The 57671-nt window shown below is 72.1% G+C and carries 48 protein-coding genes, 1 tRNA gene and 2 pseudogenes (2 of these 51 cut by a window edge); 28 read left to right on the top strand and 23 right to left on the bottom strand.

Going from position 1 to position 57671, the window contains the following annotated elements; genetic code table 11:
• Positions 1-4181 carry the 3' portion of a hybrid sensor histidine kinase/response regulator gene (locus IE260_RS07255; protein WP_189869638.1) on the top strand. It extends 136 nt beyond the left edge of the window, so 4181 of the gene's 4317 nt are visible here — the last part of the coding sequence; the start codon falls outside the window, past its left edge; its stop codon occupies positions 4179-4181.
• Positions 4182-4205: 24 nt separating this feature from the next.
• On the opposite strand, the gene IE260_RS07250 is transcribed toward IE260_RS07255, so the two are convergent.
• On the bottom strand, positions 4206-4787 hold the full coding sequence (locus IE260_RS07250; protein WP_189869637.1) for a TetR/AcrR family transcriptional regulator: 582 nt from the start codon (positions 4785-4787) through the stop codon (positions 4206-4208).
• A 130-nt stretch (positions 4788-4917) separates the two neighbouring features.
• Between IE260_RS07250 and IE260_RS07245 the strand changes: the two genes are divergently transcribed.
• Positions 4918-6141 carry an MFS transporter gene (locus tag IE260_RS07245; RefSeq protein WP_189869636.1) on the top strand — a complete coding sequence of 408 codons (1224 nt, stop codon included), beginning with the start codon at positions 4918-4920 and terminating at the stop codon, positions 6139-6141.
• A gap of 51 nt (positions 6142-6192) precedes the next feature.
• Here the strand turns inward: IE260_RS07245 and IE260_RS07240 are convergent, their stop codons facing one another.
• The 3 genes from IE260_RS07240 to IE260_RS07230 all read right to left on the bottom strand — a co-directional run bounded on the left by IE260_RS07240 (position 6193) and on the right by IE260_RS07230 (position 9205).
• Positions 6193-7869 (bottom strand): long-chain fatty acid--CoA ligase, encoded by a 1677-nt coding sequence (locus tag IE260_RS07240; protein ID WP_189869635.1) that lies wholly within the window; start codon positions 7867-7869, stop codon positions 6193-6195.
• A 128-nt stretch (positions 7870-7997) separates the two neighbouring features.
• Positions 7998-8555 carry a SigE family RNA polymerase sigma factor gene (locus IE260_RS07235; RefSeq protein ID WP_189869634.1) on the bottom strand — a complete coding sequence of 186 codons (558 nt, stop codon included), beginning with the start codon at positions 8553-8555 and terminating at the stop codon, positions 7998-8000.
• A 323-nt stretch (positions 8556-8878) separates the two neighbouring features.
• On the bottom strand, positions 8879-9205 hold the full coding sequence (locus IE260_RS07230) for a hypothetical protein (RefSeq protein WP_189869633.1): 327 nt from the start codon (positions 9203-9205) through the stop codon (positions 8879-8881).
• Positions 9206-9569: 364 nt separating this feature from the next.
• Here IE260_RS07230 and IE260_RS07225 point away from each other — a divergent pair, with 364 nt between their 5' ends.
• Positions 9570-10436 carry a bifunctional DNA primase/polymerase gene (locus IE260_RS07225; protein ID WP_189869632.1) on the top strand — a complete coding sequence of 289 codons (867 nt, stop codon included), beginning with the start codon at positions 9570-9572 and terminating at the stop codon, positions 10434-10436.
• Between the two features lie 155 nt (positions 10437-10591).
• Here IE260_RS07225 and IE260_RS07220 read toward each other — a convergent pair whose 3' ends face one another.
• Both IE260_RS07220 and IE260_RS43420 read right to left on the bottom strand, forming a co-directional pair.
• Positions 10592-11515 (bottom strand): DUF4232 domain-containing protein, encoded by a 924-nt coding sequence (locus IE260_RS07220; protein ID WP_189869631.1) that lies wholly within the window; start codon positions 11513-11515, stop codon positions 10592-10594.
• Between the two features lie 154 nt (positions 11516-11669).
• Positions 11670-11783: pseudogene (locus tag IE260_RS43420) on the bottom strand (tyrosine-type recombinase/integrase); the annotation flags it as partial.
• Positions 11784-11888: 105 nt separating this feature from the next.
• On the opposite strand from IE260_RS43420, the gene lepB reads away from it, so the two are divergent.
• Positions 11889-12485 (top strand): signal peptidase I, encoded by a 597-nt coding sequence (gene lepB / locus IE260_RS07215; RefSeq protein WP_229880484.1) that lies wholly within the window; start codon positions 11889-11891, stop codon positions 12483-12485.
• A 154-nt stretch (positions 12486-12639) separates the two neighbouring features.
• On the opposite strand, the gene IE260_RS07210 is transcribed toward lepB, so the two are convergent.
• Positions 12640-12726, bottom strand: a tRNA-Ser gene (locus IE260_RS07210).
• 62 nt (positions 12727-12788) lie between these two features.
• The gene (locus IE260_RS07205) at positions 12789-14276 is read right to left on the bottom strand and encodes a S1C family serine protease (protein ID WP_189869629.1); all 1488 of its coding nucleotides are present in this window, start codon (positions 14274-14276) and stop codon (positions 12789-12791) included.
• Positions 14277-14478: 202 nt separating this feature from the next.
• On the opposite strand from IE260_RS07205, the gene IE260_RS07200 reads away from it, so the two are divergent.
• Both IE260_RS07200 and IE260_RS07195 read left to right on the top strand, forming a co-directional pair.
• Complete coding sequence (locus tag IE260_RS07200; protein ID WP_189869628.1) at positions 14479-15306, top strand: glycerophosphodiester phosphodiesterase; 828 nt, start codon at positions 14479-14481, stop codon at positions 15304-15306.
• 126 nt (positions 15307-15432) lie between these two features.
• A complete protein-coding gene (locus IE260_RS07195; protein ID WP_189869627.1) occupies positions 15433-16071 on the top strand; it encodes an ATP-binding protein in 639 nt (212 codons plus the stop codon).
• A gap of 23 nt (positions 16072-16094) precedes the next feature.
• On the opposite strand, the pseudogene IE260_RS41520 reads toward IE260_RS07195, so the two are convergent.
• Positions 16095-16316: pseudogene (locus IE260_RS41520) on the bottom strand (phosphotransferase); the annotation flags it as partial.
• Positions 16317-16425: 109 nt separating this feature from the next.
• Between IE260_RS41520 and IE260_RS07190 the strand changes: the two are divergent.
• On the top strand, positions 16426-17388 hold the full coding sequence (locus IE260_RS07190) for a DUF5926 family protein (protein WP_189869626.1): 963 nt from the start codon (positions 16426-16428) through the stop codon (positions 17386-17388).
• Positions 17389-17641: 253 nt separating this feature from the next.
• Here the strand turns inward: IE260_RS07190 and IE260_RS07185 are convergent, their stop codons facing one another.
• Positions 17642-18322, bottom strand: coding sequence for a hypothetical protein (locus IE260_RS07185; protein WP_229880480.1), 681 nt, complete (start codon positions 18320-18322; stop codon positions 17642-17644).
• 56 nt (positions 18323-18378) lie between these two features.
• A complete protein-coding gene (locus IE260_RS07180; RefSeq protein ID WP_189869625.1) occupies positions 18379-19044 on the bottom strand; it encodes a bifunctional DNA primase/polymerase in 666 nt (221 codons plus the stop codon).
• 620 nt (positions 19045-19664) lie between these two features.
• On the opposite strand from IE260_RS07180, the gene IE260_RS07175 reads away from it, so the two are divergent.
• On the top strand, positions 19665-21062 hold the full coding sequence (locus IE260_RS07175; protein WP_229880479.1) for a PP2C family protein-serine/threonine phosphatase: 1398 nt from the start codon (positions 19665-19667) through the stop codon (positions 21060-21062).
• A 162-nt stretch (positions 21063-21224) separates the two neighbouring features.
• Positions 21225-22685, top strand: a complete 1461-nt coding sequence (locus IE260_RS07170) for an aminopeptidase P family protein (protein WP_189869623.1) — start codon at positions 21225-21227, stop codon at positions 22683-22685.
• A gap of 75 nt (positions 22686-22760) precedes the next feature.
• Here the strand turns inward: IE260_RS07170 and IE260_RS07165 are convergent, their stop codons facing one another.
• Positions 22761-23225, bottom strand: a complete 465-nt coding sequence (locus tag IE260_RS07165) for an ATP-binding protein (RefSeq protein ID WP_189869622.1) — start codon at positions 23223-23225, stop codon at positions 22761-22763.
• Positions 23226-23446: 221 nt separating this feature from the next.
• Between IE260_RS07165 and IE260_RS07160 the strand changes: the two genes are divergently transcribed.
• The 9 genes from IE260_RS07160 to IE260_RS07120 all read left to right on the top strand — a co-directional run bounded on the left by IE260_RS07160 (position 23447) and on the right by IE260_RS07120 (position 33270).
• Positions 23447-24298: a hypothetical protein gene (locus tag IE260_RS07160; protein WP_189869621.1), complete on the top strand. Its 852-nt coding sequence runs from the start codon at positions 23447-23449 to the stop codon at positions 24296-24298.
• Between the two features lie 128 nt (positions 24299-24426).
• Complete coding sequence (locus IE260_RS07155) at positions 24427-25173, top strand: YcnI family copper-binding membrane protein (RefSeq protein WP_189869620.1); 747 nt, start codon at positions 24427-24429, stop codon at positions 25171-25173.
• A gap of 101 nt (positions 25174-25274) precedes the next feature.
• Complete coding sequence (locus IE260_RS07150; RefSeq protein ID WP_189869619.1) at positions 25275-25931, top strand: SCO family protein; 657 nt, start codon at positions 25275-25277, stop codon at positions 25929-25931.
• Entirely contained in the window at positions 25928-26395 is a 468-nt protein-coding gene (locus IE260_RS07145) for a copper chaperone PCu(A)C (RefSeq protein WP_189869618.1), read from the top strand. Before IE260_RS07150 ends, IE260_RS07145 begins: the two co-directional genes overlap by 4 nt.
• A 14-nt stretch (positions 26396-26409) precedes the next feature.
• Complete coding sequence (locus tag IE260_RS07140; RefSeq protein ID WP_189869617.1) at positions 26410-28299, top strand: copper resistance CopC/CopD family protein; 1890 nt, start codon at positions 26410-26412, stop codon at positions 28297-28299.
• Positions 28300-28307: 8 nt separating this feature from the next.
• Positions 28308-29606 (top strand): iron uptake transporter deferrochelatase/peroxidase subunit, encoded by a 1299-nt coding sequence (gene efeB / locus IE260_RS07135; protein ID WP_189869616.1) that lies wholly within the window; start codon positions 28308-28310, stop codon positions 29604-29606.
• 81 nt (positions 29607-29687) lie between these two features.
• Positions 29688-30620: a prephenate dehydratase gene (pheA, locus tag IE260_RS07130; RefSeq protein ID WP_189869615.1), complete on the top strand. Its 933-nt coding sequence runs from the start codon at positions 29688-29690 to the stop codon at positions 30618-30620.
• Positions 30621-31168: 548 nt separating this feature from the next.
• Positions 31169-32446: a serine--tRNA ligase gene (gene serS / locus IE260_RS07125; RefSeq protein ID WP_189869614.1), complete on the top strand. Its 1278-nt coding sequence runs from the start codon at positions 31169-31171 to the stop codon at positions 32444-32446.
• A complete protein-coding gene (locus IE260_RS07120) occupies positions 32443-33270 on the top strand; it encodes an HAD family hydrolase (protein WP_189869613.1) in 828 nt (275 codons plus the stop codon). Before serS ends, IE260_RS07120 begins: the two co-directional genes overlap by 4 nt.
• A 170-nt stretch (positions 33271-33440) precedes the next feature.
• On the opposite strand, the gene IE260_RS07115 is transcribed toward IE260_RS07120, so the two are convergent.
• The 5 genes from IE260_RS07115 to IE260_RS07095 form a co-directional block, all read right to left on the bottom strand.
• Positions 33441-33683 carry an SGM_3592 family protein gene (locus IE260_RS07115; RefSeq protein WP_189869612.1) on the bottom strand — a complete coding sequence of 81 codons (243 nt, stop codon included), beginning with the start codon at positions 33681-33683 and terminating at the stop codon, positions 33441-33443.
• A gap of 82 nt (positions 33684-33765) precedes the next feature.
• Positions 33766-34485: an ABC transporter permease subunit gene (locus IE260_RS07110; RefSeq protein WP_189869611.1), complete on the bottom strand. Its 720-nt coding sequence runs from the start codon at positions 34483-34485 to the stop codon at positions 33766-33768.
• A gap of 11 nt (positions 34486-34496) precedes the next feature.
• Positions 34497-35408 (bottom strand): ABC transporter ATP-binding protein, encoded by a 912-nt coding sequence (locus IE260_RS07105; RefSeq protein WP_189869610.1) that lies wholly within the window; start codon positions 35406-35408, stop codon positions 34497-34499.
• Positions 35405-36313 carry an ABC transporter permease gene (locus tag IE260_RS07100; protein WP_189869609.1) on the bottom strand — a complete coding sequence of 303 codons (909 nt, stop codon included), beginning with the start codon at positions 36311-36313 and terminating at the stop codon, positions 35405-35407. Before IE260_RS07100 ends, IE260_RS07105 begins: the two co-directional genes overlap by 4 nt.
• Positions 36303-37277 (bottom strand): ABC transporter ATP-binding protein, encoded by a 975-nt coding sequence (locus tag IE260_RS07095; protein WP_189869608.1) that lies wholly within the window; start codon positions 37275-37277, stop codon positions 36303-36305. Before IE260_RS07095 ends, IE260_RS07100 begins: the two co-directional genes overlap by 11 nt.
• Before the next feature lie 246 nt (positions 37278-37523).
• On the opposite strand from IE260_RS07095, the gene IE260_RS07090 reads away from it, so the two are divergent.
• From IE260_RS07090 to IE260_RS07065, 6 genes are all read left to right on the top strand, one after another.
• The gene (locus IE260_RS07090) at positions 37524-38366 is read left to right on the top strand and encodes a M24 family metallopeptidase (RefSeq protein WP_189869607.1); all 843 of its coding nucleotides are present in this window, start codon (positions 37524-37526) and stop codon (positions 38364-38366) included.
• A complete protein-coding gene (locus tag IE260_RS07085; protein WP_189869606.1) occupies positions 38363-40120 on the top strand; it encodes an SDR family oxidoreductase in 1758 nt (585 codons plus the stop codon). The genes IE260_RS07090 and IE260_RS07085 overlap by 4 nt, the downstream gene beginning before the upstream one ends.
• Positions 40121-40230: 110 nt before the next feature.
• The gene (locus IE260_RS07080; protein ID WP_229880476.1) at positions 40231-40848 is read left to right on the top strand and encodes an RNA 2'-phosphotransferase; all 618 of its coding nucleotides are present in this window, start codon (positions 40231-40233) and stop codon (positions 40846-40848) included.
• Positions 40845-41303, top strand: coding sequence for a hypothetical protein (locus IE260_RS07075; protein WP_189869605.1), 459 nt, complete (start codon positions 40845-40847; stop codon positions 41301-41303). Before IE260_RS07080 ends, IE260_RS07075 begins: the two co-directional genes overlap by 4 nt.
• Positions 41304-41390: 87 nt before the next feature.
• A complete protein-coding gene (locus tag IE260_RS07070; RefSeq protein ID WP_189869604.1) occupies positions 41391-42293 on the top strand; it encodes an LLM class flavin-dependent oxidoreductase in 903 nt (300 codons plus the stop codon).
• 96 nt (positions 42294-42389) lie between these two features.
• A complete protein-coding gene (locus IE260_RS07065; protein WP_189869603.1) occupies positions 42390-43277 on the top strand; it encodes a Cof-type HAD-IIB family hydrolase in 888 nt (295 codons plus the stop codon).
• A gap of 24 nt (positions 43278-43301) precedes the next feature.
• On the opposite strand, the gene IE260_RS07060 is transcribed toward IE260_RS07065, so the two are convergent.
• The 5 genes from IE260_RS07060 to IE260_RS07040 all read right to left on the bottom strand — a co-directional run bounded on the left by IE260_RS07060 (position 43302) and on the right by IE260_RS07040 (position 52670).
• Entirely contained in the window at positions 43302-44348 is a 1047-nt protein-coding gene (locus IE260_RS07060) for a M23 family metallopeptidase (protein ID WP_189869602.1), read from the bottom strand.
• A gap of 118 nt (positions 44349-44466) precedes the next feature.
• Complete coding sequence (locus tag IE260_RS07055; RefSeq protein ID WP_189869601.1) at positions 44467-46170, bottom strand: GAF domain-containing sensor histidine kinase; 1704 nt, start codon at positions 46168-46170, stop codon at positions 44467-44469.
• Between the two features lie 384 nt (positions 46171-46554).
• Positions 46555-50064 carry a thiol reductant ABC exporter subunit CydD gene (cydD, locus tag IE260_RS07050; RefSeq protein ID WP_189869600.1) on the bottom strand — a complete coding sequence of 1170 codons (3510 nt, stop codon included), beginning with the start codon at positions 50062-50064 and terminating at the stop codon, positions 46555-46557.
• Between the two features lie 75 nt (positions 50065-50139).
• Positions 50140-51144: a cytochrome d ubiquinol oxidase subunit II gene (gene cydB, locus IE260_RS07045; protein ID WP_189869599.1), complete on the bottom strand. Its 1005-nt coding sequence runs from the start codon at positions 51142-51144 to the stop codon at positions 50140-50142.
• Between the two features lie 20 nt (positions 51145-51164).
• Positions 51165-52670 (bottom strand): cytochrome ubiquinol oxidase subunit I, encoded by a 1506-nt coding sequence (locus IE260_RS07040; RefSeq protein WP_189869598.1) that lies wholly within the window; start codon positions 52668-52670, stop codon positions 51165-51167.
• A 201-nt stretch (positions 52671-52871) separates the two neighbouring features.
• Between IE260_RS07040 and IE260_RS07035 the strand changes: the two genes are divergently transcribed.
• On the top strand, positions 52872-53276 hold the full coding sequence (locus IE260_RS07035; protein ID WP_189869597.1) for a cyclophilin-like fold protein: 405 nt from the start codon (positions 52872-52874) through the stop codon (positions 53274-53276).
• Positions 53277-53307: 31 nt separating this feature from the next.
• Here the strand turns inward: IE260_RS07035 and hisC are convergent, their stop codons facing one another.
• Entirely contained in the window at positions 53308-54387 is a 1080-nt protein-coding gene (hisC, locus tag IE260_RS07030) for a histidinol-phosphate transaminase (RefSeq protein ID WP_189869596.1), read from the bottom strand.
• Between the two features lie 400 nt (positions 54388-54787).
• Between hisC and IE260_RS07025 the strand changes: the two genes are divergently transcribed.
• The 3 genes from IE260_RS07025 to IE260_RS07015 all read left to right on the top strand — a co-directional run.
• Positions 54788-55900 carry a LacI family DNA-binding transcriptional regulator gene (locus tag IE260_RS07025; RefSeq protein WP_189869595.1) on the top strand — a complete coding sequence of 371 codons (1113 nt, stop codon included), beginning with the start codon at positions 54788-54790 and terminating at the stop codon, positions 55898-55900.
• A gap of 314 nt (positions 55901-56214) precedes the next feature.
• Positions 56215-57324 (top strand): metallophosphoesterase, encoded by a 1110-nt coding sequence (locus IE260_RS07020; RefSeq protein ID WP_268254918.1) that lies wholly within the window; start codon positions 56215-56217, stop codon positions 57322-57324.
• Between the two features lie 182 nt (positions 57325-57506).
• On the top strand, positions 57507-57671 hold the 5' end (the start) of the coding sequence (locus IE260_RS07015; protein WP_189869593.1) for a hypothetical protein. 708 nt of this gene lie beyond the right edge of the window; only the first 165 of its 873 coding nucleotides appear in the window; its start codon is at positions 57507-57509; its stop codon lies beyond the right edge, outside the window.

Raw genomic sequence — 57671 nt, 5'->3', positions numbered from 1 at the left:
CGGGCACGGCGCTGGTCGGGCGAGGGCTGCTGGACCTGCTGCCGCAGTTCGACTCGCGGCTCATCCCCGGGTCCATGCGCCGGCCGGACCACATCGACCCGCGGGCGCGCACCAAGCCGACGCGGATGGTCGCCCGGCGCACGGACGGCACCGAGTTCCCCGTCGAGGTCACCAGCGCCAACCTGGAGAACGGGCAGCAGGCCTACGACAGTTACGGCTACACCGGCGACGAGCTGCTGATGCTCGTCGTCCGCGATCTGTCCGGCACCGTCGACACCGAGGCCGAGCTCGCGCGTTCGCAGCGGCAGACCGAGATGATCCTGCGGGCCGCCTCCGAGGGCGTCGTGGGCACCGACACCGACGGGCGGATCGTCCTCGTCAACCCGGCCGCCGCCCAGATACTGGGCTACCGCGCCAGCGACCTCGGCGGCCGTGAGCTGCACACCCTCGTCCTGCACTCGCGCGCCGACGGCTCGCCCTTCCCGTACGACGAGTCCCCGCTCGCCGACACGCTCCGCTCCGGGCGCAAGCACCGGGTGCGCGGGCAGGTGCTGTTCTCCAAGAGCGGCGACAAGGTGCCGGTCGATCTGACGACCGCGCCCGTGCGCGACGGCGACCAGCTCGTCGGCGCCGTGATGACCTTCACCGACCGGCGGCCGTACGACGCGCTCGTCAAGGAGCAGGAGGAGGCGGAGAAGCGGCACGCCGAGGAGGTCGAGCGGCTCGCCGAGGAGCACGCCTCCGAGCTCACCGCGCTGCGCCAGCAGCACGTGACCGACCTGGAGGAGCTGAGCGAGAAGCACGCCGAGGAACTCGCCGCCCACGAGGACCGCTACGCCGCGCTCGGCGAGCGGGAGAAGGACCGGTACGAGGCGCTCGCCGCCCGGCACGAGCAGCTGCTCACGCTGCTCGAGACCTCGCTGCGCGGGCCGCTGGAGGAGCTGCGGCGCGAGCTGTCCGCGCTGGCCGCGGACGACGCCGGGCAGCTGTGGCCCGAGGCCAATCAGGTGCTGCACCATCTGTCGGCCGGTTACTCGCGCATCACCACCCTCATCGACAACGTCCTCGGCTACCAGCGCCTCGACGTCGGTACCGAGGCCGTCTCCCGTACGAAGGTGATGCTCGACGCCGTCGTCGCCTCCGGAGTCGACGGGGCCGTCGAGCTGGTCGGGCCGGGGCGGGTGCAGTTCGCCGTGCACGCGCCGCCCATCGAGGCCGAGGTCGACCCCCGGCTGCTCGCGACCGCGCTCGCGCATCTCGTCGCGGACGTGGCCGGCGTCGACGCCACCGGCAACACGCCCCTGTCGGCGGGCGGTTACCTGGACAACACCGTCGTGGTGGCGGCCGCGCAGCGCGGCGAGGTCGTGCGGATCGAGGTGCGCGGGCCCTACGCCGGGGGCGACCCGGTGCACGAGCCGATCGTGCGCGGGATCGTGCGGGCGCACGGCGGTGTGCTGCAGACGCACGAGGTGCCGGGCATGAGCGGCAGCGCGTACGTCCTGGAGGTGCCGATCGGCGGCGGGGCGGGGACCGTCGCCGCCGAGGTCCAGGCCGTCGATGCCGAGGAGACCGCACCGCCGGCCGCCCCGGATCCCGCGGCCGGCGGTGCGGTGGCCATCGAGCCGGCGCCGGGCGGCGGCCGGCGCCGGGCCCGGCGGGGCTCCACCGACGCCTTCCTGGAGAGCGAGGTCGCGGGCGCGGCCGGGGCGGCGGACGACGGGGCCGACGCGTCCGAGGGCGCCGTCCCGACCGGGCGGCGCAGGCGGCGTGCGGCGCAGGAGCCGGCACCGGTTCCGGCACAGGCGCCGGCCGAGGCGTCCGGCGGCACCGGGCGCCGGCGCGGGCGGCCCGCGGAGGCCGCGGGCGCCGACGCGGCCGGGGGCGCGGTCGAGGACGCTTCCGCGGCCGTGGCCGAGGGCGCCGTCGTCACGGCCGCCGAGCACGCCGCGGGTGCCGCGGCCTCCAACACCGCTCTGGGCGGGACCGTGCCTCCGCAGGGCGTGCCGACGCCCACCGGACGGCGTGCCCGGCGGGCCGTGGGGGAACAGCACGCGCTGCCCCCGGCGCTGCCCGCGCAGTCCACCGAGGCGGACCCGGCGGAGGGCTCACAGCCGACCGGACGCCGGCGGCGTGCCCTGGCCTCCGCGAACGAGCGTGCCGCCGCGCAGGAGGCGGCGCCGCGTCAGGTGTTCGCCCTGCCGCCCGCCGACGCGGACCGGCCCTCCGCCGACGCCGGGCGAGCGGCCGGCGACGCGGACGGGACGCTGCCCGGCCCCGAGGGTCCCGTGGTGCAGGAAGCGCCCGCGGGGCAGCTCCAGGTTCCCGGCCCCGCCGCTTCGGGCGACGGGCTGGTCGACGAGGGCCGGCACGACGCCGTGCCGCACGACCAGTCCGACGACCACACTCCGCCGCAGCCGCACCCCGCGAGCGCGCCGACGGGGCGCCGTCGCCGGGCCGTCGCCCAGCCGGCTCCCGCGGAGACGGCCCCGGTGCCCGGCCCGCAGATCCCCGCCCAGGCCGGTCCGCTGCCGGCAACCGCGGTGCCCGCGCAGACCGCCGCCGTGCCGCCGCAGGGCACCGGGGCTCAGCCGGTCGCCGCCGGGCAGCCGGTCCAGGCCGGCCCGGCTCGGCCTCCGGCGTCGCCCCTGCCCCAGCCGGCGCAGCAGATGCAGGCGCCCCATCCCGCCCCCGCCGGCCGGCCCCTGCCGCAGCAGGGCGCTCCGGTGCCGCAGCCGTGGCCCGCCGCCGGTGCGGCCGGAAACACGCCGGGAGCAGGCACCCCCGTACCGCCGGACGGCGCCGCGAGCGCCGAGCCCGCGCACGGCACCCCGGCCCCCGCTGCGACGCCCGGCCCCGACGCCCCGGCCGCACCGGCCCCGATGCCCCCGCAGGCCGTTCCGGCGGCAGCCGACGCCTCCACCCCGGGGCGGGGCACCCCGCTGCCGCCGGAGAACGCTCCGCGGGCCGCGCAGCCCCTGCCCGCCGAGGCCGGGGCCCCGGTGGACCCGAACTCGACCCAGGGCCGGGCGATCAGCGTGCGGACGCTGGGCCAGGGCGTGCCGTTCAACCGGCAGGCGGTCCAGGTGCAGCAGCCGTCGGCCACGCCCGCGCCGCACCAGCCGGGCGGCTCCGGACGGCGCCGCAAGCTGGGTACGCCGCCCGACCCGGCGGGCGCCCGCCCGGAACAGGGGGCCCGTCCGCATCCGCCGGCCGAGCAGCCGCCCGTGCCCAAGCAGCCTCCGGGGCCGGGGCAGGCCCAGGCACAGCCGCAACCTCAGCCCCAGCAGTCCCTGGCCGGCGGCCAGCCCCGGCGCGTACCGGCGACCGAGGGCGCCGGCCGGTCGTACGCCATAGGCGCGCCGGACGAGAACGCCGCCGAGGGGCCCGAGCCGCTGGACGGTCCGGGCGGGGCCGTGGAGGTGGCGGATCCGCCGCGTCCGCAGCCGATGGACGACGAGCTGCCGCCGGAGCCGCTGGACAACCCGCGCCGGCTGCTGGTGTGGCCCGCGCCGGACGTCTCCACCCAGCAGGCGCTCAGCGACCGCGGCTACCGGCCGGTGATCGTGCACTCGCGCGAGGAGGTCGACGCGCAGATCGCGGCGTTCCCCGCCGCCCTGTTCGTGGACCCGCTGACCGGGCCGATCACCCGTACGGCGCTGCAGTCGCTGCGGCAGGCGGCGGTCGCGGCCGAGGTGCCGGTCCTCGTCACGGCCGGGCTCGGGCAGGCCTCGTGCGACGCCGCGTACGGCGCCGATCCCGCCGTCCTGCTGAAGGCGCTCGCGCCGCGTGACAGCGAGCAGCATCCGCCGCGGGTGCTGCTGATCGAGGAGCACGCGGAAATCGCGCTGGCGCTGACCGCGACGCTGGAGCGGCGCGGTATGCAGGTGGCGCGGGCCGCGAGCGACACGGACGCGGTGGCGCTGGCGGGGCAGTTCCGCCCGAACCTGGTCGTGATGGACCTGCTGCAGGTGCACCGGCACCAGGCGGGGATCGTGGACTGGCTGCGCGCGAACGGGCAGCTCAACCGCACCCCGCTGGTCGTCTACACCGCCGCCGTCGACCAGGCGGACCTGCCGCGGCTGGCCTCCGGCGAGACCGTGCTGTTCCTGGCGGAGCGGTCCACCAGTGGCGAGGTGCAGTCCCGGATCGTGGAGCTGCTGGCCCGGATCGGGACCAACTGACGCCCGCTCCTCGAAGGCCCGGCCTCAGGGCCGGGCGACGACCCTGCGTGCCGCCGCCTTGATCGACGCGCGCAGGCGGTCGGCGTCCGGCTCGTCGCCGCCGACGAGTATGCGCTTCATCTGGGGGACGACCGTCGCCCAGTTGGTCATCGCGACCAGCAGGAAGAGCAGGTCGGGCGCCGGGATGGCATCGGTGATCACGCCGCGTGCCTGCCCGTCCCGCACGGCGGCGACCTTGCGGGCGTAGTGCTCCTGTCGTTCGGTCTCGTGGGGCAGCTCCGCGCTGCCGTACTCCAGGCCCTCCCAGAAGAGCAGGCGCAGCAGTTCGGGGTGGGCGGCGTGATAGTCCATCAGCCGGTCGATCCAGCCCTCGATGTCGTCCGGGTCGACGGGCACGGAGATCGCGAGGTCGAGCATCTTCTTCTCGAGGACGGACGCGAACAGCTCGCCCTTGTTGCCGTAGTAGGCGTAGATCAGCTGCTTGTTGGCCTTCGCCTCGGCCGCGATGCGGTCGATGCGGGCACCCGCGATGCCGTGCGCGGCGAACTCGGCGACCGCCGCCTCGAAGATCCGGGCCTTGGTGGCCTCGGGGTCCCTGGCTGCCATGGGGACAGGGTAGCCGTACGGAGCAACCAACTGTTTGGTTGACAGTGCGGGGAATGCCGAGCCGACTCCCGGGGTTGGTCCCAACCAACCAGTTAGTTGCTAGTGCGCGCTCGAAGGAGTCGCCCCGCCCATGTCGTCACCGTCAGCAGCCACTCGGACCACGCCCGGCGCTCACGACGCCCCCGGCCGGGAGAAGCCGTCCGCCCGTTCCCGCCTCTTCCTCCCCCTGATCGCGGTCTGCACCGCCGTGACGGCCGCCAACATCTACCTCGCGGCCCCGCTGCTCCCCCTCATCGCCCACGACTTCGGCTCCGCGCCGTCGGCCGTCGCCTGGCTCGCCTCGGTCGCCCAGTTCGGTTACGCGGCCGGCCTGCTCTTCTTCGCCCCGCTCGGCGACAGCGTGAACCGGCGGCGCCTGGTCGCCGTCCTCTCCCTGATCGCCGCCGCGGCCCTGGTCGTCGGCGCGGCGGCCGCCGGGACCGGTGCGCTCGCCGGCGCCGTGCTGATCGCCTCGGCCGCGACCGTCGTCCCGCAGGTGCTCGTCCCGCTGGTCGCCGCGCGCGCCCCCGCCGACCGCCGCGCCCGTCACGTCGCCGGCGTCATCGCCGGCCTGTTCACCGGCGTCGTCGCGGCCCGGGTGCTCGGCGGGCTGATCGGCCAGGCCTTCGGCTGGCGCGTGGTGTTCGTCGGCGCGGCCGTACTGACCGCCGTCCTGGGCCTGGCGACCGCGTCCGTGCTCCCCGTCGAGCGGCCGCGGCGCACCGGGCCGCTCCTCTCGGGCCTCGCCGCGCTGCCGTCCGTCGTGCGGCGCTCGCCCGATCTGTGGCGCGCGTGCGTGCGCCAGGCGGGCATGTACGGCGCCTGGAGCGCCCTGTGGACCTCGCTCGCGCTGCTGCTGACCGAGGGCGGTGACGGTTACGGCATGTCCACCGCCGCGGCAGGGCTGTTCGGCCTGTTCGGGCTCGCGGCGAGTGTCGTCGCGCCGCTCGCCGGCGGACTGGTCGACCGGTTCGGCGCCGCCAAGGTCGTGCGCTCCGCCTATCTGCTCGCCGCCGTGTCGGTGCCGCTGTTCTGGCTGGGCGGGCAGGTGATGGCGGCCCTGTGCGCGGCGGCCGTCCTGGTGCACGCGGCTCTGGTCGCCTCCCACGTCGCCAACCAGACCCTCGCGCTGACCACCACCTCCGCTCCCGCCACCGCCAACACGGCCTACGTCGTGGCCGGCTTCGCGGGCGGCGCCCTGGCCTCGGCGCTGGCCGGACCCGCCTTCAGCCACTGGGGCTGGGCGGGCGTGTGCGCGGTGGCGGGGGCGTGGCTGCTGCTGGGGTGGGCCACGACGGCCGTGCGGAAGCGGTGAACGGGCACGTGCGCCGGGCCGAGGCGCCCGGCCGGCGCACGTCCGCGGGGGTCAGAGCCGGGTGACGTCCAGCTCGCCGTCGGCGTACTGCCTGCGCAGCACCTTCTTGTCGAACTTGCCGACGCTCGTCTTCGGCACCGTCTCGACGATCGTCCAGCGCTCCGGGAGCTGCCACTTCGCGATCCCGCCCTCCTCCGCGAGGAAGGTGCGCAGCGAGGTGAAGTCGGCGGAGGCGCCTTCACGCAGGACGACCGTGGCCAGGGGCCGCTCGCCCCACTTGTCGTCGGGGACGGCGACGACGGCGGCCTCGGCGACGTCCGGGTGGGACATCAGCGCGTTCTCCAGCTCGACCGAGGAGATCCACTCGCCGCCGGACTTGATGACGTCCTTGGCGCGGTCGGTGAGGGTGAGGAAGCCGTCGGGGGAGATGGTCCCGACGTCTCCGGTCTTCAGCCAGCCGTCCTCGCTGAACTTGTCGGCGGGGCGCAGCGGCTCGGCGTCGGGACCGTTGTAGTAGGCGCCGGCGATCCACGCGCCGCGCACCTCCAGCTCGCCCGCCGACTCGCCGTCCCACGGGAGGCGTTCGCCGCCGGGGCCGGTGAGGCGGGCCTCGACGCCGGCCGGGAAGCGGCCCTGGGTGAGGCGGTAGGCGAACTCCTCGTCCGTGCCGACCGCGTGGGCCGGCGGCCGGGCGACCGTGCCGAGCGGGGACGTCTCGGTCATGCCCCAGGCGTGGCAGACCCGCATGCCCAGCTTGTCGAACGCCTCCATCAGGGAGCGCGGACAGGCGGAGCCGCCGATGGTGACCTGGGTGAGGGACGTGACGTCCCGGGGCCGGGCGGTCAGCTCGGCGAGCAGTCCCTGCCAGATGGTGGGCACGGCGGCGGCGTGGGTCGGCTTCTCGCCCTCGATCATCTCGGCGAGGGGGGCCGGCTGGAGGAAGCGGTCCGGCATCAGCATGTTCACGCCGGTCATGAAGGTGGCGTGGGGCAGGCCCCAGGCGTTGACGTGGAACTGGGGGACGACGACGAGCGAGGTGTCCTCGTCGGTCAGACCCATCGACTGGGTCATGTTGACCTGCATGGAGTGCAGGTAGACGGAGCGGTGGCTGTAGACCACGCCCTTGGGGTCGCCGGTGGTGCCGGAGGTGTAGCACATGGCGGCGGCCGACCGCTCGTCCAGCTCGGGCCAGTCGTACGAGACCGGCTTCCCGGCGATCAGCTCCTCGTACTCGTGCACCTGGGCGGTGGCTCCGTCCAGCAGGGAGCGGTCGCCCGGGCCCGAGACGACGACGTGCTCGACCGTCTTCAGGTGCGGCAGCAGCGGGGCGAGCAGGGGGAGCAGTGAACCGTTGGCGATCACGACCCGGTCGGCCGCGTGGTTCACGATCCAGACGAGCTGCTCGGGCGGAAGGCGGAGATTGAGGGTGTGGAGGATCGAACCCATGGCGGGGATCGCGAAGTACGCCTCGACGTGCTCGGCGTTGTTCCACATGAGGGTCGCGACGCGCTCGTCGTCGCCGACGCCCAGGTCTTCGCGCAGGGCGTGCGCCAGCTGTGCGGCGCGGGCGCCGATCTCGGCGAAGGTACGGCGGTGCGGCTCGCCGTCACCGGTCCAGGTGGTCACCTGGGAGGTGCCGTGGATCGTCGACCCGTGGGTCAGGATCCTCGAGATCAGCAGCGGTACGTCCTGCATCGTGCTCAGCACGGTGTCCTCCCGGGGCGACATTGCCTACGCGGCGGTAAGGGTTGCGCTGATTCTGCGCACATACCGCGCGGTATGTCACTACTCCCGGGTGATCGATCAGCGCACGGTGCCCGACAGTGCCCCCCGCCGGACGCCCACAAAGGGCCCCATTACCGAACAAGCACCAGCTCAGGGTCTTCGCGGAGCTTGCCCAGCGCCCGGGACACCGCGGACTTGACCGTGCCCACGGACACTCCGAGCACTTCGGCCGTCTGGGCCTCGCTGAGGTCCTCGTAGTACCTCAGGACCACCATCGCCCGCTGCCGGGCCGGCAGCTTGGTGATTGCCCGCCACATCGCGTCGTGCAGCGCCTGACGCTCCGCCGGATCGTCCCCGCCGGGCACGGGCTCCGGCTCGGGCAGCTCGTCGCACGCGAACTCGTCGACCTTGCGCTTGCGCCACTGCGACGTCCGGGTGTTCAGCAGCGCCCGGCGCACATAGCCGTCGAGCGCGCGATGGTCCTCTATGCGCTCCCAGGCGACGTACGTCTTGGTGAGCGCGGTCTGCAGGAGGTCCTCCGCGTCGCTCGGGTTCGCGGTCAGCGACCGGGCGGTACGCAGCAGCACCGGCTGGCGGGCCTTCACGTACGACGAGAACGACGCGTACGGGAAGGTCTGCGTCACTGCTGTAGCGGCGTTCGAAGCGCTGGTGCAGACGGGTGTGGTCATGGCTCAACGCTATGAGCGCAGGGCCCGCCCGCGGATCGGCCGCAGGTCCCGAAGCGGAGTCCCCCTCAGGTTGTAGGGGTGGGGCCTGCTGCACCTCCTGTAGGTGGACGAGCGGAGGAGGTGGAGTGCGGGTTCACCCCTGGGGGCCGCGGGTCTTCACCGCCGGGGCCGGTGGGCCGGCCGGCCGCCGGGTGGACCCGGACGCCCACGAACGCCTGGGCGGCGGTGCAGAAGCACCGCCGCCCAGGCGTCGTACGACCCCATGAAGCACACCCGCGCAGAAGGTGAGGACCGGTGCCGGAGCACCCGCACCGGTCCTCAGCTCACCACCACAGCGGCGAGAAGGTGACGGCCGTGTTGTCGTTGCCCTGGTTGATGGCCGTGAACGCCGAACCGTCGACCTGCGCGGTGTTGCTCTGGTTCGACGCGCCCGAGCCGACCGCCTGCTGCTGCGTGGTGGACGAGTTGCCGTTGTTGTCGTCGCCTACGCCGCTGCCGATGATGCCCGCGGAGGCCTCGGCAGCGGTCGCGTTCGATCCGTCGTCCGCGAAGGCGCCGTTGTCCGCCGTCGCGACGCCGCTGAAGAGCGCGGCGGCGAGCGGGAGGGCGGCGACGGCGGCGATGACGCGGGCGGTACGGATGCTTGCCATGTTGTTCCTCCAGAACAAGTGCGCACCGGCTTGCGGCCGACAACGCGTGAAGTACGTGAACTAGGGCTCATGCCAAGGCAGTTGGCCGACCGCCTCGACGCTGTGCACGACGTCGCGTGATCAGAGTTGCCCACCGGATCCCCGGCGAACCACCCCGGAAGCCCTGATTCGCCCTCAAGCGTGAGGACAAGTCGATAAACCCCTTTGCTTCCCTTGCGCCCCAGCTCAGGACAGTACGGACAGCTCCTCACCAAGTGCCGCAAGGGGTGAAGCGTTCCGGCACACGTGCCGCCCGTACGCCCGCCCTCGGCGCGTCGCGCGAGACCCCCTTCCCTTTCTCGAACATACGTACGAAAATGGGAGCATGGCCACCACAGACCGGCAGGCCACGACGCTGGCCCTCGCGCACGCCCTGTCAGCCGCCGAACGCGGGCTGGCCGTCATCCCCCTGTCCCGGACGAAGCTCCCGGCCCTGCGCTCCCCCCACCGCGACGATCCCGACGCCGCCCCCTGCCACGGCGAGTGCGGCCGCTTCGGCCACGGTGTCTACGACGCCTCCACCGACCCGGCGCGCATCCGCGCGCTGTTCGCCGCGGCGCCCTGGGCGACCGGCTACGGCATCGCCTGCGGACTGCCCCCGCACCACCTGATCGGCGTCGACCTGGACACGAAGTCGAGCACCGACTCCTCGGCCGCCCTGCGCGAACTGGCCCTGCGGCACCTGTTCACGATCCCGCCCACGGTGGTCGTCCTCACCCCCAGCGGCGGCCGCCACCTGTGGCTGAGCGGCCCGCCCGACGTCGTCGTCCCCAACTCGGCCGGCCGTCTCGCCCCCGGCATCGACATCCGGGGCGCCGGCGGCTACCTCGTCGGCCCCGGCTCACGCACCGGGCACGGCGCGTACGCCACCGCCCCGGGCACGGCGCACCTCGGCCCGGCGCCCTGCCCGCCCGCCCTGCTCCGGCTCCTCCTCCCGCCGCCCCGCCCGCACCGGCCGGCCCCGCCGGTGACCGGAGGACACGGCCAGGGCCTCGTGCAGTTCGTCCTGGCCGCCCACGAGGGCCAGCGCAACACCCGCCTGTTCTGGGCGGCCTGCCGCGCCTACGAGGACGGCATCGGTCCGGCGCTCGTGGACCCGCTGGTCGACGCGGCGCGGGGCACCGGCCTGTCCGAACGCGAGGCCCGCGCGACGATCGCCTCGGCGGCCCGGATGACGGGCCACCGCCCCTGAGCCCACGGCACACGCACGAGCGGCCCGGAGCGCCGGCCGCGCCGCTGCCCCGGGCCGTCACCGGGCGCCGCGTCGGCCCACCCGTGCGGATCGGTCGACGCCGTGCGCATCGGGACCCGAGAGACCGCGCGGGACGTGGAGCCGTGCAGGGCGCCTCAGGGCCGGGGCCGGGCGGGCGGGCTGCTCGCCGCGTCCTTCCGCCACGCGCTGACGCCGAGCTTCCCCGTGGTGCCGAGGTCGAGGTCCGGCGCGACCATCACCGGGTCGGCGCCGGGCCGGGCCCCGACCCTGACGTACGGCACGTTCACCGCCTCGCCGGAACCGGTGGTGTTGCGCCACATCAGACCCGACGAGGCGGCCTCGCCCGGGCGCAGCGTCACCGGCCGGGGCGGGTCGTCGAACCCGTCCACCAGGGCGACGCCCTCACCGCCGCGCACGATCCCGATCCCGTCCACCGGCTCGTGGTCCTCGTCGAGCAGCCCGAGCACCGGGTAGCCGTCGAGGGAGTACGGACGGGTGCCGCAGTTCTCCAGTCGCAGTCCCACGACCCGCAGCCCCATGGCCGCGTCCCCGTCGTCGGCGGTCAGGCGCACCCCGGACGGCGGGCAGGTACCCGCGGGCGCCGGCGCCTCGTCCGAGGGCACCCGCTTCACGTCCGTGATCCGCACCTGCCCGGCCTCGACACGGCCGGACACCGGCTCCAGGGTGCGCCCCACCGTCCGGCCCGCACCCACGGCGGCCACCGTCTCCTCGGTGTTCGACATCGCCCCGCCCTGCGCGTCGGTCAGGGTGAAGGTGATGGTGTACGTGAAGGGCTCGGCCTCCCGATTGGTCACCGAGTACGCCACGACACACGACGAGGCGCCGTCACGGGCCTGCTCGACCGTCCCGACGACCCGCACTCCGTCCTGCGCCGGCCCCCCGGCGCCCGCAGCGGGACCCGGCACACCGGAAGCAGTCTCCGCTCCGCACGGTCCCGCCCCCTTGGCTCCCGGCGCGGCGGTCGGCGTGCCGCAGCCACCGAGCAGGACGGCGAGGGCCAGCGCCCCAAGGGCCGCGCGGGGCAGGGAGGTTCTCATCACCCCACCCCACCAGGACGGACACCCCACGACCGTGGCGGAAGCCACACCTCCGGTCACATCCCTGTCACAGCCCCGGACATGCCGAAAGGGTGCCCCGGCGGGACACCCCCTTCTCTCACTGCGGCGGCGATGGGATTCGAACCCACGGTGACATCGCTGCCACCCGCTCAGCGACCGTGATCGGCCGCCGGCTCGACAACTCGCGGTCGCCGAGCGCCGGATCGATCCGCGAGTTGGTCAGCGACCGGTACGACGCTTGCGGCTTGTCCCGCATAGCCTCTGCTGGCCCGCACAGCCGTCGGGCGGTTCACGAAGAGGGAAGATCATGCGGCAGCGAAGAGCAGTCGGCAGGTGGAGAGATGCGGCCTGGATGTTGGCACCACTCGGGTTGACCCTCCTGGTGGGGACCATCGCGTACACGCTCGCGAACTACAGGATGGCCACGGTCATGGGTGACTCGATGACACCCACGTACCGCCAGGGCGATCGACTGTTCCTGGAGCGGATCGACGCGAGCGAAATACACCGGGGCGATGTCCTGCTCATCGAGGCACCCGAGCACACTCCGCTCGGACCGCTGCTGCGGCGGGTCATCGGGATGGGTGGCGATCACGTGGCGGGTGAGGGGAACCGGGTCTCGGTGAACGGAAAGCCGGTCGACGAGCCGTACGCGACGGACAACGAAGACAACCCGACGGTCAAGCCGTACGACGTGACGGTGCCGGACGGACGTTTGTTCTTGCTGGGCGACCACCGGGACAACTCCAACGACTCGCGCTTCCACCTCGGCGAGCGGTCAGGCAGTGTCGCGGCCTCTGGAGTGCAGGGACGGGTGCTGGAGGACTCCACCGTGCCGACGGTGTTGGCGACGCTCGGGAGCCTCGGGATCGTGCTGACCCTGGTCGGCATCGGAGGCTACGCAGTCCGACGACGTACGCGGAGGTCGATCCCGTCTACGGGGGCCTGAGCCGAAACCTCGGGCCCGCAGGACGTCGTCGTGCCCCAGCCGTGCCCGATCGAACGGGAGACCACGGGGGACACAGGGCAGTCACAGGGTCCACGCATGCGAAAGGCCCCCGACCAACTACCCAGGTCAGGGACCATTCTCTCGGCTCAACAAGCGGAGGCGGTGGGATTTGAACCCACGGTGACATCGCTGCCACGACGGTTTTCAAGACCGTTCCCTTAGGCCGCTCGGGCACACCTCCCCGCGCCGCCCGTGATCGGCGGCGCGGGACCAGGGTAGCGGGTCGGTGCGCCCGCGGGTGGGTCAGCTGTCGCCGACCCGGGAGCCCAGGGTGAGTTCGACCGTGCGCTCCTTGCCGTCGCGTTCGTAGGTGACCGTGACCTTGTCGCCCGGCTTGTGGGTCCAGATCTCACCGATCAGGGTCGGGCCGCTGTCGATCACCCGGTCGTCGAGCTTGGTGATGACGTCGCCGGGCTTGAGGCCCGCGTCGGCGGCGGGACCGCCGGCCTCGACGGCCTCGGAGCCGCCTGCGCCCTGGTCGGTGATCTGGGCGCCGTTCGTCGTCTCCTCCAGGGAGACGGAGGCGCCGATCTTGGCGTACACCGGCTTGCCCGTCTTGATGAGCTGCTGGGCGACGTACTTGGCCTGGTTGATCGGGATGGCGAAGCCCAGGCCGATCGAGCCGGCCTGGCCGGTGCCGCCCAAGCCGCCGTTGCTCGTGGACTGGATCGCGGAGTTGATGCCGATCACGTTGCCCTGCGCGTCCAGCAGCGGGCCACCGGAGTTGCCCGGGTTGATCGAGGCGTCGGTCTGCAGGGCGCTCATGTAGGACGCCTTGCTGCTGGCGCTGCCGTCGCTGGAGGCCACGGGACGGTTCTTGGCGCTGATGATGCCCGTGGTCACCGTGTTGGACAGGCCGAAGGGAGCGCCGATCGCGATGGTGCTGTCGCCGATCGCGACCTTGTCGGAGTTGCCGAGGGTGAGCGGCTGCACGTTCGACGGGGTGTCCTCGAGCTTGATGACCGCCACGTCGTAGCCCTGGGCGTTGCCGACCACTTCGGCGTCGTACTTCCTGCCGTCGGGGAAGGTCGCGCTCAGCTTCCCGCCGTCGACGGCCTCCGCCACCACGTGGTTGTTGGTGACGATGTGGCCCTGCTTGTCGAAGACGAAGCCGGTGCCGGTGCCGCCCTCGCCGTTGCTGCCCTCGGCCTCGATGGTGACCGTGCTGGGCAGCGCCTTGGCGGCCACACCCGCGATCGTGCCCGCATCCCGCTTGAAGGAGCCGCCGGAGTCGGGGGCGGAGACCGTCGTGGAACCGGTCTCGTCGTTGTTCCTCGCGAGGGTGTAGCCGAGTCCGCCGCCGACTCCCCCCGCGACCAGCGCGGCGACCAGGATCGCCGCGATGCCCCCGCGGCCGCGGCCGGACTTCGGGGCGGGCGGCTGGTACGAGGCTCCCCATCCGCCGCTGGAGCCGTCGCCACCGCCGCCGTAGGACGGGCCGGCCGGCGGCGGGGGCGGTGGCCAGGAGGCGTCGGGCGCCGAGCCCTGGGCGGCGGGTCCGTGGGGCGTGTGTCCCGGGTGCCCGTGGGAGGCGTGTGCCTGGGGCGCACCGCTCGGCGGCCCGGCGGCAGGCGCCGGCGGCCGGTCCGCCGTTCCGGGGGCGTGCGCCGGTGTCGTCGCCGCGCCGGTGGCCGGTGCCGGCGGCTCGGGGGAGGCTGTGGGAGATTCCACCGGCACGGGGGGTGCAGACGGGGCCGGGGGTACCGCGGTGCCCTCGTTCTCGGTGTTCACGGCTTCTCTCCTCGATCCACGGCTGTCGGGCTGTGCATGCCTTTTTGTATGCCGCCAGCTTTTCCCACGGGCCGTCAGAGCACCATAAGCGGTCCCTGTGGACCCGCGGCGGTTCCTTATACCGGCCATCCAAGACTAAACGGGCGGGCTTCGGACGCCTCCCGAGCGGACGTATGCCCCCGCGCGGTGGCACCATGACGCGGTGACCCACGCACGACAGCACCGGATCCAGGTCGTCGCCCACCGAGGGGCCTCGGAAGAGGCTCCCGAGCACACTCTGGCCGCGTACAAGAAGGCGATCGAGGAGGGTGCGGACGCCCTCGAGTGCGACGTGCGGCTGACCGCCGACGGGCATCTCGTCTGCGTCCACGACCGCCGGGTGAACCGCACGTCCAACGGCCGCGGCGCGGTTTCGGCGCTGGAGCTCGCCGAGCTGGCCGCCCTGGACTTCGGGGCCCGCAAGACCCGGGAGTTCTGGCGCACGCGCGACGAGGAGCCCGACTGGGAGCACCGCCCCGAGGACCGGGAGGAGACCTCCGTCCTCACCCTGGAGCGACTGCTGGAACTCGTGTCCGACGCGGGCCGGCGGGTGGAGCTGGCCATCGAGACCAAGCACCCCACGCGCTGGGCGGGCCAGGTGGAGGAGCGGCTGCTGCTGCTCCTGAAGAGGTTCGCCCTCGACGCCCCGGCGTCCGCGGCCGACTCCCCGGTGCGGGTGATGAGCTTCTCGGCCCGTTCACTGCACCGGGTACGGGCCGCGTCACCGAACCTCCCGACGGTGTACCTGATGCAGTTCGTCTCGCCCCGGCTGCGTGACGGGCGGCTGCCGGCCGGTGTCCGGGTCGCGGGTCCCTCGATCCGGATCGTGCGGAACCACCCGGCGTACATCGAGCGCCTGAAGGCCGCGGGCCACCAGGTGCACGTGTGGACCGTGAACGAACCCGAGGACGTCGATCTCTGCGTCGGTCTGGGCGTCGACGCCATCATCACCAACCGGCCGCGGGCGGTGCGGGAACGGCTCGGCCGCTGACCGGCCCCGAAGCCCCGACCCGGCGGCACGTCCGCCGGGTTCTCCGCCGCGGCCGCACCGTCGAAATCCAGCCACGCGACTACAGGGAGTGCTCCGGCGCGTTCGGTCCGTGTTCGACCGTGTCGAATGCGTCACCGTACGGGGACCGGCCGGTTTCCGGCTCAGGCCGATGGGGCATCCACACCGTGGCGTGGGGCGAAGGAGGTCTCGGGGGTGGCGTTGGTGGTGGCACAGGAGGTGCCCACGTCGTCGAGCATGGCCGTACCCCATGGCCCTGCGGGCGTGGGGAAAGCACGACACCGCATGCGTGATCAGTTGCGCAAGGGCGGCGTAGCGGAATCGGTCATCGACGACGCCGTACTGATCCTTTCCGAACTCTTGAGCAACGCGTGCAAACACGGCCGGCCACTGGGCGACGCCCTGGCCGGGGACGGCGACGTCCGCGCCGCGTGGCAGGTGGACTCGGGCGGCCGGCTCGTCGTCGAGGTCACGGACGGCGGCGGCCCGACCCGCCCGGCCCCCGCGACCCCTTCGGTGACCGCGCACGGCGGCCGGGGGCTGAACATCATCACCGCGCTGGCCGAAGACTGGGGCGTACGGGACGACGCACGCGGTGAGGTCACGGTGTGGGTCGTCGTCCACGACGACGTGCACGACCCGGACGCCGGGCACCGCCGCGACGACTTCGCCACGCGGGTCGCGGCACCGCCGGTGTCCGAGATTCCCGGTCTCGACTTCGCCGACGCCTTCGACGACCTGGGCTGACCCGGCGCCCGCACCACGGCAACCAGGCTCCCGGAGTCGATCGCCGAGGACAGCCGGCCGCCGTCGGCCCGCAGATCGCCCGGCATGAGATCGGCGTCCAGCCACACCGGCGGCCCGTCCCGGTCCGGAGCCCGCAGCGCGTACTCCCACGCCGCGACGGCGGCATCGCAGTCGACCCCCTCCTGCGGGATGCCGCGCAGTTCCTCGATCGCCGCCCGCGTCGACGCGTCGAGCGAGGCCGGCGGGGACACGGACGCCACGGGCCGCCCGTTGTCCACAGGATCCCGTCGGCCAGGGTGTGAACGGCTAGGCTCGCGCCCGTACGAGAAGAGCCGTAACCGGGAGACACCCACGATGGCCAAGAAGCGACCCCAGACGAAGGCCAAGCGCCCTCAGCTCGACGGAGAGATCCCGGTTGTCGGCGCCCGCGAGCCCTGCCCCTGCGGCAGCGGCCGCCGCTACAAGGCCTGCCACGGCCGGGCCGCCGCCCAGGCCGCGACCGAGCTGGTGCAGCGCCCGTTCGAGGGGCTGCCCGGCGAGTGCGACTGGGTCGCGCTGCGCGAGCTCGTGCCGGCGGCCACAGTCGAGCTGACCCTGAAGGACGGCCTCCCCGAGGGCGTCCCGTCGGTCACTCTGGCCACGGTGCTGCCGATGGCCTGGCCGGCCCTGCGCCGCGACGACGGCTCGGTGCTCCTCGGCCTGCAGAACGACACCGCGTCGGGCGACATCAGCCGCGACCTCGCCGACACCCTGCAGCGGGCCCTGACCGCCGCGCCGGGCACGCCGGTGCAGGGCCGCCGGGCGCCGGCCGACGGCCCGCGACTGCAGGATCTGCTGGCGCCCGAGGGGGCGTTCGTGCCGGAGGTGCACGCGGGCTTCGAGTTCTGGGTCCCGGACCCGGAGAACGCCACGCCGGAGGTGGCCGCCTCCCTGGAGCGGGCCAACGCCGCGGCGATCCCGACCGTCCGGCTGCAGGGCCTGGACGCCGCCTACTGGTGCGAGACGCCGGAGAAGAACCACCTGCGCTGGGTCATGCCCCACGAGGAGGAGCGGCTTCTGGACGCTCTCGCCCGGCTGCACGCGGCGGGCCGGTCGAACCTCGGCGAGGGCACCCGTCTCGTCGGCTCCTTCCGCGCTCACGGCCTCACCGTCCCCGTCTGGGACCTGCCGAGCGGGGTCACCGCGCAGGACGTGGAGAAGCCGGCCGCCGAGTTCGCCGAGCGCCTCGCCGAGGCCCTGGCCTCGGACGCGCCGCTCACGGGCGAGGAGCGCCGGGCCCGCGGCGGACTGACCAACCGGCAGGTCACGCTCAGCTGAGGCACGGCCCGTGGCACCGGTCCGGCTGACCGACCGATCAGCCGGGCCACCGGGCGACGAACAGTGACTCCCGTCACAGCAGATCGCAACTCCCGGCGGAAACAAGCAAGTCGGTGACCGGAAACAAGGAGATCGAATTTGCTAACCGGCGATCTCTTGTTACCGTTCGAGTAGCCCGGTTGCTGGTGCATCCCCCGTCGCCAGCAACCGGGTCTTTCCATGCCCCCGGCCGCTCACGGAACGCAGCCGCCCGTCAACTGTCCGCTTCCGCAGGCAAGTTGCTCCCGGCCCGCAACAGCAGCGGCCCGTACCCGGCCCGGCTCGCGAACTCCGCCACCGCGTCGTACGCCGCCGGCTCGCCCGTGGTGCGTTCCCGGGGTGTCTCGCAGGTCCCCGGCTCGTCCTCGGCGCCGACCGCACAGCGCATCCGCACGCTGCGGCCGTCGGGCGCCATGAGGCTCAGGACCGATTCCAGCGGTTCGCCGGTCGCGTTGCGGTAGTAGGTCCGCGCCCAGGTCCGAGCTGCCTGCGTCACGACACAGGTCTGCGCCTCGATGCCCCCGGGCGAGGTGAGTTCGGGACCGCAGCGCACGGCGGTGGCCGAACCGAGTCCCAGAGGCGAGCGGGCGGGCTCGGCGGGGAGCGGACCGCCCGCGATCCGGTCGGCGGGCTTGCCGTCGATCCGGCCCGGCACCGGGCCGCCCCCACCGTCGCCCGGCGCGCCGTCGGCACGCTCGTCACCCTGCGGCAGCAGGCGGACGGCCCGCAGGCCCTCGCCCTCCCCGCCGCCCGGGGGACCCGCCGATGCCACGGCGAACGGCAGCACGACCGCGCACACCACCACGCCCACGAGGGCGAACAGCCGGAACCTGTGGTGGTCCGGGCTGCCGCGGTGCGGCCCCGCGGCGCTGTGCTTCCGAGCATGAAGCGGCATGGACCGGACGATAACGAGCGCGGACGGGCGCCGACTTGCGTGCGCGCCCGACACCCCTACAACTCGGGCGCGCTCACACCCGTACGAGTGAGGGCGTCGACCACCGCGTCCACCACGGCCTCGACGTCGGGCACCCAGGGCGTGGCCGAGCCGGGCAGCGGCGCCCGTTCCCAGCGGACGGCACCCCGGCCGGTGCCGGACGGGGGCAGCGCGAGATAACCGCCCTCCCCGTGGAAGCGGAGGGAGCCGGGGACGAAGTCCTTGGCGTAGAGCAGTTCGCCCAGCTGTTCCATGGAGTACGGCTTCACCAGCAGCGACCAGCGGGTGGGCGCGGCGACGACGGGTCCGAGCCGCAGACCGGCCCGGTCCAGCGCGGCGAGGGCGCGGGCGGCCGGCAGGGCGGGCAGCGACACCGCGCACGGGGCCTTGCCCCCGGTGGCCAGGACGATCGGCGCCGTGGGCCGGTTGGCCCACCACCAGCGCACCATGCGGGCGTCGGTGGTGGCCGCGAGCAGGCCCGGGTCGAAGGGGTGGGCACCGGGCACCGTGCACTCGGGGTCGGGACATCCGCAGCGCGACCGCGCCTGCGGGTCGGCCGCCACGCCCGGGAGTACGGGCCACTGCCACTGCGTCGCGTAGGTCAGGGCCGCGCCGATCGGGTCAGGCCTCCCGTCGCCGCGCTGGGACAGGAGCCTGCGTCGCCTTCCGAGGATCTCGCGCATGAGCGCTCGTTCCTTTCCGTTGCACGCCTGGCAACACCGTGGTCACATCACACCATGTGTCGATCACTTCGCTGTGCGTAGCTGTTGGCGCATCACATCCCTGCCGAAGGCAAGGGCAACCCCTATGGGCCGAGCATTGACTGCGTCCGCGGCGGTCCCGTCCATACTGCGTCCATCAAGAGCATGGGCGTGGCGCGGGGGTGGCGAAGTCTGGCGTTTGCCGTCCCGCGGTATTTCTCTCCGCCTCCGCCACGGGAGGATGGGGCACGGTCGTCGGTGGATAGGACGCCCGGGTCCGTCACCAGGTTCCGGATGGCTCCCAACCACCCCTGGCCTTCACCGAGTACGTACCCATCACGACCGCTGTGACGCTCCGTGGAGCACCCCCAGAAGACCGCAACAAGACGTCCTCTGGGGCAGTTTCAAGCCAACTTCGCTATTCCGCAAGGGGTCGAGAAGGAGGTCACTTGGGCCTCATAGACACCAGGAATCCCGGCAGGACAATGCTGGACATCTCCTTACGAGTGCGTGTACATGTGGAGACACTGCTAGCGGCGCAGAATGACATGGGGGTTTGCGATGCTTTTGAGCAGTACGCACCGGTCGGAAGGCCGGACGCCATGAACGCCCCGCACCCTGCGAAAGTGGCCGGAATCGATTCAACGGTTCCGTCACCCGCACACACTGTCGCGTCCGCCGCTGCGGGTACCTCCCCGGTCGCGCCGCAAAACGCCCCGGGCGCCCTGCTCCAGGACCGGCTCGCCGGCTGGGTCTCGGACCTGACGACACTGCACGAGCTGACCGAGCGCCTCGCCCGCACCAGCTCCCTCGCCGAAGGACTCCAGGAACTCCTGCGCGCCGGGGCCGCCCTGGTGGGCGCCCGGCGCGGTCTCGTCGTACTGGAACCCACCGACGGCTTCGGCCCCGACACCACCGTCGGACTGGGGCTGGCCCGCGCCGACCTCGGCCACATCGAGACCGTGCCGCGCAGTTCGATGCCGTACGGGCGGCTCCTCGAGACCCCGCCCGGACGGTCCGGCGCCGAACACGGCATCGCCGAGCCCGACCTGTTCGCCGCGAAGGGCCTCGACCCCCGCCACCGCGAGGTCGCCGCCCGCCTCGGCTACGCCGCCAGCTACGCGCACCCCCTGTCCACCGAGGGCGCGGGCCGCCTCGGCGCCGCCGTGTGGCTCTACGACGAGCCCGCCGAGCCGGACGAACGCCGTCGGCACCTCGTCGGGCTGTACGCCCGGTTCGCGACCGAGCATCTGGCCCGGCTCCTGGAGGTCGAGCGCACGCGCGCGTGCATGGCGACGATGACCGAGGAGCTGCTGCCCTCACGGCTGCCGCGGATCCCCGGGGTCCAGCTCGCCGCCCGGCGCCGCGCCGGTCCGCGGGGCGGCGGCGACTGGTACGACGCGCTGGCGCTGCCGGACGCGGCCCTCGGCCTCGCCGTCGGGTCCGTGACCGGCTCCGGGCCCAGCGCGGTCGCCGCGACCGGACGGCTGCGCGCGTCCCTGAGGGCGTACGCCGTGATGGAGGGCGAGGACCCGGTCGCGGTCCTGTCCGACCTGGAGCTGCTGCTGCGGCTCACCGAGCCCGCCCGCTCGGCCACCGCCCTGTTCGGCTACTGCGAACCCGCGCTGCGCCGCATCACCCTGGCCGGCGCCGGGCACAGTCCGCCGCTGCTGATCGGCGAGCGGCGCACGGAGTTCGTGGAGACCTCCGTCTCCGCGCCGCTGGGCATGCTCTCCTGCTGGGAGGCGCCCAGCGTGGAGGTCCACGCCGTCCCCGGAGAGACGGTTCTGCTGTACACCGACGGGCTGCTGCACCGCACCGGCGACTCGGCCGACCGCGCCTTCGCCCGGCTGCACGCGGCGGCGGCCGGCCTGCCCCGGGCCGCGCGCCACGACCCGGACGCCGTCGCCGAGCACGTGCTGCGCACCATGCTGCCCGGCGGACTGGCCGAGGAGGACTCCGAGGAGGACGTCGTCCTGCTGGCGGTCCGGTTCGAATAGGTCCGGTTCGCGTGAGTCCGGTTCGCGTAAGTCCGGTACGGACACCGTCAGCTCCGCAGCGCGGAGAGTGACGCGCGGTGTAACAGGTCCTCCGGCCCCGGGCCCCCTTCCGCACGACCGTACGATGGGGGGTGGTCCAGTGCCGTATCAAGGAGGATGACCGTGGCGGAGGAGCTCACCCCGGAGACCCCGGAGACCGAGTCCGAAGAGCCGATCAAGCAGCGCAAGAACGGCCTGTACCCGGGCGTGTCCGACGAGCTGGCCGAGAACATGAAGTCCGGCTGGGCCGACACCGAGCTGCACGATCTGCAGCCGATCCCCCAGGCCGCCGAGACCGCCGCCCGCCGCGCCGCCCTCTCCGCCCGCTTCCCCGGCGAGCGCCTGGTGATCCCCGCGGGCAACCTGAAGACCCGGTCGAACGACACGGAGTACTCCTTCCGCGCCTCGGTCGAGTACGCCTACCTCACCGGCAACCAGACCGAGGACGGCGTCCTGGTGCTGGAGCCCGAGGGAGAGGGCCACACCGCGACGATCTACCTCCTGCCGCGCTCCAACCGCGAGAACGGCGAGTTCTGGCTGGACGGCCAGGGCGAGCTGTGGGTCGGCCGCCGCCACTCCCTCACCGAGGCGGAGAAGCTGTACGGCATCCCCGCCTCCGACGTGCGCGAGCTGGCCGACAGCCTGCGCGAGGCCACCGGCCCGGTGCGCGTCGTACGCGGCTACGACGCCGGCATCGAGGCGGCACTGACCGACAAGGTCACCGCCGAGCGCGACGAGGAACTGCGCGTCTTCCTCTCCGAAGCCCGCCTGGTCAAGGACGAGTTCGAGATCGGCGAGCTGCAGAAGGCCGTCGACTCCACCGTGCGCGGCTTCGAGGACGTCGTGAAGGTCCTCGACAAGGCCGAGGCGACGAGCGAGCGCTACATCGAGGGCACGTTCTTCCTCCGCGCGCGCGTGGAGGGCAACGACGTCGGCTACGGCTCCATCTGCGCCGCCGGCCCGCACGCCTGCACCCTGCACTGGGTGCGCAACGACGGCCCGGTCCGCTCCGGCGACCTGCTGCTGCTCGACGCGGGCGTGGAGACGCACACGTACTACACCGCGGACGTCACCCGCACGCTGCCCGTCAACGGCCGCTACAGCGAGCTGCAGAAGAAGATCTACGACGCCGTGTACGAGGCCCAGGAGGCCGGCATCGCGGCCGTGAAGCCCGGCGCCAAGTACCGCGACTTCCACGACGCCGCGCAGCGCGTGCTGGCCGAGAAGCTGGTCGAGTGGGGCCTCGTCGAGGGCCCGGTCGAGCGGGTGCTCGAGCTGGGCCTGCAGCGCCGCTGGACGCTGCACGGCACGGGTCACATGCTCGGCATGGACGTCCACGACTGCGCCGCCGCCCGGGTGGAGACGTACGTGGACGGCACGCTGGAGCCCGGCATGGTGCTCACCGTCGAGCCGGGCCTGTACTTCCAGGCCGACGACCTGACCGTGCCCGAGGAGTACCGGGGCATCGGCGTCCGCATCGAGGACGACATCCTCGTCACCGCGGACGGCAACCGGAACCTGTCCGCCGGGCTGCCGCGCCGGTCGGACGAGGTCGAGGAGTGGATGGCGGCCCTGAAGGGCTGACACCGCGCGCGATGGCCGGGCACCGTGCGGTGCCCGGCCATCGGTGTGTCAGAGGTGCCGTCCCACGGCGCACGCCTACACGGCCACGAGCGGAGCGTCCTTCCGCCACTTGAGGATCTTGTCGAAGCTCACGACGGCCCCGGCCCGGCCCGGCGCGCTGCCGATGTGGACGTGATCGGCGAGTTCCCGGATGAGACACAGGCCGCGGCCGTGCTCGGCGTCGGCCGGAGCGGAGCGGAACGGCCCGCCCGTGCGGCCGAAGGCGCCGGCGGGGAAGCCGGGGCCCTCGTCGGAGACCTCGATGCGGCACCGCTCGCCGTCGAGGTAGGCCGTGACGCGGTACGCCTGCGAGGTCGTGCCGGCCGCTTCCTCCCCGCCGTGCTCGACGGCGTTGGCACAGGCCTCGCTCAGGGCGACGGACAGGTCGTAGGAGATCTCGGGGTCGACGCCCGCGGTCTCCATCGTGCCGAGCAGCAGGCGCCGGGCCAGGGGCACGCTCGCAGCCTCGCGCCGCAGATGGAGTGACCACCAGATGCTCATGCTCCAGCCTCCCGGCCGCGGCTCGACATACCGTTACGTATTGCCCCCTGTGCGCGGGCGTAAGCACACAGTCGGCGTGAGACCGCCCATACGGCCGATGCGCCCTGCCGCCGATCGGTGTATGTGGGGCGGGACGTACCAGAGGGACACCTTCCGGTCGTACGGCATCTTGCGGACCTGCCGTACGGCGGTGGCGGTGCCAGTGCGATGATGAGCCCGCCATGAGTGCCCCCCACCAGCGCACGGCGCGCTCCGGAGCCGACCTCCGGATACTGCGGGCCGCGGTGTTCGCCGCGGTCTGCGTCGTGCTGGCCGCGGCCGGGCACAGCCTCGCCTCGTGCGCCGGCGTTCCCCTGTGGTCGCTGGGCGCCGGATTCCTCGGCGCGGTCCTGGTCGCCGTCCCGCTCGCCGGACGCGAACGCTCGCTGCCCGGCATCGCGGCACTGCTCATGGCCGGTCAGACCGCGCTGCACACGCTCTTCGGACTGGGCCAGCACGGCGCCACGGCGGCCGCGGCCTCCGGCACGACGACCCCGGGCGGCACCGGATCCCTGTCCGACGCCTCGCTGATCCAGCAGGCCGCGCGACTGGTGTGCGGGACCACCGCGGCGGCGATCAGCCCCGCCCAGGCCCAGCGGATCCTCACCGACGCCCGGGTCGTCCCCGACACCGCCGCCCACGCCGGCGCCACGCACCACCCGGCGGACGCCCTGTCCACCACGGCCGGCTCCTCGGCCTCCCTGCTGCCGTCGCTGCCGATGCTCCTCGGCCACGTCCTCGCGGCCCTGGCCGCCGGCTGGCTGCTGCGCCGCGGCGACCTGGCCCTGGCGCGGCTCGTCGAACTGTCGGCGCACTCGGCCCAGTCGGTGACCGAAGGGGCACTCGTACGCGCCCTGCGCGGGGCGCTCGCGCTGGTCCGCGCCCTGCGGGCGGGGCTGCCGGGGGCACCCGGGACGGGGCCGCGGCTGCCGTGCACCGCGTTCCTCGTGCCGCCGCGGCTGCGCACCACCGCACTCCAGCACACGGTGATCAGGCGCGGCCCGCCGAGCGCCGCGTTCGCCCTCGCCGCCTGACACGACGCGACCACCCCGTACTTCCGCCTCCGGCCGGAGTCCGCAGAGGGGCCGCCGTCGTGCGGCACGCGCGCGTGCGCGCATCCCTCTCATCACCGGAACTCACTCGAAGCGGAGTGCTCCTGCCCATGAAGGCTTCCCGAATCGCCGTCGTCGGCGCCCTCGCCGGCACCGCCGTCCTCGCCCTGTCCGCCCCCGCCCTCGCACACGTCACCGTGCAGCCGGAGGGCACGGCCGCCAAGGGCGGCTACGCGGTCGTCGGCTTCAAGGTCCCCAACGAACGCGACGACGCCTCCACCACCAAGCTGGAGGTCAACTTCCCCACCGACCACCCGCTCGCGTCCGTGATGCCGCAGCCGGTCCCCGGCTGGACCGCCAAGGTCACCAAGTCCAAGCTCGACAAGCCGCTCGAGATGCACGGTGAGCAGATCACCGAGGCCGTCACCAAGGTGACCTGGACCGCCGACGGCAAGGGCATCGAGCCCGGCTACTTCCAGAAGTTCCCGGTCTCCGTCGGGGCGCTCCCCGAGGACACCGACCAGCTGGTGTTCAAGGCGATCCAGACGTACTCCAACAAGGACGTCGTGCGCTGGATCGAGGTGCCGCAGGAGGGCCAGGAGGAGCCCGAGAGCCCGGCGCCCGTGCTCCAGCTGTCCGCCGCCGAGGGCGACGGACACGGCGCGTCGGACGCCAAGGCCGGTGACGACACCGAGGCGGCCGCCCAGAACACCGCGGCCGACTCCTCCGCCGACTCCTCCGACAGCACCGACACCACGGCCCGGGTCCTCGGCGTCGTCGGCATCGTCGTCGGCGCCGCGGGCGTCGCCTACGGCGTGCTCGCCGGCCGCCGGCGCGGCACCGGGGCCTCGGCGTAACGACGCCTGAGACACCCTCACGTCCGGTGCGCACCGGGGCCCCGCCCACTGCGGGGCACCCCGGTGCGCACCGGAGCACCTCACATCTGGGACATTTTTCTATGCGCAAGAAGACGTTCGCGGCGACGGCCGCCCTGCTCGCCGCCACCTCCCTCACCCTGACCGCCTGCGGCAGCGGTACCGACAGCGACAAGCCGCCCGCCACCGTGGTCTCCGAGGACACCTCCCAGCAGGCCGCCACCGTCCTCGACAAGCCGTTCGAGAAGCCGGACCTGGTCCTCACCGACACCCAGGGCAAGAAGTACGACCTCCGCGAGCAGACCGCGGGCAGCCCGACCCTGATCTACTTCGGCTACACCCACTGCCCCGACGTCTGCCCGCTGACGATGAACAACATCGCCGTGGCCAAGAAGCAGCTGCCCAAGGCCGAACAGGACAAGCTGCGCATCGTGTTCGTCACCACCGACCCGGAGCGGGACACCCCGGCCACGCTCGGCACGTGGCTCAAGGGCATCGACTCCCAGATCGTCGGGCTGACCGGCGACTTCGCCACCATCCAGGCCGGCGCCCGAACCCTCGGCATCTCCATCGACCCGCCGACCAAGGACAAGGACGGCAAGGTGGTCTCGACACACGGCACCCAGGTCGTCGCCTTCTCCCCGAAGACCGACGCGGGATACGTCCTCTACGGCGAGGACGCCACCGTCGACGACTACACCGAGGACCTGCCCAAGCTGGTCGAGGGAGAGAACCCGTGAGGGGGCCGGCGGTAGCCGCCGCGGCCCTGGCCGGCGCCCTGCTCCTGGCGGGCTGCGGCTCGGAGGACTCCGGCCCGGACGCCGGGGCCGACCTCTCCGTCGGCTCCGCCTACATGCCGCAGCCGGTCTCCGACTCGATGGCGGCCGGTTTCCTCACCGTCACCAACGACGGCGACGCCGAGGACGAGCTGACCTCCGTCACCAGCGACGCGGGACAGGTCAGCATGCACGAGACCGCGGACGGGACGATGAAGGAGACCGACTCGCTCCCGGTCCCCGCGCACGGTCGGCTCGTGCTCGAAAGCGGCGGCAACCACCTGATGTTCGAGAAGCTGAAGCACCGGCCGAAGCAGGGCGAGACGGTCTCCGTCGAGCTGCATTTCGCCCACTCCGACCCCGTCACCGTCGAGATACCGGTGAAGGCGGCCACCTACCGCCCGACCGCCGAACACTCCGGACACTGAGGGAGGACACCACGTTGACGCAGACCACCGCCCCGCGCGTCCGGACCCTGGTGCTGCTGCTCCTGGCCGCGGCCTGCGCCCTGCTCGCCGGCGCCGGCCCGGCCTCCGCACACGCCGCGCTGACCGGCAGCGACCCCCGGCAGGGGGCGGTGGTCGACAAGGCCCCGGCCCAGGTGTCGCTCACCTTCTCCGAATCGGTCTCCCTGGACGACGACTCCCTCCGCGTCCTCGACCCCAACGGCAAGCGCGTCGACAGCGGCAGCCCGAAGGGCACCGGCGGCACCACCTACTCCGTGAAACTCCACGCCGGCCTGCCCGACGGCACCTACACCGTGAGCTACCAGGTCGTGTCCGCCGACAGCCACCCCGTCTCCGGTGCCTACACCTTCTCCGTCGGCGCGCCCTCCGAGACCTCCGTCTCCGTCTCCGGCCAGGAGACCGGCGACGGAATCGTCGGCTGGCTCTACGGCCTCGGACGGTACGTGTCGTACGCCGGCTTCGTCGTACTGGCCGGCGGCGCGGCCTTCGTGCTCGCCTGCTGGCCGCGCGGCTCCGGCGTACGCGCGGTGCAGCGCCTCGTCGTCTCCGGCTGGCTCGCGCTCACCGCCGCCACCCTCCTGCTGCTCCTGCTGCGCGGCTCCTACACCGGCTCCAACAGGCTCGGCGACGTCTTCGACCTGAGCCTGCTCGGACAGGTGCTGCAGACGAAGTCGGGCGCGGCACTGGTCTCCCGGCTGCTGCTGCTCGCCGCGGCCGCGCTGTTCATCGCCGTGCTCTTCGGTGCGTACGACAAGCGGGAGAAGGAGGAGAAGCGGGACCTCACCTTCGGACTCGCCGTCGGCGGCACCGTCGTGGCGGCCGGACTCGCCGCCACCTGGGCGATGTCCGAACACGCCTCGGTCGGACTCCAGGCGGGCCTCGCCATGCCCGTCGACGTCCTGCACCTGCTGGCCGTCGCCGCCTGGCTCGGCGGACTCACCACCCTGCTCGTCAGCCTGTACCGGGCGCCCGCGGACACACCGGTCGAGGCCTCCGCCGTCCGCCGGTTCTCCCGCGTCGCCTTCGGCAGCGTCGTCGCCCTGGTGCTGACCGGCACCTACCAGTCCTGGCGCCAGCTCGGCTCCTGGACGGCCTTCACCGACACCCGCTACGGACAACTGCTGCTCGTCAAGATCGGGCTCGTGGCGGTCCTCGTCGGCATCGCCTACCTGTCCCGCCGGTGGACGGCCCAGCTGGCGCAGACGGCGCCCGCCGTACCCCGTCAACGGGAGAAGCAGCAGGTCGCCGCCTCCGCCGGAGGAGATGCCCAGGCGGCCGGCAACTCACAGCGAGCCGCCCAGCTCGCCCGGCAGCGGGCCGCGATGGACGCCGCCCGGCAGAAGCGGCTGCGGGACGCCGATCCCCAACGCTTCGGGCTGCGCCGCTCGGTGCTCGCCGAGGCGGGCGTCGCCGTCGTGCTGCTCGCCGTCACCACCGTCCTGACCCAGACCGAACCGGGGCGTACCGAGGAGGAGGCCAAGGCCGCCAACCCGTCCTCGGCCTCCTCGACCGCCGCGCAGTCCGGGACGCTCACCCTGGACATGCCGTTCGACACCGGCGGCCGGAACGGCAAGGGCGTCGTACGGATCGACCTCGACCCCGCCCGCGTCGGCGGCAACGACCTGCACGTCTACGTCGAGAACCGGGACGGCCGCCCCCTCGACATCCCCGAGGTGAAGGTCGCCCTCACCCTGGAATCCAAGGACATCGGGCCGCTCCCCGTCGTCCCCGACCACATCACCACCGGACACTGGTCCGCGAGCGGAGTGCAGATCCCGATGGCCGGCGACTGGGAGGTCGCCGTGACCGTACGGACCTCCGACATCGACCAGGTGACCGTCTCCAAGAACGCGCAGATCGGCTGAACCGCACCATGGCTGACCCGTCCATCCCGCAGGCCCGTACCCCCGAGGCGCCCCCTGGGCCACTCGACTCCGAGGGCGCCTCCGCGCGCGAGGGCATCTCACGGCGACGGCTGCTCGGCACCGCCGGTGCCACCGGGCTCGTGCTCGGCGCGGCGGGCGGCGCCGTGGGGTACGCCGCCGCACCCTCCGCGGCCACACCGCTCACCGCGCTCGGCGACGGGCAGGTGATGTTTCACGGGAAACATCAGCCCGGCATCACCACCCCGATGCAGGCCCGCGGCCACCTCGTCGCCTTCGACCTGGCGGCAGGAGCCGGCCGCAAGGAGGCCGCCGCACTGCTGCGCCGCTGGTCCGACACCGCTCGCCGGCTGATGGCGGGCGAGCCCACCGGGTCCGGTGACACGGACGTGGCCCGGGACGCCGGACCGTCCTCCCTGACCGTCACCTTCGGGTTCGGCCACAGCTTCTTCGTCCGGACCGGACTGGAGAAGCAGCGCCCGGTCGCCCTCGATCCCCTGCCCGACTTCTCCTCCGACCACCTCGACAAGGCCCGCAGCAACGGCGACCTGTGGGTCCAGATCGGCGCCGACGACGCCCTCGTGGCCTTCCACGCGCTGCGCGCGATTCAGAAGGACGCCGGGTCGGCCGCCCGCGTCCGCTGGCAGATGAACGGCTTCAACCGCTCGCCGGGGGCCACCGCCCACCCGATGACGGCCCGCAACCTGATGGGACAGGTCGACGGCACCCGCAATCCGAAGCCCGGCGACGCCGACTTCGACGAGCGGATCTTCGTGCCGTCCTCCGGCTCGAAGGACCCGGCGTGGATGGCGAACGGTTCCTACGTCGTCGTGCGCCGGATCCGCATGCTCCTCGACGACTGGGAGCAGCTGTCGGTCAAGGCCCAGGAGGCCGTCATCGGGCGCCGCAAGTCCGACGGGGCGCCGCTGTCCGGCGGCACCGAGACGACCGAGATGGACCTGGAGAAGACGGACGCGGCCGGGAACCTGGTCGTCCCGATCAATGCCCACGCCCGGATCACCCGCCCCGACCAGAACGGCGGAGCCGCCATGGTCCGCCGCCCCTTCTCGTACCACGACGGCTTCGACGCCGACGGTGTCCCCGACGCGGGGCTCCTCTTCATCTGCTGGCAGGCCGATCCACTGCGCGGCTTCGTGCCGGTGCAGCGCAAGCTGGACCGCGGGGACGCGCTGTCGCAGTTCATCCGGCACGAGGCCAGTGGCCTGTTCGCCGTGCCGGGCGGGGCGGCGGAGGGAGAGTACGTGGGGCAGCGGTTGCTGGAGGGCTAGAGCACCACCTCTGTTAACCCACGGGAGCGGCGGTGCGCAACGCGTGGGCCGGGTTCGTGCGAGGCCCATTAAGGTGAGGACATGCCCGCCAGTTACGCGTATCTCGGCCCCGAAGGCACCTTCACCGAAGTCGCCCTGCGCACGCTTCCGGAGACGGCGACCAGGGAGCTGGTCCCGTACGTGTCCGTCCAGTCCGCGCTCGACGCGGTGCGCGCCGGCGAGGCAGAGGCCGCCTTCGTGCCGATCGAGAACTCCGTCGAGGGCGGCATCACCACCACCCTCGACGAACTGGTCGCCGGCCAGCCGCTGATGATCTACCGCGAAGTGCTGCTGTCGATCACCTTCGCGCTGCTGGTCCGCCCCGGCACGAAACTGTCGGACATCAAGACGGTCACCGCCCACCCCGCCGCCCAGCCGCAGGTCCGCAACTGGATCAAGGCCCACCTCCCGGACGTCGCCTGGGAATCGGCCGCCTCCAACGCGGACGGCGCCCGGCTGGTGCAGGAAGGCCGGTACGACGCGGCCTTCGCCGGTGAGTTCGCCGCCGCCAGGTACGGCTTGGAGGCCCTGGAGACCGGGATCCACGACGCGGAGAACGCCCAGACGCGCTTCGTCCTGGTGGGCCGCCCCGCCCGTCCGGCGGCGCCGACCGGCGCGGACAAGACGTCCGTCGTGCTCTGGCAGCGCGACGACCACCCCGGCGGTCTGCGCGACCTGCTCGGCGAGTTCGCGACCCGGGGCATCAACCTGATGCTGCTCCAGTCCCGGCCCACGGGCGCCGGCATCGGCAACTACTGCTTCTGCATCGACGCCGAGGGACACATCTCGGACCGCCGGGTCGCCGAGGCCCTGATGGGGCTCAAGAGGATCTGCCTCCAGGTGCGGTACCTCGGCTCGTATCCCCGCGCGGAGGTCGGCCCGGCGGATGTGGGGACGCCGCGACCGGGGACCTCGGACGAGGAGTTCGTGGCGGCGGCGGACTGGGTGGCGCGCTGCCAGGACGGCCGGTTCTGACGGCTCGATCCGGTCGTACCTCCTGATTTTGGTTATCCACAGAAGTTATCCACAGGTCTGCTTCTCGACCTGGGGACAAGTCGACAACCAAGCACCAATCGGTCGACAAATCCCCCTACAGACCCCTTCTTCGTGCACAGGGGTCCAGGTCACCCTTCGTCCACCTGTTTCTTGCCCTCCATCCTCCGGAGTGAACCGTTTCCACTCGAAAGTGGGCGTGCGCGGGGTTTGGATCAGGAATTCTTCGCCCCGCATGCACCCGCTTGCCCGATTAGGAATGATCACTTCCGGAGTCCACAGATCTTTCGCACAGCCTGTGGATAACTTTTCCGAGCTGTGGATTCCCGTGGACGGCCGTATCCCCAAGTCCCCTTCCACGCAAGGCAGTCCGGTCAACCGCCCTCCGGTCCCTGCCTCGTACAGGGAATGAGACGTCTTTTATTGACAGGCGGGAGCACATGGTGCAATTCCCGCATAACGGAACGTGAGGCGTGCGATCGGCAATAGTGAGTCGTGAGCCGTCACCGGGCACCGGTAGCCTTGACCGCGTGATTGACCTTCGCCTGCTCCGTGAGGACCCCGACCGTGTGCGCGCGTCGCAGCGCGCCCGTGGAGAGGACGTCGCGCTCGTCGACTCCCTCCTGTCCGCCGACGAACGGCGCAGGTCGTCCGGCGTCCGCTTCGACGAGCTGCGCGCCGAGCAGAAGAGCCTCGGCAAGCTCATCGGCAAGGCCACCGGGGACGAGAAGGCCGAGCTGCTGAAGCGGGCGAGCCAGCTCGCCGCCGACGTCAAGGCGGCCGACGCCGAGCGCGACGCGGCCGACGCCGAGACCCAGGAGCTGCTCCAGCGCCTCGGCAACCTCGTCCACCCCGACGTCCCCGTCGGCGGTGAGGAGGACTTCGTCACGCTGGAGACGCACGGCACGATCCGCGACTTCGGTGCCGAGGGCTTCGAGCCCAAGGACCACCTGGAGCTCGGCCAGATGCTCGGCGCCATCGACGTCGAGCGCGGCGCCAAGGTCTCCGGCTCGCGCTTCTACTTCCTCACGGGCGTCGGCGCGCTTCTGGAGCTCGCCCTGGTGAACGCCGCGCTCGCCCAGGCCACGGCGGCCGGCTTCACGGCCATGCTGACCCCGGCGCTGGTGCGCCCGCAGGCCATGGGCGGCACGGGCTTCCTCGGCCAGGCGTCCCAGGACGTCTACCACCTGGACAAGGACGACCTGTACCTGGTCGGCACCTCCGAGGTGGCGCTCGCCGGCTACCACATGGACGAGATCCTCGACGCCGAGCGCCTGCCGCTGCGCTACGCCGGCTTCTCGCCCTGCTTCCGCCGCGAGGCCGGATCGCACGGCAAGGACACGCGGGGCATCTTCCGCGTGCACCAGTTCGACAAGGTCGAGATGTTCTCCTACGTCCTCCCCGAGGACTCGCAGGCCGAGCACCAGCGCCTGCTGGAGTGGGAGAAGCAGTGGCTGACGTCGCTGGAGCTGCCGTTCCGGGTCATCGACGTCGCCTCGGCGGACCTGGGCGCCTCGGCGTCCCGCAAGTTCGACTGCGAGGCGTGGATCCCGACCCAGGGCAAGTACCGCGAGCTGACCTCGACGTCGGACTGCACCGAGTTCCAGTCGCGGCGCCTGTCGATCCGTGTCCGCGAGGACAAGAAGGTGCGTCCGCTGGCCACGCTCAACGGCACGCTGTGCGCCGTGCCGCGCACGATCGTGGCGATCCTGGAGAACCACCAGCAGGCCGACGGTTCGGTGCGCGTGCCCGAGGTGCTTCGCCCGTACCTGGGCGGCCGGGAGGTCCTGGAGCCGGTGGCCAAGTGACCGACGCCGCCTCCGCTGCGGGATCCGCCCGGTTCCCGTACGGCCTGATCGCGACCGATCTCGACGGCACGCTGCTGCGCACTGACGACACGGTCTCGCAGCGCACCCGTGAGGCGCTCGCCGCGGCCACCGCGGCGGGCGCCGCCCACATCGTCGTCACCGGCCGCGCGGTCCCGTGGACCCGGCACGTCCTGGACGACCTGGGCTACGAGGGGCTGGCCGTGTGCGGCCAGGGCGCGCAGGTGTACCACGCCGGGGAACACCGCCTGCTGACCTCGGTCACCCTGGACCGCCAGCTGGCCGGGGTGGCGCTGGCCAAGATCGAGGCGGAGACCGGCCCGCTGTACCTGGCGGCCAGCCGCGACGGCCTGGACGGCGACGTCCTGGTGGGACCCGGTTACGAGGTCGGGGGCGAGCTTCCGGCGGTGCCCTTCACCGACGCCTCGGACCTGTGGTCCGCGCCGCTGAACAAGATCTACATACAGCACCCGACCCTGTCGGACGACGAGCTGGCCGAGACGGCCCGGCAGACCGCGGGCGGCTTCGTCACGGTCACCATGGCCGGCGCAGGCGTCGTCGAGCTCCTTCCCCTCGGCCTGTCGAAGGCCACGGGTCTGTCGCTGGCGGCACGCCGCCTCGGTCTGAAGGCCGCGGAGACGATCGCCTTCGGGGACATGCCCAACGACGTCCCGATGTTCGGCTGGGCCGCCCGGGGCGTGGCGATGGCCAACGCCCACGCGGAGCTGAAGGCGGTGGCCGACGAGGTGACGTCCTCGAACGACGAGGACGGTATCGCGCTGGTGCTGGAGCGATTGCTCGGCTGACCAGCCGGTCCGGCGCCGACGATCCCCGTCGGGCGGCCCACGCGAGGGCCCCGGGCTTCTCGCGTGCTCGAAGCGGCCGCCCGTGACGCCGGCGCCGTCCGGCCTTGTGCGTCCTCCACAGTGCCGTTGCAGGGCGCCGGGCGCCACTGATTATGGGCGGCCGGGCTCCGTCACCGCCCGCGCCACCTGCGGCGACGTATCTTGCTGAAGAACCAGCCGGCGGGCGGCTCGTCGGCGCGCCACGGCTGGGGTTCGGGCGCCTCGCGGCGCCAGCGGGCGGCGAGCATCCGGGCGCGGGCGGAGGGCTCGGAGGTCTGCGCGCCGCGGACGAAGTCCTCGTCCAGGACCAGGTCGCCCCAGGAGTCGTCCTCGGGCCGTCCGGGTCCGTCCTGCTGAGGCGCATCCCCTGCCATGGCGGTCCTCCCAGCCGTGTGTGCGTCCGTCCGGTCAGTGTGCCGGTCTCGGGGTGAAGCCCCGGTCAAGGACCGGGACCCGTCACTCCTCCCCGGCGAGCGTCAGCGTGCGCAGCTTCTGTCCGGCGTACCAGGTCGCCAGCACGGTGACCGCGACCAGCAGCACCGTGGCCGTCGGCAGACCGACGTCGGAGGTCACCAGGTTCCCGTCGGCGACCTTCTGGGCCACGGCGAGCGACCACTGCTGGACGCTCAGGGTGCGGGCGCCGGGCACGAGGGAGCCGAACAGGGCCTCCCAGACGAGCGCGTAGACCAGTCCGAACACCACCGCGTGCCGGGACACCGTGCCCAGCAGCAGGAACAGCGCGGCGTAGGCGATGGAGGCGACCAGCGCGGCGATCGTGTAGGCGACGGCGATCTGCTGGCCGTTGCCGTTGAGGATCAGGCCGGCGATCAGCGTGGGCACGGCGGAGAAGACCATCGTCACGGCGATGGCCACGATCAGCTTGGTGAAGATGATCGTCGGGCGCTTGATGGGCTTGGACAGCAGGTACACCACCGAGCCGTCGTCGATTTCGGGGCCGATGGCTCCGGTTCCGGCGATGACGCCGATGATCGGCACCATGGTGGCGAGCGCGAACCCGCCCAGTACGTCGGCCGTCGTCTGGTCGTCGGCTCCGGCGAGGGCGCGCACCGCCACGGTGATGACGAGCAGCAGCAGGGGCAGCGCGCCCAGGATGAGGGCCCGGCGGCGGCCGAGCAGGGCCCGGTAGGTGAGCCGGGCGACTGTGGGGTCGTACATTCTTCGGCCTCCTACGCCGCGACGAGGTACGAGAAGACGGACTCGAGGGACTCGTCGGACGGCGAGACCGTGAGCAGCCGGATGCCGTGGTCGCGGGCGACCTTGGGCAGCAGGGCCGTGAACCGGCCGAAGTCGACGGCCTGGATGCGCAGGGCGCCCTCCGTCACGTCGACCTCGATGCCGGAGGTCGACGGGTCGGCGATCAGCGCCGCCGCCAGCGTCCGGTCGTCGCTGGAGCGGACCAGGTAGCGGTGCGGTCGGTCGGTCATCAGGCGGCGGATCCTGCGGAAGTCTCCGCTGGCCGCGTGCCGTCCGGCGACGACGACCTCGATGTGCCAGGCGAGCTGCTCCACCTCTTCGAGGATGTGCGAGGAGAACAGCACCGTGCGGCCTTCGTCGCCCATGCGTCGCAGCAGGTCCATGAGCTGCATGCGCTGGCGCGGGTCCATGCCGTTGAACGGCTCGTCGAGCAGGAGGAGGGAGGGGTCGTGGACGAGGGCGCTCGCCATCTTCACGCGCTGCCGCATGCCCTTGGAGTACGTGGCGATCTTGCGGTCCTGCGCGTACTCCATCTCGACGGTGGCGAGCGCCCGCTGGGCCGCCTTGGCGCCGAGGCCGTGCAGTTCGGCGTTGGCGAGGACGAACTCGCGGCCGGTGAGGAAGTCGTACATCGCCTCCCGCTCGGGGACGATGCCGATGTGCCGGTAGATGGCCTCGTTGCGCCAGACCGGCTGTCCGTCGAGGGTGACGGCGCCGGTGGAGGGGGCGAGGAAGCCGCCCATCATGTTGATGAGGGTGGACTTCCCGGCGCCGTTGGGGCCGAGCAGGCCGGTGACGCCGGGGCCGATGGTCATGGTGATGTCGTTGACGGCGACCACGTTGCCGAACCAGCGGGAGACGTGGTCGATGTTCAGCGTGGTCACAGTCCCACCTTCTTGTAGCGGCGCATCAGCAGGCCGTAGGTGCCGGCGATCAGGCCCAGGGTGACGAGGACGTAGACCACGCCCTCCGCGTTGCTCGGGCCGGCCCCGCCGGGGAAGGCCGAGGTGGCGCCGAGGAAGGCGGACTGCACGCCGTCGATGAGGGTGATCGGCGAGAAGAGGCCGATCCAGGCGACGGCTCCGGAGCTGTCCTGGACGTCCGCGATGGCCTGGAGGGTGGAGACCGCGCCGTAGGTGATGGTCAGGACCGCGATGACGGCCGCGATGCCGAAGCCGCGGCGCGGGGTGACCGAGGCGACGACCAGGCCGAGGCCGGCGAAGAGCAGCGAGAGCAGTGCCACGGAGACGAGTCCCTGTGCGAATCCTTCTGTCTGGTCCGCGAAGTCGAGTTCGGCGAGCAGCGCGCCCACGTAGAGCACCAGCAGCGGTGCGGCGGTGAGGATGAACAGCGCCGAGGCCAGTGCCGCGTACTTGGCGCGGACGTAGTCGGCGGTCTCGATGGGCCGCGAGAAGTACAGCGGCACCGTCTTGAAACGCAGGTCGCGCGAGACGGACTGGGGTGCCTGGGAGGCGACGTAGAGGCTGATGACGGCCTGCAGGACGATGGCGTAGCGCGTGTAGTCCAGGGGCAGTTCGTTCGCCTTGGTGGCGACGGCGACGGCGACCATGATGCCGGCGGGCAGGCACATCACCACGAACAGCAGCATCGGCAGCACCTTGGACTTGGCCGAGCGGCCGAGGCCGTAGGCGCCGCGCAGGGACTGCGAGTACAGCGAGCGGCGGGCGTAGGCGCGGCCGAGGCGGGGGCCGTCGTAGCTGCGGTAGCCGATGTTGTGGATGCGGGTCTGGTCACCGGGCACCGTGGCCGTGGGGTGTTCAGTTGCCATGGCCGACCGCCTCCTTCCGTGCTGCGTCGTTGTCCTTGAAGACCTCCGAGATGTGGTGCCTGCGCTGTTCCATGCGCACCAGGCCGAGGCCGAGGTCCGCGATGACGTCCCGGACCAGGTCGTACGTCTCGTCGCCCGCCGCGGTGAGCAGCAGGATGTGTCCGGCACCGGGCAGGCCGCTGCCGTCCTCGACGGTCACCCCGCGCGCGTGGAGCGCGTCGCGCACCGCGCGGGTGCCGTCGGGGTGCTCGTCGGTGTCGGTGACCTCGATCGCGAGGGTCGTCGTGGTCTGGGTGAAGTCGGTGGTGGAGCTGGAGCGCAGCAGCTTGCCGCCGTCGACCACGACGACGTGGTCGCAGGTGCGCTCCAGTTCTCCCAGCAGGTGTGAGGTGACCAGGACCGAGATGCCGAAGTCGGTGTGGATGCGCCGGATGAGGCCGAGCATCTCGTCTCGGCCGACCGGGTCGAGGCCGTTGGTCGGCTCGTCCAGGAAGACCAGCTGCGGGTCGTGGACGAGGGCCTGCGCGAGCTTCACGCGCTGCTTCATGCCGGTCGAGTAGCCGCCGATGGGGCGGTAGCGCTCCTCGTACAGGCCCACGTGGCGCAGTGTGTCCGCGGTGCGCTCGCGGGCGGCCGTCGGCGGCAGCCCGGACATGCGCGCCATGTGGACGACGAACTCGGTGGCCGAGACGTCGGGCGGCAGGCAGTCGTGCTCCGGCATGTAGCCGACCCGTTCGCGGATGTCGGCGCCCTTGGTTGCGACGTCGAGTCCGAGCACTTCGGCGCGGCCCTCGGTGGCGGGGGACAGACCCAGCAGGATCTTGATCAGGGTGGATTTGCCGGCGCCGTTGGCCCCGACGAGTCCGGTCACACCGGGTCCGATGTCCACGGAGAGCCGGTCGAGCGCGGTCACCCGGGGGAACCGCTTGCTCAGGCTTTCGGTCACGATCACAGTCACACCCATGACGGTAGTGACGCCCGCCACTCCGGTCGTCAGACCGGAGAGCCGTCTTGGGGTCAGTCTCGAGTATTACGGGCCCGTAGGGGATGCCCTGCCTGAGAGCTACGGCGGGCCGGCGGGATGCCGTGCGGGCCGGCCTATTGACGCCGGGTCTAACAACTGGGAGATTCGGCGGCGTCACGTTACGAGCGAGTAGCGCGATCGGTGCGGTCGGAGCGGACCGTAACGAATCGGGTGGAACGGGGTGGCATGACGACGGCAGTGGCAGGGGAACTCCGCGCCGGACTGCGTGGATTCCGAGAGGTGCAGCGCCTCGCCTACGAGTGCGCCGAGGCCGTCGCGGCCCGGCTGGAGCCGGGGGTGACCGAGCGCGAGGCGGCCCGGATGCAGCGCGAGTGGCTGTGCGAGAGAGGCGTACGGGACTGGTTCCACCTGCCCTTCGCCTGGTTCGGCGACCGCACCGCCTTCACGGACTTCCGCATCCCGCTGCAGTTCTTCCCCACCGGGCGCCGGCTGGAGCCCGGCATGCCGTTCATCCTGGACATGGCCCCGGTGTACGGCGGTTTCACCGCCGACATCGGCTTCTCGGGCTCCCTCGGATCGAACCCGGTCCAGGCCCGGCTGATGGCCGATCTTCAGGCGCACCGCGAGCTCATCCTGCGCGGGGTGCGCGAGCGCCGGCCGCTGCGGGAGATCTACGAGGACGTGGACCGCCTCATGGTCCGCCAGGGCTACGCCAACCGGCATCGCGCCTACCCCTTCGGGGTGATCGCGCACAAGGTCGACCGGGTACGGGAACGACGCTTCTCCCCACGCCTGTTCGGCTTCGGCACCCAGTCCCTCAAGGGCCTGGCGAGCGACGCGCTGCACGGCCACCGCGAGGGCTGGTCCCCGCTGTGGTCGCCGTACCGCTTCTCCGACCACCCGCCGCAGCCGGGGCTGTGGGCGGTCGAACCCCACCTCGGCTTCCGGGGTACGGGCGCGAAGTTCGAGGAGATCCTCGTCGTCACCGATTCCCGGGACCCCGAGGAGAGCGCCTTCTGGCTGGACGACGATCTGCCGCACGTGCGGCGCTGGGCGGAGGAGGAATGACGGTGCTCGATGGTGCGCGCGAACGCCGGGTCCGGACGGGCGAGGTGGAGCTGTGCGTGGCCGAGCTGGGCGACCCGAAGCAGCCGACGGTCGTCCTCGTGCACGGATATCCGGACACCAAGGAGGTCTGGTCAGAGGTGGCCGTCCGCCTCGCCGACCGCTTCCACGTGGTCCTCTACGACGTCCGGGGCCACGGCCGGTCCACGGCTCCGCGACCGCTGCGCGGCGGATTCACGCTGGAGAAGCTGACCGACGACTTCCTGGCCGTGGCGGACGCGGTCAGCCCGGACCGTCCCGTGCACCTGGTGGGCCACGACTGGGGTTCGGTGCAGTCCTGGGAGTTCGTCACGGTGGGGCGCACCGAGGGCCGGATCGCCTCCTTCACCTCGATGTCCGGACCGTCCCTCGACCACTTCGGGCACTGGATCGGCCGGCGCCTGAAGCGCCCCACCCCGCGCCGGGTCGGCCAGCTCCTCGGCCAGGGCGCCAAGTCCTGGTACGTCTACCTGCTGCACACGCCCGTGCTGCCCGAACTGGCCTGGCGCGGTCCGCTGGGCAAGCGCTGGCCGGGGATTCTCCGGCGCGTCGAGAAGGTGCCCGGCGGCGACTACCCGACGCCCTCGCTGCCCACCGACGCGGCGCACGGGGCCTGGCTGTACCGGGACAACGTACGGCCACGCCTGCGCCACCCGCGCAACGACGCGTACGCCCACGCCCCTGTGCAGCTCATCACGCCCCTCGGGGACTCGTTCCTGTCCGAGCGGCTCTACGACGAACTGGAACTGTGGGCGCCGCGGCTGACCCGCCGCACCCTGCCGGCGGGGCACTGGGTGCCGCGCACCCGGCCCGACCGGCTGGCCGGCTGGATCACGGAGTTCGTCACCACCGTCGAGGGCGGACGGACCGAGGTGGCGGCGAGCGGGAAGCACGCGGACCGGTTCGGCGGACAGCTCGTGCTGGTCACGGGGGCGGGCAGCGGTATCGGGCGGGCGACGGCCTTCGCGTTCGCCGAGGCCGGCGCGCGCGTGGTGGCCGTCGACCGGGACGCCGAGTCGGCGGCCCGCACCGCTGAGCTGGCCCGCCTGGTCGGGGCGCCCGACGCCTGGGCCGAGGCCGTCGACGTGTCCGACGGACAGGCCATGGAGAAGCTCGCCGAGAAGGTCGCCACCGAGTACGGCGTGGTCGACGTCCTGGTCAACAACGCCGGGATCGGGCTGTCGGGCTCCTTCCTCGACACCACGCCGGAGGACTGGAAGAAGGTCCTCGACGTCAACCTGTGGGGTGTGATCCACGGCTGCCGCCTCTTCGGCAGGCAGATGGCCGAGCGCGGGCAGGGCGGCCACATCGTCAACACCGCGTCAGCGGCGGCCTTCCAGCCCTCCAAGGTGCTGCCCGCCTACAGCACCTCCAAGGCGGCCGTGCTGATGCTGAGCGAGTGCCTGCGCGCCGAGCTGGCCGGACAGGGGATCGGCGTGACGGCGATCTGCCCCGGCCTGGTCAACACCAACATCACCTCGACCGCGCGCTTCACCGGCGTCGACGCCGAGGAGGAGAAGCGGCTCCGGCAGCGTTCCGCCCGGCTGTACGGGCTGCGCAACTACCCGCCGGAGAAGGTCGCCGACGCGATTATCGACGCGGTCGTGCAGGACCGGGCCGTCGTCCCGGTGACACCGGAGGCGCGTGGCGTCCACCTGATGTCCCGGTTCCTTCCGGGAGCGTTGCGGGCGATCGCGCGGGTGGAGCCGCCGCTGTAGTTTCCACAGGCAACCCCCCATCGCCTGTGGACAACCCTCTTTGCCTGTGGATCAAACCTCCGCGGCAAAACCGATCGCGTGATGCGCGTCTCTCTCGGCACCCTGGTCGTATGCGACACGAACGCCAGAACGACACGAATGACAGGGACCGCAAGGACGACAGGGACGGCTGGGACGACAGACGCACGGTGACGGTGTCCAAGTACCTGTCGAAGCATCTGCGGCACCAGCCGGACCGGATCGGGCTGACGCTCGACGACGGCGGCTGGGTCGAGATCGACGCGCTGATCGCCGCGGCCGCGGCGCACGGCTTCCGCTTCACCCGGGACGAACTGGACCACGTGGTCGCCACCAACGACAAGCGGCGCTTCGCCGTCGAGGGCACCCGGATCCGGGCGAGCCAGGGGCACAGCATCGACGTGGACCTCGGGCTGCCGGCGGCGACCCCGCCGCCGCACCTCTTCCACGGGACCGTGGCCCGTCACCTGGGCGCGATCCGTGCCGAGGGGCTCCGGCCCATGAACCGGCACGACGTCCACCTCTCGCCCGACCGGGAGACCGCGACCCGGGTCGGCGCCCGCCGTGGCCGACCGGTCGTGCTGACGGTGGACGCGGCCACCATGCACCGCGACGGCCATGTGTTCCATGTCAGCGCCAACGGGGTCTGGCTGACGCAGGCCGTGCCGCCGCGATACCTGCTTTTCCCGGGCGGCGCCGGCCTCGCATGATCGAGGGCATGGAGCATGTGCCCACCACCGAAGCCGCCGTCATCGCCCTCCGTGCGATCGCAGCGGAGTACGCGCTCGAGATCGAGGTCACCCATGACGTCGGCGCCGACCAGACCTCCCGCCGCAGTGCCGCGGGCGTGGGTGTGACCACCGACCCGGACGGCTCTCTCCCCCACGAGGCCTTCGTCGAGTTCGGCGGATCTCCCCGGGTGAGCGTCCGGCTCTTCCCCGAGGACGACGCCCTGGTCACCGTCGAGGGCGTGGAGTGCCCCGACATTCCCCGTGACGACGTCCCCGCGTTCCTCCGCTCCGTCTTCGGCGGCCTCGCCCATGTCACGGCGCGCCGCTTCCCGCCCGGCTACCGCCTGATCGTGCCGCTGCCCGGCGACCGTGCGCACAAGGAGCTCATCCCGATGATCCTCCTCACTCCGTGGTTGAGCAGCCGCGTACGGTGACACCAGGGCCCGTGGATGCACGTTTCCCGGGGAAACCACCCTCGGACGTTTCACGTGAAACCTGTTCCGCCGCATAGGCTCGGTGGCATGAGTCTGCGCCTGAGCACCGTGATCCTCCCCTACCGCCGCTGGCACGAAGGCGGCCGTTCGACCTGGACACGCGCCGAGCAGCTGGGCTTCCACACCGCGTACACCTACGATCACCTGTCCTGGCGGAGCTTCCGGGACGGCCCGTGGTTCGGTGCCGTGCCGACGCTCACCGCCGCCGCGGCCATCACCGAGCGGCTGCGCCTGGGCACGCTGGTGACCTCGCCCAACTTCCGGCACCCGGTGACGCTCGCCAAGGAGCTGATCTCCCTCGACGACATCTCCGGCGGACGGATCACCCTCGGCATAGGAGCGGGCGGCACCGGGTTCGACGCCACGGCGCTCGGTCAGGAGCCGTGGACGCCCCGCGAGCGGGCCGACCGGTTCGGCGAGTTCCTCCCGCTGCTCGACCGGCTGCTGACCGAGGACGCCGTGTCGTACGAGGGTGACTACTACTCGGCGCACGAGGCGCGCAACATCCCGGGCTGTGTGCAGCGGCCCCGGCTGCCGTTCGCGGTGGCCGCCACCGGTCCGCGCGGGCTGCGGCTCGCGGCCCGGTACGGACAGGCGTGGGTGACCACCGGGGACCCGAAGCTGTACGAGAACGGCACCCCCGAACAGTCGGTACGGGCCCTGCGGGGACAGGCCGAGAAGCTGGCCGACGCCTGCGCAGGGATCGGCCGCGACGTGGACGAGCTCGACAAGGTCCTTCTCACCGGCTTCACCCCTGACCGCGACCGGCCGCTGCAGTCCCTGGACGCGTTCGTGGACTTCGCGGGCCGGCACCAGGAACTGGGCTTCACGGAGATCGTGATCCACTGGCCGATCCCCGACTCGGACTTCGCGGCCGACGAGAAGGTCTTCGAGCGGATCGCCATGGAGGCCCTGTCGCAACTGCGGTGACGCGCAGGACCGGGGTGACGTGCGGAACAGGCGGAGCAGAGCTGATGAGAGCCGTAGCTCACAGATGTGCGGACTCCTGCACGGGCGTGCGGGCATATGCGTGACAATGACCGGGTGACCTCAGCGACCCGAGAGCCCGAGACCCCGGCCGCCACCATCCGCCCACGCCTCATCGCCACCGACCTCGACGGCACGCTGCTGCGTGACGACAAGTCGGTGTCCCCGCGTACGGTCGCCGCGCTCGCCGCCGCCGAGAAGGCGGGCATCGAGGTCTTCTTCGTCACCGGGCGCCCCGCGCGCTGGATGGACGTGGTCAGCGACCACGTGCACGGTCACGGCCTCGCCATCTGCGGCAACGGCGCCGCCGTGGTCGACCTGCACGGCGGCCCCGGCGCCCACCGGTTCGTCAAGGTCCGGGAGCTGGCCCGGGATAACGCGCTGGACGCCGTACGGCTGCTGCGCGAGGCGGCGCCCGGGACCGTGTACGCGGTCGAGCAGACCTACGGGTTCCGGCAGGAGCCGGCGTACCCGAAGATGCACCTGGAGATTCCGGACCTCCTCGCACCCGCCGAGGAGCTCCTGGCGCCCGACGGTCCCACCGTCGGCGAACCCGTGCTCAAGATCCTCGCGTTCCACCCCGACATCGACCCGGACGCCTTCCTCACGCTGGCCCGCCTGGCCATCGGCGACCGCGCCAACGTCACCCGCTCCAGCCCCAGCGCCCTGCTGGAGATCAGCGGCCCGGGCGTTTCCAAGGCCAGCACGCTCGCCCTGTGCTGCGCGGAGCGCGGGATCTCCCACGAGGAGGTCGCCGCCTTCGGCGACATGCCGAACGACGTGGAGATGCTCACCTGGGCCGGACAGTCCTACGCGATGGGCAACGCGCACCCGGACGTGATCGCCGCCGCTTCGGGACGGACCGTCGCCAACAACGACGACGGGGTGGCGGTCGTCATCGAGCGCATGCTGGCGCTGAAGCCCTAGCCGGTCCGGTCGGTACCGGTTCCGTCAGAGGGACACTCCGTGCCGTGCCAGCCACGGCACCGGGTCCAGCGCCGAGCCCATCTCCGGGGTGACCCGCACCTCGAAGTGCAGATGCGGCCCCGTGGAGTTGCCGGTGCTGCCCGACTGGCCGATCCACTGCCCGGGGACGACCCGGTCTCCCTGGTCGACGGCGACGGCGGCGAGATGGGCGTACTGCGTGCAGTAGCCGCCCGGGTGCCGGACCACGATCTGCATGCCGAAGGCGCCCCCGCAGGAAACCTCCACCACCCGGCCGGCGCCGACCGCCCGCACCGGTGTGCCGACCGGGACCGCGAAGTCCTGTCCGGTGTGCCGGTCCGCCCACCGCATGCCTCCGCTGCCGAAGGACGCCGACAGCTCGTACGTCTCCACCGGCGCGACCCAGGGGCGCGTGACGCGCGCCTCCGGCTGGTCCAGCCGGACGGCGTCGGGACACGAACCGGCCGCTACCGAGGCCTCCGCCTGCCCTTCCAGACGTGACCGCGCCGCTTGGAGCTTCTCCTCGATCTCCGTCCTCAGACCGGCGAGCTCGGCGTTCCGTTCCTCCAGCGACTGCCACGCCGCCCTGGCCTTCGCCTGGTCGGCGGCGAGTCGGGCCTCGGCCCGCCGGCTCTTGCGGATGGCGTTGTCGACGACCAGGTTCGCCTGCCAGACGGACCGCTGACCGCGTGTCAGGTCGTCCGGGTCCGCGAGGGCCATCTGCATGCTGAGCGGCAGCCCGCCACCGCCGCGGTACTGGGCGCGGGCGAGCCTGCCCAGGTCCTCGTGCAGGGCGGCCACCTGCTGCCGCTCCCGGTCGAGCAGTTCCTCGTAACGCCGCACCTTCGACCGCTGGGCTTCGGACTCACGCCGCCCCTCCTCGTACTCCTGCGTGGCCTTGGCCGCTTCCTCGTACAGCCGCGCAACCTGTGCGCTCAGACCGGCGCCGGAGCCGTGGCCCCCGTCCGTGGCGTCGGTGGGGCGGGCCACGAGGACGGCGAGTGCGCACAGCAGCACCGGAACGAGCAGCCGACGAGGCAGAAGTGAGGGCATGTCAGCGATCGTGGCCCGGATGGCAGCGTCCGGTCCTGTTCGTGTCGTACGCGCGGGGGACGTGTTGCTGCACACGGCTCAGTGCGACTGCTGCACATGGGGCAACACGGGCCGGCACTCAGTACGGCGCCTCCCACAGCACCGTCGTACCGCCGCCGTCCGCCCCGATGCCCGGCCCGAGCCGGCTGGCTCCGCCGAGCGACTCGGCACGGCGTTCCAGGTTGTCCAGGCCGCTGCGCCGACCGCCCTCGGGGATGCCCACGCCGTCGTCCGCGACGGTCAGCCGTACGCCGGGCCGGCCGTCCGGCAGGGTGACCGTGGCATCGACACGGACGTCGATCCGGGTGGCCCGGGCGTGCCGGAAAGCATTGGACAGGGCCTCCCGCAGGGCGGCGATGAGGTTCTTGCCGGTGAGGTCGCCGACCGCGCTGTCGACCGGGCCCACGAAGCGGTGCGAGGGTGTGAAGCCCAGCGGCACCGCCGCCATGGTGATCTCTCGCAGTACACGCGTCCGCAGCCCCGCGGGCGCCTCGGTGGGCTGCCGCAGCGCGAAGATCGCCGAGCGGATCTCCTGGATGGTGACGTCGAGCTCGTCGACGGCCCTGTCGACACCCTCCCGGACCTCGGGCACGACCGCCCGCCGCTGCGCGCTCTCCAGCATCATCCCCGTCGCGAACAGCCGCTGGATGACGAGGTCGTGCAGGTCACGCGCGATGCGGTCGCGGTCCTCGTACACGGCGAGCCGTTCCCGGTCGCGCTGCGCTTCGGCCATCATCAGGGCGAGCGCCGCCTGCGAGGCGAACTGGTCGGCAAGGGTCCGCTCCGCCCGTGTGAACGGGCGCTCCCCCGGTGCGCGAGGCATGACCAGGCTCCCGAGGACCCGCCCGTCGCTGACCAGCGGCAGCAGCATGATCGGCCCGTAGGCACGCACCGGCCCCGCGTCCAGGCGGGGGTCGGTGGCCGCATCGTCCACGAACACCGGCCTGCCGGCGAGGAGTTCGGCGACGACGCCGTTGTCCGCAGGGATCACCGAGCCCAGTGCCTCCGTCGGCCGCTGCGGGGCGACGGCCGCGATCTCCAGGCCGCCGCCGTCGGCCGGCAGCAGGACGATGCCGGCGGCCGCCCCGGACAGGCGGCGGGCCTGTTCGGCGACGGTCTGGAGGGCCTCGTCGGTGTCGCCGCCGGACAGCAGCGCCGTGGTGACGGCGACCGACCCGTCGATCCAGCGCTCCCGCTGCTGGGCGGCCTCGTACAGCCTCGCGTTGCCGATGGCGATGCCGGCCTCCGTGGCGAGGACCCGGACCATGGCGAGGTCGTAGTCGTTGAACGGTTCACCACCGCGCTTGTCGGTCAGGTACAGGTTCCCGAAGATCTCGCCCTGTACACGGATGGGGACTCCGAGGAAACCGTGCATCGGCGGGTGGTGCTCGGGAAAACCGCACGAGCGCGGGTCCCCGGTCAGGTCCGTGAGCCGGACCGGCCGCGGATCGCGGATGAGTGCGCCGAGCAAACCCTTGCGCCCGTCGGGCAGCCGTCCGATCCGCCGCGCGGTCGCCTCGTCGACGCCGTACTGGACGAAGTCGGCGAGGCCTTCCCCGTCCTCGGAGACGACGCCGATGGCCGCGTAGCGGGCGTCCGCCAGGTCGGCGGCAGTCTCGCAGATCCGGTTCAGCGTGGAGTGCAGGTGCAGGCCACTTCCGACGGACCGCATGGCGTCCAGCAGCTTCGGCACCCGCGCCAGAAGCTCGGCAGGGACCTCCTGGCGAGGCGGCGGGGGGCCCTGCCGGGGCTGCGGTGGGCCGGAAGACGGTGCGGGGGACATGCCGCCGAGCCTAATGAGACCGTTTTATTCAGGAAAGTCGGATTTCATGAGAACTTTCGGTCACCGGAACGGGACACGGCGCTGACCGGGCAGACACGCCCCCGGCCGGGACCGTGCGGCGACCGACCGCGCACCCGTGGCCGGCACGGCGCTGCGGCCCCTGAAGGCGGCGCGCCCGGTGACCGGCCACGGCACGGGCGCACTGCGCGGGGCCGAACAGCCACGGGGCCGCCCCGGCACAGCCACACGGGACGCAGGCACCCCAGCGGCCGACCACAGCCCGGCCCCCACGGTCCCGGATCCGGTCACCCGTGGCCGGCCACCGCACGATCGGCCACCACGCCGCCGCGCCACCACGCCGCCGCGCACCGCTCGGCGCCGCCGCTACCGCGCGTCCACCAGCAGCTCCGCCGCCGCCTCCCGCTCGGCCATCGCCCGCAGCGGCCCCGGCACGGCGGCCAGCTCCGCGAACGGCCCGCGCTGGACCACCCTGCCCGCATCCAGCACCAGCACCTCGTCCACACTTTCGAGGCCGGCCAGCCTGTGCGTGATGAGCAGCGTGGTCCGGCCCTCGGTGGCCGCCAGCAGGTCGGCGGTGAGTGCGTCGGCGGTCGGCAGGTCGAGGTGCTCGGCCGGCTCGTCGAGGACGAGGACCGGGAAGTCGGCGAGCAACGCACGGGCGAGCGCCAGTCGCTGCCGCTGACCGCCGGACAGCCGGGCCCCGTGTTCGCCGACCAGCGTGTCCAGGCCTTCGGGCAGGCCGTCGGCCCACTCCAGCAGGCGGGCCCTGGCCAGCGCGTCGCGCAGCTCGGCCTCGGTGGCGTCCTTCCTGGCCAGGAGCAGGTTCTCGCGCACCGAACTGTCGAAGAGATGCGCGTCCTGGGCGCAGAGCCCGACGAGCCGCCTCACCTCGTCGCCGTCCAGGGCGTGGGCGTCCACACCGGCCAGCGTGTACGAGCCCGCGTCGGCGTCCAGGAAGCGCAGGAGCACCTGGGCCAGGGTCGTCTTGCCGGACCCGGACGGGCCGACCACGGCGACCCTGCGCCCCTCGGCCAGCGTCAGATCCAGTTCCGCGACGGCCTCCCGGTCCTGCCCGGCGTGGCGCGCGGCCAGCCCCTTGAGGACGACCGGGAACGGGGAGGCCGGTGCCTGCCGGGGCCGCTCCGGCTCCCGCACGGGCTCTGCCGCGTCGAGCACCTCGTACACGCGCTCGGCGCTCCGGCGCACCCGCTGCCGGTACTGCACGGCGAGCGGCAGCCCCAGGACCGCCTCGAAGGCGGCCAGCGGGGTGAGGACCACGACGGCCATGGCCACGCCGGCCAGTCGGCCGTCGGCGACGGCTTGGGCGCCGACGAGGGCGGCTCCGGCCACGGTCAGACCGGAGATCAGGGCGGTGAACCCGTCGCCCAGCGCGGTCGCGGTGGCGGCGCGCGAGGCGATACGGGTGAGCGTGCCGTCGGCCTGCCGCACCTCGGCGGTCCGCTCGGGCAGGGCCCCGGCGACGGTCAGCTCGGCGGTGCCGGTGAGCAGGTCGGTCACCCGGGTGGCGAGCACGCCACGGGCGGGGGCCAGCCTGTGCTCGGCCCACCGCGCCACGCGGCCGGTCACCAGCGGGACCCCGGCTCCGGCCGCCAGCAGGCCGACCGCGAGCACGGCACCGGCCTCGGGCAGCAGCCAGGCCGTGAACCCGACGGAGACGGCGGACACGGCCACCGCGGTACCGGTGGGCAGGAGCCAGCGCAGCCAGTAGTCCTGCAACGCGTCGACGTCGGAGACGAGCCTGGACAGCAGGTCGCCCCGGCGGCTGCGGCGCAGTCCGGCGGGCGCCAGCCGCTCCAGCCTCCGGTACACGGCGACCCTGGTGTCGGCCAGCATCCGCAGCACGGCGTCGTGCGACACGAGCCGCTCGGCGTACCGGAACACGGCCCGGCCGATCCCGAAGGCCCGCGTCGCCGTCACGGCCACCATCAGGTACAGCACCGGCGGCTGCTGCGAAGCCCGGGAGATGAGCCACCCGGAGGTCGCCATCAGGCCGACGGCGCTGCCGAGCGCGAGGCTGCCGAGCAGCAGTGCGAGACCGAGCCGACCGCGCCGGGCGCCGGACATCGCCCGGACCCGGCCGAGAACGCCACCGCGTGTTCCCGCCGCAACCGCCGTGTCCATGGGGTCGTCGGCGACGTCCGGGGCGACGACTGCCAGGGCCTCGTCGAACGGCCGGGCCGCCACCGCCTTCGGTGTCCCGTCGGTGAGGGCGGGGGAGACCGGCTCCTCCAGCCGCACCACCCGGTCCGCGATCTCCAGCAGCGCCGGCCGGTGCACCACCAGCAGCACGGTCCGTCCCGCCGCGAGCCGCCGCACCGCCGCCACGACCTCGGCCTCGGTGGCCCCGTCCAGGGCGGCCGTCGGCTCGTCGAGCAGCAGCACCGGCCGGTCCGCGAGAAACGCCCGGGCCAGCGCCAGCCGCTGCCGCTGTCCGGCGGACAGCCCGGCCCCTCCCTCCCCGAGCACCGTGTCCGCTCCCGCGGCCAGCGCGTCCACGAACTCCAGTGCCCCGGCGTCCCGCAGTGCTCGCCGAACGGCCGCGTCGTCCGCGTCGGGCCGGGCCAGTCGGACGTTCTCGGCGATGGTCCCCGCGTACAGGTGGGGCTGCTGCGGCACCCAGGCGACCCGGGCGTGCCACTGCGCCAGGTCGAGGCCGGTGAGGTCGGCTCCTCCGATCCGCACCCGCCCCCCGGTCGGGCGCACGAAGCCGAGAAGGACATTGAGGAGTGTCGACTTGCCCGCCCCGCTCGGCCCGACGAGGGCGACCGTCTCCCCGGGCGCCACGGTGAGGTTCACGTCCGACACGGCGTCCGCGGAGCGTCCGGGGTAGCGGACCGTCACGCCCTCGAAGGACAGGGGGCCGTCCGCCGATACCGGCCCCGTCCCCGACGCCGGCGCGGGCCTCTCCAGCACCGAGAAGATCTCCTCGGCGGCCGCGAGTCCCTCGGCCGCCGCGTGGTACTGGGCTCCCACCTGCCGCAGCGGCAGATACGCCTCGGGCGCGAGCACGAGCACGACCAGGCCGTCGTACAGGGCCATGTCGCCGTGGACGAGTCGCATGCCGATCGTCACGGCGACCAGCGCCACCGAGAGGGTGGCCAGCAACTCCAGCGCGAAGGACGACAGGAAGGCGATCCGCAGCGTCCGCATGGTCGCCTGCCGGTACTCGCCGGTGATGCGCTTGATCGCCTCCGCCTGAGCCTTGGCCCGTCCGAACACCTTCAGCGTCGGCAGCCCCGCGACGACGTCCAGGAAGTGCCCGGACAGCCGGGACAGCAGCCGCCACTGCCGGTCCATGCGGGACTGCGTGGCCCAGCCGATCAGCACCATGAAGATCGGAATGAGCGGCAGGGTGGCGACGATGATCGCCGCCGAGACCCAGTCCTCGGTGACGATCCGCGCCAGCACCGCCACCGGCACGACCACCGCGAGCCCCAACTGCGGGAGGTACCGCGAGAAGTAGTCGTCGAGCGCGTCGACTCCCCGCGTGGCCAGGGCAACGAGCGACCCGGTCCGCTGTCCGTCCAGCCATCCGGGACCGAGCGCCACCGCCCGCTCCAGCAACCGGCCCCGCAGCTCCGACTTCACGGCCGCGCTCGCCCGGTGCGCGGCGAGTTCCGTGAGCCAGCCGACCACCCCGCGGCCGCAGGCAACTGCCACCAACAGCAGGAGGGGAGTGCGGAGTTCGGCGATCGGCATGCCGTGCTGGAAGGCGCCCACCACCATCTCGGCGATGAGCATCGCCTGAGCGACGACCAACCCGGCACCGAGGGCGCCCAGGACGACGACCGCCGCCAGGAAGAGCCGGGTGGCGCGTGCATACCGCAGAAGACGTGGGTCGATGGGTTTCACGTGAAACATGCCCTTCGGTCCCGAGGGGTGCGTTTCACGTGAAACACACCCCATGACCAACTCGCCGTGACGGACTCAGTGCGCGGGTTCCGCGATGTGCTGGGTACCGATCCGCTTGCGGAACACCCAGTACGTCCAGCCCTGGTAGAGCAGGACCACCGGCGTGGCGATCGCCGCCAGCCAGGTCATGATCTTCAGGGTGTAGGCGCTGGACGAGGCGTTGGTGACGGTAAGGCTCCAGTCCGGGTCCAGCGTGGACGGCATGACGTTCGGGAAGAGCGTCAGGAAGAGCATCGCCACGGCTGCCACGATGGTGACGCCGGACAGCGCGAACGACCATCCCTCACGCCCGGCCTGGTTCGCCCTCAGGGCGGCGACCAGTGCGGCGACGGCCACCACCAGCGCGACCAGGCTCTTGGCGTCGCCGTTGTCGACCTGGGTCCAGCCCAGGAAGACCAGGGCCAGCACGGCCGTGGGGATGCCGAGACGGAGCGCCAGCGCCCGCGCCCGTTCGCGGATCTCTCCGACGGTCTTGAGCGCCGTGAACACCGTTCCGTGGAAGGTGAACAGCGTCAGCGTCACCAGGCCGCCGAGGAGGGCGTACGGGTTGAGCAGGTCCCAGACGGTACCGACGTACTCCAGATCCTGGTCGATCTTCACGCCCCGCACGATGTTGCCGAAGGCGACACCCCACAGGAACGCCGGGATCAGCGAGGTCCAGAAGATCGCGGTCTCCCAGTTGCGCTGCCAGTGCTCCTCGGGCCGCTTCGCCCGGTACTCGAAGGCGACACCGCGGACGATCAGGCAGAGCAGGATCGCCAGCAGCGGCAGGTAGAACCCGGAGAAGAGCGTCGCGTACCACTCGGGGAAGGCGGCGAAGGTCGCACCGCCGGCCGTGAGCAGCCACACCTCGTTGCCGTCCCAGACCGGACCGATCGTGTTGATCAGCACCCGCTTCTCGGCCCGGTTCCGGGCGAGCAGCTTGGTGAGCACGCCGACCCCGAAGTCGAAGCCCTCCAGGAAGAAGTAGCCGGTCCACAGGACGGCGATCAGAACGAACCAGACGTCGTGCAGTTCCATGACTGTGCAGCTCCCTCGGCCTAGTACGAGAAGGCCATCGGCTTGTCGGCGTCACGGGGGTCGCCGCCGATCTTCGTGGGCGGGTTGAGGTCGGCCTCGGTGAGCTCGGGCGGCCCGGCCTTGACGTACTTGACCAGCAGCTTGACCTCGATGACGGCCAGGACGGCGTAGAGCAGGGTGAAGGCGATCATCGAGGTGAGGACCTCGGCTGTGGAGACACCGGGGGAGACCGCGTCGCGGGTCTGGAACAGGCCGTAGACGACCCACGGCTGCCGGCCCATCTCGGTGAAGATCCAGCCCCAGGAGTTGGCGATCAGCGGGAACGCCATCGTCCACAGCGCCACGAGCCAGTAGAGCCGGGTGAGCCTCGACCCGAGCGGCTTCTTCAGCAGCACCAGGTGGGGCACCTCGTCCTCCCCGGTCCGGAAGGCGGCCGGCAACAGGAACTTCTTCCGTGTGAGCCACAGCCCCAGCAGGCCGAGGGAGAAGGACGCCATGCCGAAGCCGATCATCCAGCGGAAGCCCCAGTAGGCGACGGGAACGATGGGCTTGTAGTCCCCGGGCCCGAACTTCTCCTGGAGGGCCTCGTTGGTGTCGTTGATGCCGGGCACGTACGACTCGAAGTCGCTGTGGGCGAGGAAGGACAGCAGGCCGGGTATCTCCAGGGCGACCTTGTTGTGGCCCTTGTCGACGTCCCCGTAGGCGAACACGGAAAACGGCGCCGGCTGCTCGCCGTCCCACAGCGCCTCGGCGGCGGCCATCTTCATCGGCTGCTGCTCGTACATGACCTTGCCGAGGGTGTCTCCGCTGACGGCGGTGAGCATGCCACCGACCGCCAGGGTGACCAGGCCGAGCCGCAGCGACGTCCGCATCACCGGGATGTGCTTCTTGCGCATCAGGTGGAAGGCGGCGATGCCCACCATGAAGGCGCCACCCGTCAGGAAGGCCGCCGAGAAGCTGTGGAAGACCTGGTTGAGCGTGGTGTTCTGGGTGAGGACCTGCCAGAAGTCGGTGAGTTCGGCGCGGCCCTTCTCCTCGTTGAACCGGTAGCCGACGGGGTGCTGCATCCAGGAGTTGGCCGCGAGGATGAAGTACGCCGACAGGAGAGTGCCGATCGAGACCATCCAGATGCAGGCCAGGTGGATCTTCTTCGGCAGCTTGTCCCAGCCGAAGATCCACAGACCGATGAAGGTGGACTCGAAGAAGAAGGCGATCAGGGCCTCGAATGCGAGCGGCGCACCGAAGACGTCACCGACGAACCGGGAGTAGTCGGACCAGTTCATGCCGAACTGGAACTCCTGCACGATGCCGGTGACCACACCCATGGCGATGTTGATCAGGAAGAGCTTGCCCCAGAACTTCGTCGCCTTGAGGTACTTCTCCTTGCCTGTTCGGACCCAGGCGGTCTGCAGTCCGGCCGTGAGGGCGGCCAGGGAGATCGTCAGGGGGACGAACAGGAAGTGGTAGACGGTGGTGATACCGAACTGCCAGCGCGCCAGCGTCTCCGGCGCCAAAGCCATGTCCACGTCGTCGGTCTCCTTACATCGCCGTGGTCCAACGGCAGTTTGTACGTGTATGAAGCACCTAATGTGGGAGCAACCAGACACGCTTGTGAACGCGTTCACATTCACAAGCAATTATGACGTACCGATTTTCGACGCCGGAAGGGGGGTCCCCTGTGACGTCAACCCCTTGGCAGGGACTTCAACATCTTGTTGAATCCGCGCATGGCCACAGAGGCGCCGATCACACGGCAGACACGGATACGGATCTCCTGGCCCGCGGGTCACCTCACCGCGGGCCTCGACGACACCCCGAGCACGCAGGCCCTCCTCAAGGCACTGCCGCTCACCTCCGCCGCCCGCACTTGGGGCGAGGAGGTGTACTTCGACACAGGCGTGTCTGTTTCACGTGAAACGGACGCCCGGCAGGTGGTCGACCCGGGCACCGTCGCCTTCTGGACCGACGGCGACGCCCTGGCACTCCCTTATGGGCCGACGCCGATTTCCAGGGGCGACGAGTGCCGCCTCGCGAGCCCGTGCAACGTCCTCGGCCGCCTCGACGGCGACCCCCGCCTGCTGGCCTCGGTGCGCGACGGCGACCCGGTGCGCGTGGAACTCATCGACCCCTGAGCGCCAAGGGCCGACCTGACGCCCGACAGTCCTACGACTCCTTGCGGAACTCCTCCGCCACCTTCACGAAGATGTCGTTCGCCTCGCTCTCCCCGACCGTGACCCGCACACCCTCGCCCGGGAACGGCCGGACGACCACGCCGGCCTGCTCGCACGCCTCCGCGAACGCGACCGTGCGCTCCCCCAGCCGCAACCACACGAAGTTGGCCTGGGTCTCCGGCACCGTCCAGCCCTGAGCACGGAGCGCGTCGACCACGCGCTTGCGCTCGCACACCAGCGAGCCGACCCGGCCCAGCAGCTCGTCCTCGGCACGCAGCGAGGCGATCGCCGCCTCCTGCGCGAGCTGGCTCACCCCGAAGGGCACCGCCGTCTTGCGCAGGGCCGCCGCCACCGGCTCGTGGGCGATCGCGAAACCGACGCGGAGGCCGGCGAGTCCGTACGCCTTGGAGAAGGTCCGCAGGACACACACGTTGGGCCGGTTGCGGTAGAACTCGACACCGTCCGGCACCTCGGGGTCGCGGATGAACTCGCGGTACGCCTCGTCGAGAACGACGAGCACGTCGTCGGGCACCCGGTCGAGGAACCGCTCCAGCTCGGCCCGCCGCACCACGGTGCCCGTCGGGTTGTTGGGGTTGCAGACGAAGATCAGCCGGGTCCGGTCGGTGATCGCGGCCGCCATCGCATCCAGGTCGTGCACATCACCCGGCGTCAGCGGCACCCGCACCGACGTGGCACCACTGATCTGCGTGATGATCGGGTACGCCTCGAAGGAGCGCCAGGCGTAGATCACCTCGTCACCGGGGCCGGAGGTCGCCTGGATCAGCTGCTGGGCCACGCCGACCGACCCGGTTCCGGTGGACAGGTGGGAGAGCGGGACGCCGAACCGATCCGACAGCTCGTTCATCAAGGCCGTACAGGCCATGTCCGGGTAACGGTTGAACGATGAGGCCGCGGCCGTCACCGTCTCCATCACCCCCGGCAGCGGCGGATAGGGGTTTTCGTTGGAGGACAGCTTGTAGGCCACCGGCCCGTCGGCCGCGGCGGGCTTGCCCGGCTTGTAGGTGGGAATACCCTCCAGCTCGGCGCGCAGCTTGGGGCTCGTCTCGCTCACCGCAGTCCTCCTCGTGACCACCACCGGCATCGAATACTTCTCACCTTATGAGGATTCGGCGCCGCTGCGTATAGGTGAGGGACGACCTCCTGCGCCCCACTGGCATCACGGGCATCACCGTACGAAGGCGCATGATTCGGGGGCGCGCCGCACATATATCTATGCGCCGGTAGCTCACGCCGTGGCGCGCATCCCCCGTGAAGGTGAGTTGAGACCTCTTCGCAACATCGGCGACTTGGCAGGCCCTCGCACGCCGACACGTCACGTACTGGGGTACGCGTGGCCAATCGTCTTAGTTTCCAAGGGCATTGACATCAAATGATCTTGCAAAAACGTGCCTGTCAACGCGTGCATATGCGTCCGCCCTACCCCACCGCATGAGCCCTACTATCGGCTCGCCATGACAGCAGCAGGGAAGCACCAGGTGAGCCGCGCGGAAACCTCACGTCGAGGCAGCCGGCCGGGCCGGGCGGGCATCAGGGACGTGGCCGCCGCCGCCGGAGTCTCCATCACAACCGTCTCCGACGCCCTCAACGGCAAGGGCCGGCTCCCGGATGCCACCCGGCGCCATGTCCGCGAGGTCGCCGACCGACTGGGCTACCGCCCCTCGGCCGCCGCCCGTACGCTCCGCACCGGCAAGTCGGGACTCATCGGCCTGACCGTGACGACGTACGGGGATGAACCTTTCACCTTCACCGAATTCGCGTACTTCGCCGAGATGGCGCGCGCCGCCACCTCCGCCGCGCTCGCCCGCGGCTACGCCCTCGTCATCCTCCCCGCGACCTCCCGCCACGACGTCTGGTCCAACGTGGCCCTGGACGGCACGGTCGTCATCGACCCCTCCGACCACGATCCGGTCGTCAGCGAACTGGTCCGCCAGGGTTTACCCGTCGTCTCCGACGGGCGCCCGGCCGGCTCGCTCCCCGTCACCGCCTGGGTGGACAACGACCACGAGGCCGCCGTACTCGGCATCCTCGACCACCTGGCCGCCGCCGGCGCCCGTCGCATCGGGCTGCTCACCGGGACCACGACCGACACCTACACCCACCTGTCGACCACCGCGTACCTGCACTGGTGCGAACGGGTCGGCCAGGATCCGGTGTACGAGGCCTACCCGGCGCACGATCCGTGCGCGGGCGCGGTGGCCGCCGACCGGCTGCTCGCCCGCCCCGACCGCCCCGACGCCGTCTACGGCCTCTTCGACCCCAACGGCACCGATCTGCTCGCCGCCGCCCGCCGCTACGGGCTGCGCGTGCCGGAGGACCTGCTGCTGGTCTGCTGCAGCGAGTCGACCATGTACGCCAACACCGAGCCGCCCATCACCACGCTCTCCCTGAAACCGCGCCGGATCGGCACGGCCGTGGTCCAGCTGCTCATCGACGCCATCGAAGGAGTCCAGCCGGACCAGCCGGTCGAGCAGGTGATATCGACCGAGCTGATCGTGCGGACGTCGTCCCAGCGCCGCCCGCAGCGCACGACGGTCAGCCCGCCGCGGTCACCCGAGGGCGAATAGGGCACGGGACACGTGGAACGCCGGCTCCGGACACCGAACGCGCCCGGAGCCGCGACGGGCATCACAGCGGCGGCACGACACGGGGAGCGGGACCGTCGTCCGCGTGGGCCGCACGGCCGTCACCGGGACGATCACGCCACGGTCGCGGACGGGCGAAGCCCGTCCAATCGGGGCGAAAGCCACGGTGAACCGGAGTCCTGCTCTGATTCACCACCCCTGGGTCATCACACAGCGCGATCCGCATTCCTATGATGGGCCCACGACACCGCGGGCCGCTGCGACCAGGCAGTCCGAACCGGTGCAGATGCGGCGCAATGGTGGAGGGGTCGATGACTCAGGGGGCCGGTCAGGGACCCGAAGCGGAGCGGACGGCGACGTTGCGCGACTTCCGGGTGCCCGCGTACGTCCACGAGGCCGGTCCGTACGCCCCGGGGACGCCTCCGGCCGATCCCGCCGCGCCCGCGGAGGAGCCGTACGAGGACACGTACCCCGAGGGATACACGCCCACCCAGCGCGACCTGCCCGTCATCAACCGGGGCGACACGGTCCAGGTGACCGTCGACCCCGTGCAGGTCCCGGACCCCGCCCCGCAGCCCGCCACGGGCCCTGGCCCCCTCTACGTCGTCGGCGACGTGCACGGCTACCTCGACGAGCTGACCACCGCCCTGCGGGAGAAGGGCCTCATCGACGCCGCAGGGCAGTGGTGCGCGGGCACCACCAGGCTGTGGTTCCTCGGCGACTTCACGGACCGCGGACCCGACGGCATCGGCGTCATCGACCTGGTGATGCGGCTGTCCGCCGAGGCCGCCGCGGCGGGCGGTTACTGCAAGGCCCTCATGGGCAACCACGAACTGCTGCTGCTCGGCGCCAAGCGGTTCGGCGACACGCCCGTCAACTCCGGCGCGGGCACCGCCACCTTCCAGGCGGCCTGGCTGCTGAACGGCGGGCAGAAGACGGACATGGACCGCCTGCAGGACCACCACCTGCAGTGGATGGCCCGGCTCGACGCCCTCGAAGAGGTCGACGGCCACCTCCTCGTCCACTCCGACACCACCGCCTACCTCGACTACGGCCGCTCCATCGAGGAGGTCAACGACACCGTCCGCGAAACGCTCACCCGCAACGACGCGGACGAGGTGTGGGACCTGTTCCGCAAGTTCACCAAGCGCTTCTCCTTCCGTGACGAGGGTGGCGCCGACGCCGTGCGCTCACTGCTGGATACGTACGGCGGCACCCGCATCGTTCACGGCCACAGCCCCATCCCCTATCTGCTGGGCGAGGTCGGCTCCGAGGACGGCGAGGACGACAACCGCACCGCTGTCGACGGACCCCACGTCTACGCCGACGGGCTGGCCATCGCGATGGACGGCGGCGTGACCATGGCCGGAAAGCTGCTGGTCCAGCAACTGCCGCTCGACGACTGACCGTTCACCGAACGAGCTTCTCCCCGACGGCGTCCGTACAGGCCGGCACCCAATTTCTGGAAACCCCCTGTCACCGTACGCCGTCACCGCTCTACCATCGGCTTATCCGTAGCAGGCTCCCCTCCGTTTCTGCCCGACGGCTCGTTGGCATGCGAGCCCCAAGCCCTACGGAGCATCGGGGGATGCACATGAACAGCGTTCCGCAGCACCTGTCGAGCGAGGACCGCCAAGAGTACGAGCGGATCCTCGATGAGGCGCTGCGCTCCGCACCACACCGCCCGGAACTGACCGCTGTCGGACAGCGGCTCAACTCGGAACAACTGCGCACCATGGCACTCAACGCCTCC

This window comes from Streptomyces viridiviolaceus, from assembly GCF_014650995.1.
In the GTDB taxonomy this organism is placed as follows: domain Bacteria; phylum Actinomycetota; class Actinomycetes; order Streptomycetales; family Streptomycetaceae; genus Streptomyces; species Streptomyces viridiviolaceus.
The sequence above is the reverse complement of the archived record's forward strand: the minus strand, read 5'-3'. Positions and strand labels throughout refer to the sequence as shown.

Bases quoted from the DNA above. Each gene is read 5' to 3' on its own strand.
- IE260_RS07250 (WP_189869637.1), bottom strand. From the start codon at position 4,787: ATGGCAGCCAGGGACCCCGAGGCCACCAAGGCCCGGATCTTCGAGGCG.
- IE260_RS07245 (WP_189869636.1), top strand. From the start codon at position 4,918: ATGTCGTCACCGTCAGCAGCCACTCGGACCACGCCCGGCGCTCACGAC.
- IE260_RS07240 (WP_189869635.1), bottom strand. From the start codon at position 7,869: ATGTCGCCCCGGGAGGACACCGTGCTGAGCACGATGCAGGACGTACCG.
- IE260_RS07235 (WP_189869634.1), bottom strand. From the start codon at position 8,555: ATGACCACACCCGTCTGCACCAGCGCTTCGAACGCCGCTACAGCAGTG.
- IE260_RS07230 (WP_189869633.1), bottom strand. From the start codon at position 9,205: ATGGCAAGCATCCGTACCGCCCGCGTCATCGCCGCCGTCGCCGCCCTC.
- IE260_RS07225 (WP_189869632.1), top strand. From the start codon at position 9,570: ATGGCCACCACAGACCGGCAGGCCACGACGCTGGCCCTCGCGCACGCC.
- IE260_RS07220 (WP_189869631.1), bottom strand. From the start codon at position 11,515: ATGAGAACCTCCCTGCCCCGCGCGGCCCTTGGGGCGCTGGCCCTCGCC.
- lepB (WP_229880484.1), top strand. From the start codon at position 11,889: ATGTTGGCACCACTCGGGTTGACCCTCCTGGTGGGGACCATCGCGTAC.
- IE260_RS07195 (WP_189869627.1), top strand. From the start codon at position 15,433: ATGCGTCACCGTACGGGGACCGGCCGGTTTCCGGCTCAGGCCGATGGG.
- IE260_RS07190 (WP_189869626.1), top strand. From the start codon at position 16,426: ATGGCCAAGAAGCGACCCCAGACGAAGGCCAAGCGCCCTCAGCTCGAC.
- IE260_RS07185 (WP_229880480.1), bottom strand. From the start codon at position 18,322: ATGCCGCTTCATGCTCGGAAGCACAGCGCCGCGGGGCCGCACCGCGGC.
- IE260_RS07180 (WP_189869625.1), bottom strand. From the start codon at position 19,044: ATGCGCGAGATCCTCGGAAGGCGACGCAGGCTCCTGTCCCAGCGCGGC.
- IE260_RS07175 (WP_229880479.1), top strand. From the start codon at position 19,665: ATGAACGCCCCGCACCCTGCGAAAGTGGCCGGAATCGATTCAACGGTT.
- IE260_RS07165 (WP_189869622.1), bottom strand. From the start codon at position 23,225: ATGAGCATCTGGTGGTCACTCCATCTGCGGCGCGAGGCTGCGAGCGTG.
- IE260_RS07160 (WP_189869621.1), top strand. From the start codon at position 23,447: ATGAGTGCCCCCCACCAGCGCACGGCGCGCTCCGGAGCCGACCTCCGG.
- IE260_RS07155 (WP_189869620.1), top strand. From the start codon at position 24,427: ATGAAGGCTTCCCGAATCGCCGTCGTCGGCGCCCTCGCCGGCACCGCC.
- IE260_RS07150 (WP_189869619.1), top strand. From the start codon at position 25,275: ATGCGCAAGAAGACGTTCGCGGCGACGGCCGCCCTGCTCGCCGCCACC.
- efeB (WP_189869616.1), top strand. From the start codon at position 28,308: ATGGCTGACCCGTCCATCCCGCAGGCCCGTACCCCCGAGGCGCCCCCT.
- pheA (WP_189869615.1), top strand. From the start codon at position 29,688: ATGCCCGCCAGTTACGCGTATCTCGGCCCCGAAGGCACCTTCACCGAA.
- IE260_RS07115 (WP_189869612.1), bottom strand. From the start codon at position 33,683: ATGGCAGGGGATGCGCCTCAGCAGGACGGACCCGGACGGCCCGAGGAC.
- IE260_RS07110 (WP_189869611.1), bottom strand. From the start codon at position 34,485: ATGTACGACCCCACAGTCGCCCGGCTCACCTACCGGGCCCTGCTCGGC.
- IE260_RS07100 (WP_189869609.1), bottom strand. From the start codon at position 36,313: ATGGCAACTGAACACCCCACGGCCACGGTGCCCGGTGACCAGACCCGC.
- IE260_RS07095 (WP_189869608.1), bottom strand. From the start codon at position 37,277: ATGGGTGTGACTGTGATCGTGACCGAAAGCCTGAGCAAGCGGTTCCCC.
- IE260_RS07090 (WP_189869607.1), top strand. From the start codon at position 37,524: ATGACGACGGCAGTGGCAGGGGAACTCCGCGCCGGACTGCGTGGATTC.
- IE260_RS07085 (WP_189869606.1), top strand. From the start codon at position 38,363: ATGACGGTGCTCGATGGTGCGCGCGAACGCCGGGTCCGGACGGGCGAG.
- IE260_RS07080 (WP_229880476.1), top strand. From the start codon at position 40,231: ATGCGACACGAACGCCAGAACGACACGAATGACAGGGACCGCAAGGAC.
- IE260_RS07075 (WP_189869605.1), top strand. From the start codon at position 40,845: ATGATCGAGGGCATGGAGCATGTGCCCACCACCGAAGCCGCCGTCATC.
- IE260_RS07070 (WP_189869604.1), top strand. From the start codon at position 41,391: ATGAGTCTGCGCCTGAGCACCGTGATCCTCCCCTACCGCCGCTGGCAC.
- IE260_RS07065 (WP_189869603.1), top strand. From the start codon at position 42,390: ATGCGTGACAATGACCGGGTGACCTCAGCGACCCGAGAGCCCGAGACC.
- IE260_RS07060 (WP_189869602.1), bottom strand. From the start codon at position 44,348: ATGCCCTCACTTCTGCCTCGTCGGCTGCTCGTTCCGGTGCTGCTGTGC.
- IE260_RS07055 (WP_189869601.1), bottom strand. From the start codon at position 46,170: ATGTCCCCCGCACCGTCTTCCGGCCCACCGCAGCCCCGGCAGGGCCCC.
- cydB (WP_189869599.1), bottom strand. From the start codon at position 51,144: ATGGAACTGCACGACGTCTGGTTCGTTCTGATCGCCGTCCTGTGGACC.
- IE260_RS07035 (WP_189869597.1), top strand. From the start codon at position 52,872: ATGGCCACAGAGGCGCCGATCACACGGCAGACACGGATACGGATCTCC.
- IE260_RS07025 (WP_189869595.1), top strand. From the start codon at position 54,788: ATGACAGCAGCAGGGAAGCACCAGGTGAGCCGCGCGGAAACCTCACGT.
- IE260_RS07020 (WP_268254918.1), top strand. From the start codon at position 56,215: ATGGTGGAGGGGTCGATGACTCAGGGGGCCGGTCAGGGACCCGAAGCG.